This window comes from Rhizobium sp. FG113 (assembly GCF_057809895.1).
On record NZ_JBMDKV010000007.1, the window covers coordinates 111,947 to 169,617 of the forward strand.

44 protein-coding genes and 1 pseudogene (1 of these 45 cut by a window edge) are annotated in these 57,671 nt (G+C 62.0%); 18 read left to right on the forward strand and 27 right to left on the reverse strand.

Going from position 1 to position 57,671, the window contains the following annotated elements; translation table 11 throughout:
* Positions 1 to 73 precede the first annotated feature (73 nt).
* Positions 74 to 1,267 (reverse strand): efflux RND transporter periplasmic adaptor subunit, encoded by a 1,194-nt coding sequence (locus tag ACODTZ_RS18255; protein WP_489027087.1) that lies wholly within the window; start codon positions 1,265 to 1,267, stop codon positions 74 to 76.
* Between the two features lie 37 nt (positions 1,268 to 1,304).
* Positions 1,305 to 2,123, reverse strand: coding sequence for an alpha/beta hydrolase fold domain-containing protein (locus ACODTZ_RS18260; RefSeq protein WP_018897044.1), 819 nt, complete (start codon positions 2,121 to 2,123; stop codon positions 1,305 to 1,307).
* A gap of 181 nt (positions 2,124 to 2,304) precedes the next feature.
* Between ACODTZ_RS18260 and ACODTZ_RS18265 the strand changes: the two genes are divergently transcribed.
* A complete protein-coding gene (locus ACODTZ_RS18265) occupies positions 2,305 to 3,216 on the forward strand; it encodes a LysR family transcriptional regulator (RefSeq protein WP_489027088.1) in 912 nt (303 codons plus the stop codon).
* A gap of 340 nt (positions 3,217 to 3,556) precedes the next feature.
* On the opposite strand, the gene ACODTZ_RS18270 is transcribed toward ACODTZ_RS18265, so the two are convergent.
* Positions 3,557 to 4,297, reverse strand: a complete 741-nt coding sequence (locus ACODTZ_RS18270) for an SDR family oxidoreductase (RefSeq protein WP_489027089.1) — start codon at positions 4,295 to 4,297, stop codon at positions 3,557 to 3,559.
* Between the two features lie 118 nt (positions 4,298 to 4,415).
* Between ACODTZ_RS18270 and ACODTZ_RS18275 the strand changes: the two genes are divergently transcribed.
* From ACODTZ_RS18275 to ACODTZ_RS18285, 3 genes are read left to right on the forward strand one after another with little or no spacing between them, the layout of a single operon-like run.
* Positions 4,416 to 5,306: a LysR family transcriptional regulator gene (locus ACODTZ_RS18275; RefSeq protein WP_489027090.1), complete on the forward strand. Its 891-nt coding sequence runs from the start codon at positions 4,416 to 4,418 to the stop codon at positions 5,304 to 5,306.
* A gap of 45 nt (positions 5,307 to 5,351) precedes the next feature.
* Positions 5,352 to 5,672, forward strand: a complete 321-nt coding sequence (locus tag ACODTZ_RS18280; RefSeq protein ID WP_112980717.1) for a hypothetical protein — start codon at positions 5,352 to 5,354, stop codon at positions 5,670 to 5,672.
* A 5-nt stretch (positions 5,673 to 5,677) separates the two neighbouring features.
* A complete protein-coding gene (locus ACODTZ_RS18285; RefSeq protein WP_489027091.1) occupies positions 5,678 to 6,268 on the forward strand; it encodes a DNA-3-methyladenine glycosylase in 591 nt (196 codons plus the stop codon).
* Here ACODTZ_RS18285 and ACODTZ_RS18290 read toward each other — a convergent pair whose 3' ends face one another.
* From ACODTZ_RS18290 to ACODTZ_RS18300, 3 genes are read right to left on the reverse strand one after another with little or no spacing between them, the layout of a single operon-like run.
* Entirely contained in the window at positions 6,269 to 7,810 is a 1,542-nt protein-coding gene (locus ACODTZ_RS18290) for a DHA2 family efflux MFS transporter permease subunit (RefSeq protein WP_111564097.1), read from the reverse strand.
* Positions 7,803 to 9,026: an HlyD family secretion protein gene (locus ACODTZ_RS18295; protein ID WP_489027092.1), complete on the reverse strand. Its 1,224-nt coding sequence runs from the start codon at positions 9,024 to 9,026 to the stop codon at positions 7,803 to 7,805. Before ACODTZ_RS18295 ends, ACODTZ_RS18290 begins: the two co-directional genes overlap by 8 nt.
* Entirely contained in the window at positions 9,019 to 9,489 is a 471-nt protein-coding gene (locus ACODTZ_RS18300; protein ID WP_047513941.1) for a MarR family winged helix-turn-helix transcriptional regulator, read from the reverse strand. Before ACODTZ_RS18300 ends, ACODTZ_RS18295 begins: the two co-directional genes overlap by 8 nt.
* Before the next feature lie 447 nt (positions 9,490 to 9,936).
* Between ACODTZ_RS18300 and ACODTZ_RS18305 the strand changes: the two genes are divergently transcribed.
* Both ACODTZ_RS18305 and ACODTZ_RS18310 read left to right on the forward strand, forming a co-directional pair.
* Positions 9,937 to 11,115, forward strand: coding sequence for an efflux RND transporter periplasmic adaptor subunit (locus tag ACODTZ_RS18305; protein ID WP_112980721.1), 1,179 nt, complete (start codon positions 9,937 to 9,939; stop codon positions 11,113 to 11,115).
* On the forward strand, positions 11,112 to 14,306 hold the full coding sequence (locus ACODTZ_RS18310) for an efflux RND transporter permease subunit (protein ID WP_489027093.1): 3,195 nt from the start codon (positions 11,112 to 11,114) through the stop codon (positions 14,304 to 14,306). The genes ACODTZ_RS18305 and ACODTZ_RS18310 overlap by 4 nt, the downstream gene beginning before the upstream one ends.
* Here the strand turns inward: ACODTZ_RS18310 and ACODTZ_RS18315 are convergent.
* The 4 genes from ACODTZ_RS18315 to ACODTZ_RS18330 form a co-directional block, all read right to left on the reverse strand.
* Positions 14,301 to 15,308, reverse strand: a complete 1,008-nt coding sequence (locus ACODTZ_RS18315; RefSeq protein ID WP_489027094.1) for an acyltransferase family protein — start codon at positions 15,306 to 15,308, stop codon at positions 14,301 to 14,303. The two genes, ACODTZ_RS18310 and ACODTZ_RS18315, sit on opposite strands and share 6 nt — an antisense overlap.
* A 44-nt stretch (positions 15,309 to 15,352) precedes the next feature.
* Positions 15,353 to 16,630 (reverse strand): O-antigen ligase family protein, encoded by a 1,278-nt coding sequence (locus tag ACODTZ_RS18320; protein WP_489027095.1) that lies wholly within the window; start codon positions 16,628 to 16,630, stop codon positions 15,353 to 15,355.
* Between the two features lie 9 nt (positions 16,631 to 16,639).
* Positions 16,640 to 17,911, reverse strand: a complete 1,272-nt coding sequence (locus tag ACODTZ_RS18325) for a polysaccharide biosynthesis/export family protein (protein WP_047513951.1) — start codon at positions 17,909 to 17,911, stop codon at positions 16,640 to 16,642.
* Positions 17,912 to 17,976: 65 nt separating this feature from the next.
* Entirely contained in the window at positions 17,977 to 18,657 is a 681-nt protein-coding gene (locus ACODTZ_RS18330) for a sugar transferase (protein WP_047513953.1), read from the reverse strand.
* A 768-nt stretch (positions 18,658 to 19,425) separates the two neighbouring features.
* Between ACODTZ_RS18330 and ACODTZ_RS18335 the strand changes: the two genes are divergently transcribed.
* Positions 19,426 to 19,698 (forward strand): exopolysaccharide production repressor protein, encoded by a 273-nt coding sequence (locus tag ACODTZ_RS18335; protein ID WP_047513954.1) that lies wholly within the window; start codon positions 19,426 to 19,428, stop codon positions 19,696 to 19,698.
* Between the two features lie 130 nt (positions 19,699 to 19,828).
* Entirely contained in the window at positions 19,829 to 20,830 is a 1,002-nt protein-coding gene (locus tag ACODTZ_RS18340) for a glycosyltransferase family 2 protein (RefSeq protein WP_489027096.1), read from the forward strand.
* A 3-nt stretch (positions 20,831 to 20,833) separates the two neighbouring features.
* On the opposite strand, the gene ACODTZ_RS18345 is transcribed toward ACODTZ_RS18340, so the two are convergent.
* Positions 20,834 to 21,793 (reverse strand): glycosyltransferase family 2 protein, encoded by a 960-nt coding sequence (locus tag ACODTZ_RS18345; protein ID WP_489027097.1) that lies wholly within the window; start codon positions 21,791 to 21,793, stop codon positions 20,834 to 20,836.
* Between the two features lie 579 nt (positions 21,794 to 22,372).
* On the opposite strand from ACODTZ_RS18345, the gene ACODTZ_RS18350 reads away from it, so the two are divergent.
* From ACODTZ_RS18350 to ACODTZ_RS18380, 7 genes and pseudogenes are all read left to right on the forward strand, one after another.
* Positions 22,373 to 23,455: an acyltransferase family protein gene (locus ACODTZ_RS18350; RefSeq protein ID WP_489027098.1), complete on the forward strand. Its 1,083-nt coding sequence runs from the start codon at positions 22,373 to 22,375 to the stop codon at positions 23,453 to 23,455.
* A gap of 3 nt (positions 23,456 to 23,458) precedes the next feature.
* A complete protein-coding gene (gene exoK, locus ACODTZ_RS18355) occupies positions 23,459 to 24,265 on the forward strand; it encodes an endo-1,3-1,4-beta-glycanase ExoK (protein WP_047513959.1) in 807 nt (268 codons plus the stop codon).
* A gap of 35 nt (positions 24,266 to 24,300) precedes the next feature.
* Positions 24,301 to 25,443, forward strand: a pseudogene (locus tag ACODTZ_RS18360) (glycosyltransferase family protein); the annotation flags it as partial.
* Positions 25,444 to 25,506: 63 nt separating this feature from the next.
* Positions 25,507 to 26,505, forward strand: coding sequence for a glycosyltransferase family 2 protein (locus tag ACODTZ_RS18365; RefSeq protein WP_026282735.1), 999 nt, complete (start codon positions 25,507 to 25,509; stop codon positions 26,503 to 26,505).
* A gap of 56 nt (positions 26,506 to 26,561) precedes the next feature.
* The gene (locus ACODTZ_RS18370) at positions 26,562 to 27,470 is read left to right on the forward strand and encodes a glycosyltransferase family 2 protein (RefSeq protein WP_112980729.1); all 909 of its coding nucleotides are present in this window, start codon (positions 26,562 to 26,564) and stop codon (positions 27,468 to 27,470) included.
* Positions 27,467 to 28,474 carry a glycosyltransferase family 2 protein gene (locus ACODTZ_RS18375; protein ID WP_489027099.1) on the forward strand — a complete coding sequence of 336 codons (1,008 nt, stop codon included), beginning with the start codon at positions 27,467 to 27,469 and terminating at the stop codon, positions 28,472 to 28,474. Before ACODTZ_RS18370 ends, ACODTZ_RS18375 begins: the two co-directional genes overlap by 4 nt.
* Positions 28,475 to 28,478: 4 nt before the next feature.
* Entirely contained in the window at positions 28,479 to 30,836 is a 2,358-nt protein-coding gene (locus ACODTZ_RS18380) for a polysaccharide biosynthesis tyrosine autokinase (protein WP_112980731.1), read from the forward strand.
* On the opposite strand, the gene ACODTZ_RS18385 is transcribed toward ACODTZ_RS18380, so the two are convergent.
* From ACODTZ_RS18385 to ACODTZ_RS18405, 5 genes are all read right to left on the reverse strand, one after another.
* Positions 30,837 to 31,574, reverse strand: a complete 738-nt coding sequence (locus tag ACODTZ_RS18385; protein ID WP_489027101.1) for a metallophosphoesterase — start codon at positions 31,572 to 31,574, stop codon at positions 30,837 to 30,839.
* Between the two features lie 272 nt (positions 31,575 to 31,846).
* Positions 31,847 to 32,314 (reverse strand): RrF2 family transcriptional regulator, encoded by a 468-nt coding sequence (locus tag ACODTZ_RS18390; protein ID WP_111564083.1) that lies wholly within the window; start codon positions 32,312 to 32,314, stop codon positions 31,847 to 31,849.
* Between the two features lie 113 nt (positions 32,315 to 32,427).
* Complete coding sequence (locus ACODTZ_RS18395; protein WP_489027103.1) at positions 32,428 to 32,694, reverse strand: hypothetical protein; 267 nt, start codon at positions 32,692 to 32,694, stop codon at positions 32,428 to 32,430.
* Positions 32,695 to 32,725: 31 nt separating this feature from the next.
* Positions 32,726 to 32,902: a hypothetical protein gene (locus tag ACODTZ_RS18400; RefSeq protein ID WP_449090769.1), complete on the reverse strand. Its 177-nt coding sequence runs from the start codon at positions 32,900 to 32,902 to the stop codon at positions 32,726 to 32,728.
* Positions 32,903 to 33,007: 105 nt separating this feature from the next.
* The gene (locus ACODTZ_RS18405) at positions 33,008 to 35,059 is read right to left on the reverse strand and encodes an NAD(+) synthase (protein ID WP_489027105.1); all 2,052 of its coding nucleotides are present in this window, start codon (positions 35,057 to 35,059) and stop codon (positions 33,008 to 33,010) included.
* Positions 35,060 to 35,328: 269 nt separating this feature from the next.
* Here ACODTZ_RS18405 and ACODTZ_RS18410 point away from each other — a divergent pair, with 269 nt between their 5' ends.
* Together ACODTZ_RS18410 and ACODTZ_RS18415 are read left to right on the forward strand one after the other, a co-directional pair.
* Complete coding sequence (locus ACODTZ_RS18410; RefSeq protein WP_489027107.1) at positions 35,329 to 36,417, forward strand: Rossmann-fold NAD(P)-binding domain-containing protein; 1,089 nt, start codon at positions 35,329 to 35,331, stop codon at positions 36,415 to 36,417.
* Positions 36,418 to 36,759: 342 nt separating this feature from the next.
* Entirely contained in the window at positions 36,760 to 37,767 is a 1,008-nt protein-coding gene (locus ACODTZ_RS18415; protein ID WP_111564079.1) for a porin, read from the forward strand.
* 163 nt (positions 37,768 to 37,930) lie between these two features.
* On the opposite strand, the gene ACODTZ_RS18420 is transcribed toward ACODTZ_RS18415, so the two are convergent.
* Together ACODTZ_RS18420 and ACODTZ_RS18425 are read right to left on the reverse strand one after the other, a co-directional pair.
* Positions 37,931 to 38,404 (reverse strand): RrF2 family transcriptional regulator, encoded by a 474-nt coding sequence (locus ACODTZ_RS18420; protein WP_489027109.1) that lies wholly within the window; start codon positions 38,402 to 38,404, stop codon positions 37,931 to 37,933.
* A gap of 162 nt (positions 38,405 to 38,566) precedes the next feature.
* Positions 38,567 to 39,595, reverse strand: coding sequence for a CorA family divalent cation transporter (locus ACODTZ_RS18425; protein ID WP_047513984.1), 1,029 nt, complete (start codon positions 39,593 to 39,595; stop codon positions 38,567 to 38,569).
* Between the two features lie 275 nt (positions 39,596 to 39,870).
* Here ACODTZ_RS18425 and ACODTZ_RS18430 point away from each other — a divergent pair, with 275 nt between their 5' ends.
* A complete protein-coding gene (locus ACODTZ_RS18430) occupies positions 39,871 to 42,432 on the forward strand; it encodes a GcvT family protein (protein WP_489027112.1) in 2,562 nt (853 codons plus the stop codon).
* A 115-nt stretch (positions 42,433 to 42,547) separates the two neighbouring features.
* Here the strand turns inward: ACODTZ_RS18430 and ACODTZ_RS18435 are convergent, their stop codons facing one another.
* The 9 genes from ACODTZ_RS18435 to ACODTZ_RS18475 form a co-directional block, all read right to left on the reverse strand.
* Complete coding sequence (locus tag ACODTZ_RS18435; protein ID WP_489027114.1) at positions 42,548 to 43,867, reverse strand: c-type cytochrome; 1,320 nt, start codon at positions 43,865 to 43,867, stop codon at positions 42,548 to 42,550.
* 11 nt (positions 43,868 to 43,878) lie between these two features.
* Complete coding sequence (locus tag ACODTZ_RS18440) at positions 43,879 to 45,648, reverse strand: GMC family oxidoreductase (RefSeq protein ID WP_047513992.1); 1,770 nt, start codon at positions 45,646 to 45,648, stop codon at positions 43,879 to 43,881.
* 5 nt (positions 45,649 to 45,653) lie between these two features.
* Positions 45,654 to 46,355 (reverse strand): gluconate 2-dehydrogenase subunit 3 family protein, encoded by a 702-nt coding sequence (locus ACODTZ_RS18445; protein WP_047513995.1) that lies wholly within the window; start codon positions 46,353 to 46,355, stop codon positions 45,654 to 45,656.
* Between the two features lie 320 nt (positions 46,356 to 46,675).
* A complete protein-coding gene (gene msrA / locus ACODTZ_RS18450) occupies positions 46,676 to 47,425 on the reverse strand; it encodes a peptide-methionine (S)-S-oxide reductase MsrA (protein ID WP_489027116.1) in 750 nt (249 codons plus the stop codon).
* A gap of 12 nt (positions 47,426 to 47,437) precedes the next feature.
* Complete coding sequence (locus ACODTZ_RS18455; protein ID WP_489027118.1) at positions 47,438 to 49,312, reverse strand: cytochrome c biogenesis protein DipZ; 1,875 nt, start codon at positions 49,310 to 49,312, stop codon at positions 47,438 to 47,440.
* Between the two features lie 15 nt (positions 49,313 to 49,327).
* Positions 49,328 to 49,819: a peptide-methionine (R)-S-oxide reductase MsrB gene (gene msrB, locus ACODTZ_RS18460; RefSeq protein WP_489027120.1), complete on the reverse strand. Its 492-nt coding sequence runs from the start codon at positions 49,817 to 49,819 to the stop codon at positions 49,328 to 49,330.
* A gap of 332 nt (positions 49,820 to 50,151) precedes the next feature.
* Entirely contained in the window at positions 50,152 to 51,309 is a 1,158-nt protein-coding gene (gene glf / locus ACODTZ_RS18465) for a UDP-galactopyranose mutase (RefSeq protein WP_489027122.1), read from the reverse strand.
* A gap of 66 nt (positions 51,310 to 51,375) precedes the next feature.
* On the reverse strand, positions 51,376 to 53,421 hold the full coding sequence (locus tag ACODTZ_RS18470) for an O-linked N-acetylglucosamine transferase, SPINDLY family protein (protein WP_489027124.1): 2,046 nt from the start codon (positions 53,419 to 53,421) through the stop codon (positions 51,376 to 51,378).
* Between the two features lie 217 nt (positions 53,422 to 53,638).
* Positions 53,639 to 57,671, reverse strand: the 3' portion of a protein-coding gene (locus tag ACODTZ_RS18475) for a beta strand repeat-containing protein (RefSeq protein WP_489027126.1). It continues 1,205 nt past the right edge of the window; 4,033 of the gene's 5,238 nt are visible here — the last part of the coding sequence; the start codon falls outside the window, past its right edge — the gene reads right to left on this strand; the stop codon is at positions 53,639 to 53,641.

A 57,671-nucleotide genomic window follows, 5' to 3' on the forward strand; every position in this document is an offset into this window, starting at 1 on the left:
AAAGCCCTCTGTGGCCTGAGCGGCCACCTAGCCCCTCCCCCTTGTGGGGAGAGGCTTGGGAGGGGTCTGCGTCTTACTTGGCCGCGACTTTCTCTTCCATCTGCGGTGCGACCACCGCGCCCGGACGAATGCGCTGCAGACCGTTGACGACGATCTTCTCGCCGACGGCAAGGCCGTTTTCGATCACGCGGTCACCACCCTCGGCGATGCCGAGCTGGACCGGCCGGTAGCTCACCTTGTTCTCGCCATCGACCACGAAGACGAACTTCTTGTCCTGGTCGGTGCCGATCGCACGTTCGCTGATAAGGATCTTGTTCTCGGCCTTCGGCTGACCCATGCGAACCCGCACGAACTGGCCGGGGATCAGCTTGCCACCCGGATTGTCGAACACGGCGCGAACGCCGATGGTGCCGCTGGAGGCATCCACCTGGTTGTCGATCAGCTGCAGCTTGCCCTTGATCGGCGTGCCCTGATCGGCAAGCGTGCCGACTTCGACGGGGATCTGTTCAAGTGCCGGAACCGCACCATCGGCGGCGGGAAGCTGGGCGAGCGCCTTGGCGACCATGCCTTCGCTGGCGCTGAAGCTGGCGTAGATCGGATCGACGGAGACGAGCGAGGCCAGCTCCGACGAGGTCGATCCAGCAGCAACCAGATTGCCGACAGTCACTTCGAGCTTGCCGACGCGGCCGGCAACGGGTGCCTTCACCTCGGTATAGCCGAGCTCGAGCTGCGCTGAACGAAGAGCTGCCTGCGCGGTGCGAAGACCGGCCTGCGCTTCGGTAAACGCGTTCTGACGCTGGTCGAGATCGCTCTGCGAAATCGTCCGGTTGTCGGAAAGCCTGCGGCCGCGATCAAGCTCGATCTGCGCGAGATTGACCTTGGCTTCGGCCGAAGCCATCTGCCCCTCGGCCTGCGATACGGCCGCCTGGTAGGGTGCCGGATCGATGGTGAAGAGCAGGTCGCCTGCCTTCACCAGCGCGCCTTCGCGGAAATGCACCGACTGGACTGCGCCGGCGACACGCGAGCGGATCTGCACGCGATCGACAGCTTCGAGCCGGCCGGAAAACTGCTCCCATTCGGTAACGTCGCGGCTGGCGACGACAGCGACGGTAACGGGCACGGCCGGCGGAGCGGCCTGTGCCTCGGCGGTTGCGGCAGTCGCGGTACCGCTCATCGGCAGTTCGAAAAACAGTGCTGCGGCTGAAACGGACGCAACAAGGCTCAGACCGGCGCCCACAAGGGCCCAGCGCTTCTTACTGGACGTCATTTGTATTCTCCTTACGGCCCCCACGGCCGTGTATTGATCAGGTCTTCAAAGGTACGGGTTGCCTTCGCATGTCGCGAACGAAGCTTCCGAATTCTTGGGTGATGCTTTCGCGCCAACCCGGAGGCTTGTCGGACGTCCCGCCGTAAATCGAAGGCCAGCCTGCCCCGGCGGGAGAGACATGCTGACGAACTGGTACGCCGGCCTGTTTCAGGCGATCGGCGAACCCAAGCGTCTCATCACGAAGGGGATCGTCCTTCGCGGTGAAGATCAGTGCGGGCGCAACGCCCGAGATGCGTGAACAGAGGCACGGCGCCGCATAGGGATGGCACCCGCCGCCGCTGAGATAATGGCTCCAACCCGCGGCCCAACGCTCGCGCATGCCGATGCTGTCGGCTTCGCGCATCGAGGACGATCCCATGAACGGATCGACCAGCGGGGAGATCAGAACTTGGCCATCGAGGGCATCTGCGTAGTGATCACGAGCCTTGAATGCCACGCTGGCGGCGATGTTGCCACCCGCTTCCTCGCCGGCAACGAGCAGCGCGGAGTTGCGATCACCGAGACCCGAGGCGCGCTTGTTGGCCATGTAGGAAAACAGCGAATAGCCGACTTCGAGAGGCTTCGGGAAGACCCCGCCCATCGGAGCGTTGTAATCCGCCACGACCACGATGGCGCCGGCACGTGCGATGGCTTCGGCAACCGCATTGTCCTGCAGTCCCGAGGACTGGAACGCACCGCCGTGGAAGTACAACACGATCGGCGAACCCTTACCGTATTCGGCGCCCTGATAGATACGCGTCGACACGGGGCCAATGGCCACCTTGTCAAACACCATGTCTTTCACTTGCACCGTCATCGTATCGATCCTTGCGTCGCGGGTGTAATGTTGCCGTTGCAACATATTGCCCAAGGCGACGGCTTGCAATTTCTGAAAAAAAGATATTGTTATTCCACTCACGGAATAAGAAGCCTCAATACGATTACACTGTTCCGGATTTCGAACAATACCGCACTGCAAACTACTCAGGTGAATTCCGATGGACCAGCTCTCGGCAATGCGCGCTTTCATTCGCGTCGTGGAGACAGGCAATTTCACACGGGCCGCCGACACGCTCTCGATGCCCAAGGCGACGGTGACCAACCTCATTCAAGGGCTTGAAGCACATCTGCACACCAAGCTCCTCAACCGCACCACCCGCCGCGTCATGGTGACGACCGACGGCGCGCTCTATTACGAACGCGCGGCCCAGATCGTCTCCGAGATCGCCGAGCTGGATGGCAGCCTCACCAACTCGCAAGGGCTTCCGAACGGGCGCCTGCGCGTCGAGATGGCCGGCGCCTTCGCCGACTGGATCGTCGTGCCCGCGCTCTGCGATTTCTATGAGAAATATCCCGATATCCGCATCGACCTCGGCGTCGGCGACCGCACCGTGGATTACCTCGCCGAGAACGTCGATTGCGCGCTGCGCGCCGGCACTCCAGCCGACCAATCATTGATTGCACGCCGCGTATCCGAGGTGGAGCTCATTACCTGCGCCTCCCCGCTCTACATCGAGAAATACGGAATGCCGTCGAGACCGGAAGAGCTTGAAAACGATCACTATTCCGTAAGCTATTTTCGCGCGCAGACCAACCGGACGCTTCCGTTCGAGTTCCGCAGGGACAACGAGGAGTTAGAGATCAATCCGCGCTATCTCGTCTCCGTGAACGACAGCCGAACCTTCGTGACAGCCGCCACGAGGGGGCTCGGCATCGCGCAATTACCGCGCTTCATGATCCGCAACGAGTTGGAAAACGGCGAGCTGATACAGGTGCTGCCGGAGTGGAACCGTGAGCCGCTCGGGCTCTACATCGTCTATCCCCCGAACCGCCACCTCAGCAACAAGGTCCGCGTCTTCGTCGACTGGATGGTCAAGCTTCTGACCGACGCCAAGCTGGATGCCCGCTGACAGAACTGCGGCCCGCGAGGCGTTTACCTTCAACGGGCCGCAACCATATGTTTTGCCATTTCTTCTTTCACTCTCTGCCGGGTCACCAGGGAACAATGGCTCGGCAGCTATTGAGGTCTGATGCGTAGGATTGGAGGAGTCCCGCACATCCCTACATTGCTAATATAGACAATCATGATGCAAATGTAAGGGGATATTGCAGGCTTGTCGCCTCAATGCGTCAGCCAACCCTATCCCCTTCCGGGTGCTGGCGTTTTGCGGCGCAGGATATCCACAGCTGAGCGCTGCGGCGGATCGCCACGGCGCGAGCGGCCCGAAAGCCGCCCGCCGGACGCATAAATCAGATCATGCCGCCATTGGCGCGCAGCACCTGGCCGTTGATCCAGGAACCATCGGGACCGGCGAGAAACGACACGGCCGCTGCAATATCCTCGGGCGTGCCGAGCCGCTCCAGCGGATTCATCTTCGCCATCTGCGCCACCAGTTCGTCCGACTTGCCGTTGAGGAACAGATCGGTGGCCGTCGGCCCCGGCGCAATCGCGTTGATGGTGATGTTACGGCCGCGCATCTCCTTGGCCATGATCCCCGTCATCGTCTCGACGGCGGCCTTGGTTGCGGCATAGACACCATAGGTCTCGAGCTTCAGCCCGACCACCGACGTCGAGAAATTGACGATCCGGCCGCCATCGCGCAGCCGCTTGCCGGCCTCGCGCAGCGTGTTGAACGTGCCCTTGAGGTTGACGTCCATCATGCGCTGGAAATGCGCGTCGTCCGCATCCGCGATCGAAGAAAGCGCCATGATCCCGGCATTGTTGACCAACACATCGACGCCCCCGAAGGCTGCCTCGGCTGCATCGAACATCCGCCGCACGGCCTCCGCGTCGCTGACATCGGCCTTCGCCGTCAGCGCCTTGCCGCCGCGCTTTTCGATCGCGGCAGCCAGCTCTTCGGCCGGCGCGGCGTTGCCGGAGTAGTTGATCACCACGGTAAATCCGTCGCGCGCAAGCCGATCGGCAATCGCCGCGCCAATGCCTCTGGAGGCGCCGGTCACGATCGCAACCCTGTTTTCCGATGCCGTCATTGTCATTCTCCTTGCTTGGAAGCGCGATATCGCGCCGTTGGAGAGAAGATGCCGCTTTTCTCGCGGCGGATAATCATCCATTATTCGCCATCACTATCCGGAAATAGCGAACAGATAGATGGACAGATTCGATGCCATGCGTGTCTTTTGCCGCATCGTCGAGCGCCGCAGCTTCACCGTCGCCGCCGAGGATACCGGCCTGCCGCGCTCGACGGTGACCGATGCGGTCAAGCAGCTCGAGGCCCGCCTCGGCGTTCGCCTGCTGCAGCGCACGACGCGCCACGTGAGCCCGACGCTCGACGGCGAGGCCTATTACCGCCGCTGCCTGTCGATCCTCTCGGATATCGAGGACGCGGAAGGCGCATTCGCCGGCGCCAAGCCGAAAGGCATGCTGCGCGTCGATGTGCATGGCACGCTGGCGCGCCATTTCGTGCTGCCCAACCTGCCGTCTTTTCTCGAAGCCTATCCCGACATCGAACTCTACATGAGCGAGGGCGACCGTCTCGTCGATCTCGTGCGCGAAGGCATCGACTGCGTGCTGAGGGTCGGCATACCCTCAGATAGCGACATGGTCGCCCGCCGCGTGGCGATGCTGGAGGAAGTCACGCTCGCCTCGCCTTCCTATCTCGCCCGCTATGGAACGCCCGAGCATCCCGACCGGCTGGACGGCCACCGCATGGTCGGCTTTCACTCCAGCGCCACCGGCGCGCTGGTGCCGCTCGAATTCCTCGTGGGCGGCCAGATCCGCAACGTCACCCTGCCCGCGACGCTATCAGTCAACGCCGCCGAAAGCTTCCACGCGGCCGCGCGCCTCGGCCTCGGCATCATCCAGGTGCCGCGCTATCATGCTCAGCGCTATATCGACAGCGGCGAGCTCCAGCCCATCCTGCAAGACTATCCGCTGACGAAAACGCCGGTCTCGCTGCTCTATCCGCGAAACCGCCAGCTCTCGCCACGCGTCCGCGTCTTCATCGAGTGGTTGACGAAGGTGTTCGCGAGGCAAACATAGTCATACGATCAAGATCTCGGCAAACCCATCATCGGGAGCGAAACCATGACCATCACAGACATAACAGTGAACGCACGCGAGGGCGGCTTCGTCGTCATGTTCGGCGACAAGACCGGAAACAGCATTTCCGTGACGCTTTATAATGCAGCCACACCCGGCCTGACCCGCGACAACGCCGTCTCCCACGCTCGCCATCTACTTCTCGCGGCGCATGACAGCTCGGCCGGCGACGGGCCGCACAGCAAGGATGCGGCTACGCTGGAAGAGGAACTGGACGAAGGCCTCGAAGACACCTTCCCGGCAAGCGACCCGGTCTCCGTCACCGGCTCGTCGATCCCGCTGCACGATCCAAAGCCCGGCCGATAGATCATATGGACGACAGGACAGACGCGCTCGGCGCGGCACCGATAACGGGCGAAGCCCTCACCCGCTTCTTCGAGCGCGATGCGATCGCCGTCGCCCACGATCTTCTCGCCTGCCGCATCACCGTCGCCGGCATCGGCGGGCGCATCGTCGAGACCGAGGCCTATTTCCCCGATGACGAAGCCTCCCACAGCTTTCGCGGCCCGACACAGCGCAACGGCGCCATGTTCGGCAGGCCGGGCAATGTCTATATCTACCGCATCTATGGCATGCACTGGTGCCTGAACTTCGTCTGCACCCCAGGCTCCGCCGTGCTCATCCGCGCCATCGAGCCGGAAATCGGCATCGCCACGATGATCGAGCGCCGTGGCACCGATGCGCTCACGCAGCTTTGCAGCGGCCCCGGCAAGCTCTGCCAGGCGCTCGACGTCACCATCGCCCTCAATGATCGCCTGCTCGACCACGCCCCCTATTCACTGACGCCGACGGCACCGGCGCCGATCGTCAGCGGAAAACGCATCGGCATCACGAAAAATGCCGAAGCACCATGGCGCTTCGGCATTTCAGGGTCTCGCTATCTCAGCAGGCCGTTTCGCTGATCACTCCATCACGGCGCTGTGGTCCATGACCGGGGCCACCTTGGGCTTGCGCAGCAACAGCACCAGCGGAATGACCGCCAGCGACATGATCATCAGCAGCTTGAAGTCATCGATATAAGCGATAACAGTCGACTGCAGCGTGATCAGCTCGTTCAGCGCCGCGCGCCCAGCGGCGGTGAGCGGGCTCATCCCTTGCGCTGCCGCCGCATCGAAGGCGTGGTTGAACGGCGTGACATAGGCGGCGATGTTCTCGTGGTTCACCTGCGCGTTTTCGACCAAAAGCGCCGAGACGATGGAGATCCCCACGCTTGAGCCGATGTTTCGCGACAGGTTGTAGAGACCGGTGCCGTCGCCGCGCATCTCCGCCGGCAGCGTCGAAAATGCGATCGTCGTCAGCGGCACGAACAGGAAGCCGAGCCCGGCGCCCTGGATGAAACCGACAGAGACGATCGTCCACTGCGAGACATCGGGCGTCCAGCCGGTCATGTCGTACATCGCCCATGCCGTCAGCCCGAGGCCGAGCACCAGAAGCAGGCGCGTATCCACCTTGCCGATCAGCCGCCCGACGATGAACATGCACAGCATCGTACCCATGCCGCGTGGCCCCATGACGATACCAGCGGTGATGACGGGATAGCCCATCAGCGTCTGCAGATAGGGCGTCATCAGCGCCAGCGAGGCGAGATAGGTGATCCCGATCACGAAGATGAAGATCATGCTGACGGAGAAGTTCCGGTCGAGAAACAGCTTCGGATTGACGAAGGATTTCTCCGCCGTCAGCGTGTGCACGACAAGCAGATAGAAGGCCGCGGCACAGATGATCGCCTCGATCATGATCTCGCCCGAAGCGAACCAGTTAAGCTGTTCGCCGCGATCGAGAAAGAGCTGCAGCGACGCGATGCCGAGGCTCATCATCCCGAAACCGAACCAGTCGAGCTTGGCGAGCGCGTCCAGCTTCGTCTCGGTGACGTAGATCATGATGCCTGCAAAGGCGAGCGCTCCGATCGGCACGTTGATGTAGAACACCCAGCGCCAGCTGATGTTGTCGGTCAGCCAGCCGCCGATGACAGGGCCAAGCACCGGCCCCACCATGACCGACACACCGAACAAGGCCATGGCGGACCCACGTTCTTCCGGCGTGTAGATATCGAGCAGAATGCCCTGCGACAGCGGCACCAGCGATGCGCCGAACAGGCCCTGCAAAAGGCGGAAGCCGACGATCTGGTTCAGCGATTGCGCCAGACCGCAGAGCACGGAGGCCACGACGAAGCCGGTGATCGCCGTCAGCAGCACCTTCTTGCGGCCGAACTTGGCGGCAAGAAAGCCCGACGGCGGCGTCATGATCGCGGCCGCGACGATGTAGGAGGTGAGAACCCAGTTGATCTGGTCGGCGCTCGCCGAAACGCTGCCCTGAATATAGGGCAACGCAACGTTGGCGATCGTCGTATCCAGCGCCTGCATGATGACGGCGAGGATGACGCAGGCCGTGATCATGCCGCGATTGGCAACCGGGACGAAGGACGCGGAGGCAGCGTTACTCATGATCTCCGCCCGAGCGGCCCAGAAGCTTGGACACGAAATCCGGCAGGCCGCGCGCGTGGCCGGTATCGACATCGACGACCGTGCTCATGCCGACGCGAAGCGGCGGCTTGCCGGCTGCGTCCTCGATGCTGACCCGCATCGGGATACGCTGCACGACCTTGACCCAGTTGCCGGTCGTGTTCTGCGCCGGCAGCAACGAGAAGCTGGAGCCGGAAGCCGGGCTGATGCTCTCGACCTTGCCCTTCCAGGTCACACCCGGATAGGTGTCGACATAGATGGTAGCCGTCTGGCCGGGCTTCACATAGGTGAGCTCGGTTTCCTTCGGGCTGGCGTCGATCCATAGATTTTTGGTCGCGACCAGCGAGAAGGCCTGCGTCGATGCCTCGAGATAGGAGCCCGGCTGCAGCGCGTTGACATTGGTGGCGATGCCATCGAACGGCGCGCGGACGACGCTGTGATCGAGCTGGCGCTGCGCGTCGTCGACCTTGGCCTTGGCTTCCAGATAAAGCGGGTTCTGCTCGGCCGGCTGGTCGGCATTGCCGCCGAGCTGTGCGAGCGTGGCAGCCGCCTGCGCCTTGGCGACGGCAACCTTCTGCTGACCGGCCTGCAGATTGTGCTTTGCCTGGTCGAACGCCGTGCGGGTGGCCGCCGAGCTGTTGAGCAGGCTCTGCTGGCGGTCGAATTCGGTCTGGAAATACGGGATATCGGCCTCGGCCTGGGTGATCTCGGCCAGCGACTGCTGGTAGCTTGCTTCCAGGTTGAGGATCTGGTTGCGCACGGCGCCGAGCTGCGCCTTGGCGCCGTCGAGCGCGATCTTGAACACGTCCTGGCGAAGGCTGAACAGCACCTGGCCCTGCTTCACCGCTTCGTTTTCATGCACGTCGATCGTGTCGACGATGCCGGAAACGTCGGTCGTCAGCCCCATCATGTCGGACTTGATATAGGCGTTGTCGGTCGACATCACCTGTCCGCTATTGACGTAGTAATAACCGCCGACGACGAGCGCGACGGGCAGCAGTGCAAACAACACCGGCCGGGTCATGCTGCGCTTGCGGCGCGGGGGCGTGGTCACGAGCGGCGCCACAGTGGCGACAGGCGCGGGAGTGGACGATGGCGCCTCGGCGACGGTTTCCTCGCGCGGAGAAACCTCGTTCGTTTCGGCAGCAGTATTGGCATCGGCGTCGGAAACGACGCGCAGGGGAATTTTATCAGCCATGGTTGGTCTCGTTTTCAGCCAATGCCAGGGGGGTCCGGCAGGCCTGCACTAGGTTGGTCTTCATCTGCGACAGGATTTGGAAAAGCTGCTCCCGTTCTAAGGCGGAAACATCCTCCAGGGCTTCGCCTCGCGTCACATCGCCAAGTCCGCGCATTTCCGCCAAGAGCGGATGTGCCTCCTCGCGCATGTAAAGCAGCCAGATCCGGCGGTCCGTCGGGTGCTGGCGGCGCTCGATCAGCCCGCGTTCGGCGAGCTTGTCGAGAATGCGTACAAGTGTGATCGGCTCGATCTCCAGCATCTCCGCCAGCCCGCCCTGGTGTATCCCCTCATTGTTGGAGAGATACGCCAGCGTCTGCCATTGCGATCGCGTCAACCCAAGGCACTTCGCCCGCTGCTCGAAACGCTTTCGAAGCAGACGTGCGACATCGTGCAGGAGGAAGCCGAGAGGCGGATTGCTGTTCATTGAGGACTGCGCCAATAGTAAGCACACTTATAATGTGTCTAGATATATTGAGCAGGTGCAACATACAAGTCACCTTCGGTTGATTATTGCGAATGTGCGGCCAAATTGTCGCACCCGGCTAAGGAATATGCCGCCGAAACCGGAAAGCGTTGGCGGCCCGCCGATACTCTCCCTGATTTCATTGATCTTGGAAGTTTCAACCCACCGGGATTTGCTTTTCGTCAAGACACCCGTTTATATCGAAATCCAGAGGCTTACCGGGCGGGGACCTTCCCGGCCAGTCGACCGCAACGGCATGCAAGTCGTGAGCGCTATCCGCGCCACGAACGTAAGACAGAATTAGAAATAGGCGAGTGGCACACAGTCGCTCGAGTACCGCCTGACATGAAACGCATTCTTTCAGCATAGTCATGGCGGCGTGTTTGGCCGCCCGAATGGGGAGCCGCCATGCCTTTCTCACTTCGCTACGTCTTGGCCTTCAGCAGCGTCGTCTTCTTCCCCCTCGCCTCATCCGCCCAGCAGGCCGCGGCCCCGCCCCCGCCGCCGGTCACCGTGGCCAAGCCCGTGGTGCGCGAGGTCGTCGACAACGACGAGTTCATCGGCCGCTTCGAGGCGGTCGACGAGGTCTCGGTGCGCGCACGCGTCGGCGGCTATCTGAATGAGGTCGATTTCACCGATGGCGCGCTGGTGAAGAAGGGCGACAAGCTCTTCGTCATCGACCAGCGCCCCTTCGTCACCGCGCTCAACGAGGCCAACGCCGCGCTCGAAGTCGCCAAATCCACGCAGACCTATGCGGAGGCCCAGTTCAACCGCGCGCAAAGCCTTGCCACCAGCGGCAGCCAGTCGGTCTCGACGCTCGATGATCGCCGGCGTGAATGGCTCTCCGCGCAGGCCAATGTTCGCGGCGCCCAGGCAACCGCCGACCGAGCGGCCCTCGACATGGAATACACGACGATATCGGCGCCGCTCAGCGGCCGCATCGACCGACGCCTGATCTCCACCGGCAATCTGGTGCAGGCCGACCAGACGATCCTGACGACCATCGTGTCGCTGGACCCGATCGATTTCTACTTCGACGTCGATGAGCGCCGCCTGCTGAACTTCGCCGATACGGCGCGCAAGCTCGGCAAGGACCTGCAATTGGGCGGCGGCGGCGTGCCTGTCACCGTGACGATTTCCGATCCAAACGCCAAGCCATTCACCGGCAAGCTCGACTTCGCCGAAAACCGCATCGACAACGAGAGCGGCACCATCCGCATCCGTGCTCGCCTCGCCAATCCCGACCTGATCCTGCAGCCCGGCCTCTTCGGCCGTGTACAGGTGGAGGCCTCCAACAAGTACAAGGCGATCCTCGTGCCCGACGAGGCGATCGGCTCCGACCAGAACGAACGCGTCGTCTTCGTCGTTGGCACCGATGGCAAGGTGTCGACCAAGCCCGTGCGCCCCGGCCCCAGGCTCTACGGCTACCGCGTCATTCGTGAAGGCCTTGATGGCACCGAGACGATCATCGTCAACGGCCTGATGCGCGCCCGCCCCGGCGCGACCATCACGCCGCAGATGACCGAACTGCCGCAGGAGCGGCGCGACACGCCGCCGGAAAACGCCGCGACGGAGACGCCACAATGAGGTTCGCTCATTTCTTCGTCGACCGCCCGATCTTCGCGGCGGTCATCTCGATCGTGCTGCTCGTCGTCGGCAGCATCGCCTATACGCAGCTGCCGGTGTCGCAATATCCCGAGATCGCGCCGCCGACCATCGTGGTGCGCACCTCCTATCCGGGCGCCGACCCGCAGACCATCGCCGACACGGTCTCCACACCGCTGGAGCAGCAGATCAACGGCGTCGAGGACATGCTCTACATGTCCTCCTATTCCAGCGCCGACGGCGCCATGTCGCTGACCATCACCTTCAAGCTCGGCACCGATCTCGACAAGGTGCAGGTGCTCGTCCAGAACCGCGTCTCGATCGCCCTGCCCCGACTTCCGGAGGAAGTGCAGCGCCTCGGCGTCACCACCGACAAAAGCTCGCCCGACCTGATGATGGTCGTGCACCTTCTCTCGCCCTCGCACCGCTACGACCAGCTTTACGTCTCCAACTACGCCCGCAACCGCATCCGCGACACGCTCGTCCGGCTCGATGGGGTCGGCGACGTGCAGGTGTTCGGCGAGCGCCAGTATTCCATGCGCATCTGGCTCGATCCGCAAAAGCTATCGGCCTACGGCATGACATCGGATGACGTGGTCTCGGCCCTTCGCGACCAGAACGTCCAGGTCTCCGGTGGCAAGATCGGCGCACCACCCGTAACAGGCAAGAACGCCTTCGAATATACGGTCAGAACCGACGGCCGCTTCTCCGACGTGCGCGAATTCCGCTACGTCATCGTCAAGTCGACCGGCGCCGGCCGGCTTGTGCAGCTGCAGGACGTCGCCCGCATCGAGCTCGGTGCGCAGGACTATGTAACGAACAGCTATCTCAACAACGACCCCGCCGTGGCGCTCGGCATCTTCGCCCGTCCCGGAACCAACGCGCTCGATACCGCGCATCAAATCCAGTCGCTGATGAAGGACATCTCCCAGACCTTCCCGCAGGGTCTGGAATACCGCATCGTCTACGACACCACCGAGTTCATCTCGGAATCGATCACCGAAGTCTATCGAACCATCGCCGAAGCCGCGATCCTGGTGGCGATCGTCGTCCTCGTCTTCCTGCAATCCTGGCGCACCGCGATCATCCCGATCATCGCCATCCCGGTCTCGTTGATCGGCACCTTCGCCGTGCTCCTCGCTTTCGGCTTCTCGCTGAACATGCTGACGCTGTTTGGCCTGGTGCTCGCGATCGGCATCGTCGTCGACGACGCCATCGTTGTGGTGGAAAACGTCGAGCGCAATCTCGCCAAAGGCATGACGCCGAAAGAGGCCGCGCATGTGACGATGGATGAAGTCGGCACCGCCGTCATCGCCATTTCGCTGGTGCTGATCGCCGTCTTCGTGCCGACTGCCTTCATCCCCGGGATCTCCGGCCAGTTCTACAAGCAGTTCGCGGTGACCATCTCGGTCACCACCGCGATCTCGGCGCTGAACTCGCTGACGCTGTCGCCGGCACTCGCCGGTATTCTGCTCAGAAGCCACGATCACCAGCACACGCGCAACAACATCGCCCTGCGTTTCGGGCGAGGTCTCGCCAATGGCTTCAACAACGGCTTCGATCGCCTGAGCCACGGCTATTCGTGGATCGTCAGGCATCTCGTCCGAAGCTGGATCGGCATCACCTGCTCGCTGCTCGTCTTCGCGGGCCTGCTCGGCGCCACCTACTTCATGATCACCAAGGTCCCATCGGGCTTCATCCCGACCATGGACCAGGGCTACGCGATCGTCGTCGTCCAGCTTCCTGATGGCGCGTCGCTGGCGCGAACCGATGCGGTGGTGAAACAGGTCGGCGATATCGCCCGCACGGTCCCCGGCGTCGGCAATGCCGTGCAGTTCGCCGGCTTCAGCGGCGCGACCTTCACCAACGCCTCCAATTCCGGCGTCGTCTTCGTGCCGTTCAAGTCCTTTGCCGAGCGCGAGGAAGGCGGCGAGACCGCCAACAAGATCATCGGCGAGCTTTTCGGCAAGCTGCAGAGCATCCAGGAGGCCTTCATCATCGCCGTCCCGCCGCCTTCGGTGCGCGGCGTCGGCAATTCCGGCGGCTTCAAGATGCAGATCCTCGATCTTGAAAACGCCGACATGACCCGTGTTCTCGGCCTTGCCCGCCAGATGATGGGCGCGGCCGCGACGACCGAAGGCCTGACCGGCGTCTTCACGACGTTCTCGGATGCCAGCCCGCAATATTATCTCGCCATCGATCGCGACAAGGCGCGTTTCCTCAACGTGCCGATCCCCAATATCTTCAACGCGCTGTCGATCAATCTCGGCGTCGCCTATGTCAACGATTTCAACGCCTTCGGCCGCGTCTATCAGGTCCGCGCCCAGGCCGACCGGCAATACCGCATGGACCGCGAGGATATCTTAGGCCTCAAGGTGCGCTCGGCCACCGGCGCGCTAGTGCCGCTCGGCACGCTGATGGATATCCAGGATTCCAGCGGCCCTGCCCTCGTCCAGCGCTACAATATGTATGTTTCCGTCCCGCTGCAGGGCAATCCGACGCCAGGCACGTCGACGGGCGACGCGCTGAAGAAGATGGAGGCGCTGGCCGCCAAAATCCTGCCGCCCGGCACGACCTTCGAATGGACCGAACTCGCCTACCAGGAAACCCACACCGGCAACACGGCGGTCTATATCTTCGCCCTGTCGGTCATCTTCGTCTTCCTGGCGCTCGCGGCGCAATATGAAAGCTGGGTCCTGCCGCTGGCGATCATCTTGATCGTGCCGCTGGCCGTGCTTGCCGCGCTGATCGGCGTCTGGTTCCGGGGCATGGACAACAACGTGCTGACACAGATCGGCCTGATCGTCTTGATCGGCCTTGCGGCGAAGAACGCGATCCTGATCGTCGAGTTTGCCCGTCAGGCGGAAGACGAAGGCAAGTCTCCCGTGGAGGCAGCCGTAGAGGCGAGCCACCTGCGCCTGCGCCCGATCCTGATGACGGCCTTCGCCTTCATCTTCGGCGTGCTGCCGCTCGCGATCGCCACCGGCCCGGGCGCGGAAATGCGCCAGTCGCTCGGCACGGCAGTCTTCTCAGGCATGCTCGGCGTTACGATCTTCGGTCTGTTCCTGACGCCCGTCTTCTATGTCGCGCTGCGCTCGTTCAGAAGGAAGGCCAGGCCGGCGCCGACGGTAGAACCGGATGCCGGGACCCCGCCGGTCGAAGCCTCATCATGAGGGCCGGCGGGCAAGTGTCGCCTGTTTCGAACGCGAGCTGGAAAGCAGCTTCCTCAGCGGCTTTTCGATGAGTTCGTAGGCCGCGGTTCCAAGCACCACGCCGGCAAGAACGCACACCGGAGCCATGACGGTCGCAGAGAGGCCGATCGCCTGCCCCGCCTTGGCGACCACCGAGATCGCCAGCGTGTGCCAGAGATAGATCGAGTAGGAGGCGTCGCCGAGATAGGTGAGCAGCGGCATGCGGCCGAGACTGCCGGCCGCCTCCAGCGACACCATCCCGTAGACCAGCACCATCGCCAGCGGACCGCAGATCCCGGCATTGAACTCGGCGCCCATCAGATGGATGGCGGCGAAACCGGAAAGGGCGGCGCCCACGCAGGCAAGGCCAAGGCTGGTGCCGGCAATCCACCAGCGCAGCCACAGCTCGGCGATCAATACGCCGCCGACAAACTCGAGAATGATCGGCCGCGTGTAGGTGTAGAGCGCAGGCGTCGTCGGCTGCAGGATCTGCCCGGCCAGGAAGAAGCCGCCGAACAGCGCGAGCAGAAAAACGAGACGCCATTTGCGCGGCAGGAACAGCGCGCCGGCGAAGAGCACATAGAAGAAGATCTCGAAATTAAGCGTCCACCCCTGCACCAGCACCGGCCAGATGTCACCAGTGCTCGGAGAATGCGCGGGGATGAAGAACAGCGACGCAACGATATGCGACGTCGTCAGCTGCAGGTTCGGAAACAGGCCGGCCACGGCGCCGGCGATCATGATTGCTGTCACCAGCCAGTAGGATGGTGCGATCCGGCGCAGGCGGTCGATGAGGAAGCCCTGCGGCGTCATCGGCCGGCGCTCGCTGATCACCCACATGATGAAGCCGCTGATGACGAAGAACACATCGACACCGGCAGCCCCGATGGCGAAGTGCTCGCCGGACTTCTCGGCCGCGTGAAAAACGACGACAGCAAGCGCCGCGAAGGCGCGCAGATATTGGATGCCGTAAAGGGTCTTCATCCGGTTTCCTCAAATGACCGGTCAATGCCGGCCGACAATGCTTTTTAGTGCGAATGCATCAACGGTTCGGGCCGCCGTGCCTGCCGCGCCCATGCCGCGACATCCGGCTGGCGACGCACGCTCATCAGTTTTCCGGCGCAGAAATAGAACAGGAACGTCCCGACGTTATAGGGCGTCAGAATGTCGATCTCGACGAAGGAGCGGATCACCAGAAGCACGGCAATGGCAAACAGCAGGTAGGATTCGTCGTTCCTGATATCTTCGATGAGACGGCGAAGATGCCCCCACAGGATCTTCAAGAGCGTGAAGGCCAGGATGAATACGCCGACGAGACCAAGCTCCACCGCGGTTTCGATATAGGTGTTGTGGAAATGGAAGCCGCTGCGCGAGCCGATGAAGAACTCTTCCCAGAGCCGCTCCGGCTCCGAGAAACCCTGAACCCAATAGGCCTGATAGCCGACGCCGAAATAGGGATTGTCGGCCGCGGCCTCGATCCCCTGCTGCCACAGATAGGTACGTCCCGTCAGCGTCGAATCCTTGCCGAAAATCCCGAGCACGGCATCGACCGCGCCGAGATAGACACCGGCGACCGCAAGCACGATCACCGCGACACCGCCGCCGATGACGAGCAGCTTGCGCTGGTCGGGCGTCAGCGTCAGCACCACACGCAGGCCGACCATCAGCGCCAGAACCACGACCGCCGTCAAAACCGAGGTCGCCGACTGGCACACCATGAGGCAGTAGGCGGATAGCAGCCCAACGACGCCTGTGGCACCCAACCATGATGGACGGCGTTCGCCGAAAATGAAGACGGTGGCGTAGCAGGCGATCAGGCCGAGCGAGGCATAGAACCCGAGCTGGTTCTTCGACGCGAAAGCACCCACGAAGCTGTAGGTGTTGTCCATCACGTCGAGTTCGTAGTGACCGAACAGCACCGAATAGACGAGAACGATGCCGATGCCGGCGACCATTCCAAGCGTCAGCGTCCTGGCATCGAGCACCCTGACCGCGATGAGCGCGCAAAGCACCTGCGTGAAATATTGAATGGCGGCGCGCATCGACACGCTGGGTGCCGCCGACCAGAAGACCGACAGGAAGGCGATCGCCGCGAAGGCGTAGATCCAGGCGTAGCGATTGTAGTTGCCGAGCACCTTGCGGTAATCGACCACGATCAGCGGCAGCCAGAGCGCATAGTAAAGCAGGATCGCCACCTGCCCGAACCTGAGCGAGTAGGCGAATGCAAAAAGCGAGAGCGCCACGGCGGGAACGGCATAGGCCACATTCCCGCCGGGCTGGATGAGCGCCGACTTAGCGATACGCATACTGCCTCGTTACCTCATGGCCAGTCCGGCGGTGACCTTGATCAGATCGCCGGGCTGCAATGCGGTGCTTTCCTGCACCGGGATTTCCTTCGGCTTGCCATCCACGTCGCGGATGACGGAGTAGGCAATGCTGGCGGCACCCGTCGATGTGTCGAACCGGGCCGCATCCGTGGACTGCGTGAGCGCCTCGGCCATCAACGAGTTGCTGGTCGTGAGCTTCAGGTTGAGCTGATCGATCTGCGCATCGGCACTTTGCTTTTCCTGGGCGAGCTGCGCGTCCCAGTCGTTGCGAAGCGTGATCTCGTCCTGGTTGGCCTTGCTGATATCCTGCTTGGCCTTGAGCGAGTTCGTGTCGATGTCCAGAAGCATCGCCTCAAGATCGGCCGCGCGTTGCTCGGCCGTGATCTTGCGGGCGCTGAGCACCAGCCCCTTCTCGGCGAGATCGTCGACCTTGTCGCGATCGGCCGTGGCAAGCTCCAGCTGGCGGGTCTGCGTCTGCGTCTTCTTGGCAAGCGTCTCGACTTCGCTCTGCAGGAGAGCTCTCAAGTCATCGAGTGCCTGAAGCTGTAGCGTCAGCCGCTTCTTGCGCGAGGTCATGAGCGCGTTCTCGCTGTCGACGAGTGCTCTGGCCTCCGGCTTGTCCTTCAGCTCTGCCGGAATCTCGAAACTATCCTTGTTGTCGATTTCGGCCTGAAGACGAGCCTGCTTCACCAGAAGCCGCGCCCTGTCCGCCATATAGACGACGGCGTCGCCCTTGGCGTTGATGAAATCGCGGGCGAACCGCTGGCCGGAATCGGCCCTGCGAAGGCCGCCGGCAAGGCTGACAGCCTTGGCAACGGTCAGGTTCGGCGCGAACGGAAACTCACCCGGCTTCTCCACGTCTCCGGAGAGATAGACAGGGCGGAATTCCGATAATTCGACGGATGCCGACGGCCGGTCCTTCAGGGCAAACTGCTTCTGAAGGGCCATGCCGATCTGCTTGGCGATAGCGTCGGTGGTCTGCCCGGAAGCGGCGAGATCGCCGACGAATGGCAGCGAAATGCTGCCGGATGGGCCAACCGTGTAGTCGCCGCTGACGACAGACCAGTCGCGGATCGTCCCATCCGCCGTCTGCCATTCGGCAACTCGAATCTTCACTTTATCCATGGTTCCAAGGCGGTAGTCGTCCGCGCTGGCAATGAATGAGGACAGCAGGAATGCACTCAACCCGGCAGCGACTGCAACACCGGATCGAAGGGCACGGGATCGCCCAGCCTGACTGCCAAATAGACGTTCGTTCATATTTTTCCCCGTGTTTCGTCCCGACGGCGAGCCATAAGACGTGCTCGTCGGGCGTAAGGATGCCGTTAGTAGCTTCCGCGCTGAGCGCAGACGGCGGGAATGGTCTTTGCGATGATCGCAACGTCCCGGGCCATCGACCAGTTTTCGACGTAGTGGGTGTCGAAAGCGACGCGAGCGGCATAGGAGACGTCGTTGCGTCCGCTGACCTGCCAGAGACCGGTAAGGCCCGGGCGGGACTGCAGATAGAAGACGGCGGCGTGCTCGTACATTTCAAGTTCGTCTTGAACGACGGGACGCGGACCGACGACGCTCATCTCACCGCGAATGATATTGAAGAGCTGGGGAAGCTCATCAAGGCTCAGCTTGCGCAGCACGGCGCCAACGGCAGTGACCCGGGGGTCGTTCTGCAGCTTGCGCGTGGCGCGCCACTCATCCATGGCGGAAGGGTTGTTGCGCAGGTAGTCCTGCAGCACCTTGTCGCCATTGGTGACCATTGTCCGAAACTTCAGGCAACGGAATTCCTGGCCATTGTGGCCGATACGGCGATGGCCATAGAAGGCCGGACCCTTGTCCGTAAGCTTCACAAGCAGCATCACCATCAAAAAGATTGGGCTCAGAAACAGAAGCCCGAGGCAGGCGGCGGACACATCGAATGCCCGTTTTGCGAAGCCGCCCGTGGGCGGAAACGCGTTTTCGTGAACTGCGCCATAAAATGGCGAACTGTCCGATCTCGTCGCAGACTTCATAGAGGTAACTCCACTTATGTTTGCCGTTTGGTCGGTTAAGGCTCAGGACGCTAAGCTAGCGCTGACGAGTTGGGAGTGTATGAGGGGATTTTGTTTTTTTAAGCCACGTTTTTAAAACCGGTCGTTATCGAACGGTTTTGGAAACATTTGTTCAACTTTTTGTATTTCAGTGGTCGCTGAAACATATTTAGATTCCACCAAAGCGATCAAAACTATATTTGCAGATCGAAATAAAATGTCCCGTGACTTCTTGCCAATACACCCCGAGCGAAGTTTACAGGGGTGACCGGTCGCGGTCGAAAGTTCTTGAGCGCGGCCATCACTTCTCCAACGTACCTGTTTTTAAACTTGAACGGGGGCGTTTTATTGCATCGCAGCATCGTTTTTGCGCCGCACTCACAAATCGGTTGAAATTAAATCTTTGTAATAAAAGTTGAATGCGAAACGCGCCCACTACACCTCAGCGGGTATCGATTGTGGCGTAAACAAGAACGTGCATTGTCAAATTCGATGCAACCCTCACATCGAAACCCAACTTTAACGACGTTTTCCGATTGCCGGGCGGCCAGACCGATAAGTGGCATTTTTACCAATACCCGGAACAAAGCTTTAAGATGACACTTGTAGATACTGAATACAGGCGCAAACGACGTCTTCACCGCTTTAGTTATATGACGAAGTCCTGTAAAAAGAATCTACAAAAGGGTCCTGGTGTGGCCGCGTATTCAATGGCTGTTCATTGAAGGGCACCATCTGGGGAGGCAACAAATGTATGCACCTCGCGTTTTTGTCAGCATGTTGGGCGCACTCGCCGTGTTCGCCGTCGCGACCTATTGGCTGAGCGGCTCCTTATCCGGCACCATCATCAAGACCGTGATCTGTGCGATCCTGCTGCAGGCGGGCTATTTCGGCGGCGTGCTCTACCTCGTCTGGAAAGAAAGCAAGGAGCGCAGCGGCGCCAAGCGCGCGGCCGGCCGCGCGGAAGAGGCTGAAAAGCTGCACGTACCGCCGTTCAACAGCTCAGAGCCGTTCAATCGCTAAGCGCCAAGGGCGGCCGTAACTGCCCGGTCGCCGCTCACGAACCCACCCTTCGTAACATCATGTGAAGCGCTCTTTGTTGTCTGCTGCGCTGCAACGTCCTAGGTCTTGGGCGAAACAACGGAGGTAGAGCGTGGCTGAAACAGCTAGCATATGCGTCATCATCGCCGCCAAGAACGCGGCCGATACGATCGAAATCGCCGTCAGATCAGCACTTCTGGAAGCTGAGGTCGCCGAAGTCGTGGTCGTCGACGACGGCTCGAGCGATTCCACGGCGCAAGCCGCCGAACGCGGCAACGACGCCACCGGCAGGCTCAGGATCGTCAGGTTCGAGAAGAACAAGGGCCCGTCAGCCGCGCGCAATCATGCCATCGATATCTCCACATCGCCGCTGATCGCCATTCTCGACGCCGACGATTTCTTCTTCGCCGGCCGCTTCTCCCGCATGCTCTCGGACGATGATTGGGAGTTCGTGGCCGACAACATCGCCTTCGTCGATGCCGACACGGTTGCCCAGGCGCCGCAGAAGCTCGATCGCTTCGCCGAAAACCCTCTCTATCTCGATCTGACGACCTTCGTGGACGGCAACATCTCCAAGCGCGGCGTGCGCCGCGGCGAGATCGGCTTCCTGAAGCCCGTCATGCGTCGCGCCTTTCTCGACAAGCATAAGCTCCGCTACCGCGAGGACATGCGCCTCGGCGAGGATTACGATCTCTACATCCGCGCGCTTGCGCTCGGCGCCCGCTACAAGGTGATCCACAGCTGCGGTTACGGCGCCGTCGTGCGCGGCAATTCGCTGAGCGGGAGCCACCGCACGGAAGACCTGCGCCGCCTTTACGAGGCGGACCGTTCGCTTCTCAAGGATTTCAAGCTGAAGCCGATGGCGGCGGACGCCGTGCGCCGGCACGAACAGCACATTCGCGCCAAATACGAGCTGCGCCACTTCCTCGACATCAAGAACCAGAAGGGCGCCGGCGCCGCGATCACCTACGTCGCGACCCATCCCTCCGCCTTCCCGGCAATCGCCGGCGGCATCCTCGCCGACAAGACGGAACGCTGGCGCAACCCGGATGGTGTGGCGGTCACCTCAAGCGGCGACCGCCTTCGCTATCTGCTCGACGCGCCGGCGGAGTAGCCGTTACTTTGAGAGCTTGCCGGCGGCGAGCTGGAATGCGCTCTGGATCAGCCTTGGATCCTGCACCAGCCAGCGTGCGAGCAGACCAAAATCGGGGCGGCGGCGGCGTTTGAGCTGCCCCACCTGCCCCCACAGCGCCTGCTTGCGCGCCCGGCTCTTGTAGGACCGGATGGTCGCGATCTCGCGCGGCCGTGAGGCGAAGCGGCTTTCCAGCCGGTCGAGCGCCATCCAGGTGATGAACTGCTGCTTCAGATACTCCGGCGACGTGTTGTCGACGCCGTGGAAGATGTTGATCCCCTCGCCGCGCAACGCGCCCGCATCGGCGCACAAGAGAACCTGCTTGGCCGCCAGCATGCAGTCGCAGAAGAACAGAACGTCTTCCGCCGCCAGCCGCAGCGCCGCATCGAAACGCACGGTCTCGATCAGCGGGCGGCCGATGACCATGCACGACATGTGCAGGAACGCCCAGTCGTTGATCATCACCCCCGCAATATCGGGAACCGAGAGGATGTCAGGCGTCTCCATCAGACGCTTGGCACCGTCGATCTTCGCAAGCGCCGCGATCCCGAAGTGATAGTCGAACTCCGCCCCGCCCTCGATCGACGCCCAGTAACAATCGCCGCCGAGCGTATCCATGGCCGTGAACGCGTTTTTCAGATGATCCGGCGTCCAGATATCGTCCGAATCGAGAAACGCGACATAGCGCGTGGCCGCGGGAACATGATCGAGCCCGGTATTGCGCGCGCCGCCCGGTCCCGCGTTCGGCTGGCTGACGACGGTGATTCGCGCCCGCTCTTCGGCGGTCAGCGGCGCCAACTCGCTTGCCGGCGCATAGGGCGACTGATCGTCGACGACGATGATATCGAAGTCCTGAAAACTCTGCGCAAACGCCGACGCAAGCGCCCTTCTGAGGATGCCGTCATCCCGCTGGTAGAACGGAATAATGATCGTGAAAGTCGCCATACTCTCTCCCTGAGAGGTTCGAATTGGTGCTTCGGTCGGCACATTTAGCCGTGCCATCTAGGCCAGCTGCTGCACCGCACAAGCATCAGGGGCATTTCGGCCGAAATTTGTCAAAGGCGGCACGAAGACCGCTGACGGCCCCTCGATCCGGAAACGCTCCATTCCGGATCAAACCGCCCCATTCCGACCATAAATGATGAACCACTTGCGGACGGCTACTGTAACATTTCCTCTCATTTGATAAAAACTTTCGTGCGCCGCACCACGTCTTTTGCGCCTAAGCCAGTGAATATAATCATTTTCTTGAATGCACTGCTGACACTGGCTTCTGGCCGGCACGGAGACACCTAGGCCGCGCATTTTTCGCAGCCTGTTACGGCAAGTAGTATCCGTTACGAAACGGCGTGATCGATCACTTTTGCTGCAGTGCCATATTTTCTTCCGTGAATTCGCCCTAACTTCCCTCGCTGCGGGCTGAAGTCTGCTCTGATTGAAACGGTTGCAAAGGGGAGCTGCGACCCAAAAGGGGTGACTGACAACGTGAATGTTGATACCAACGTGTCCTCACGGATCAACCTGATGCGGATAGTGCTCATTTCGGGCATCGTCTTCGTACACATACCATTCGGCGACCAGACCAGTCCCTTTGTCGGGACCTACGGCGCCTTCGATTGGCTGAGAGTATTCCTGGCGGAAGCGCTGTTCCGGGTGGGCGTGCCCTGCCTGAGTGCGATCTCCGGCTATCTCCTGTTCCGTGGCGGCTTGGAGAATTTCAGCTACCTGAAAACGGTACGCACGAAATCCAAGACCGTGCTCCTGCCGTTCCTCTTGTGGAACGGCCTGTTCTTCCTGGCGATCCTGGTGGCGCTCGGCGTCGGCCTCGGCGACGGCTACGTGCCGAACCCGTGGCAGGCCTCGGCGCGCGAGCTGATGACCCAGCTGTTTGCGGTGGAGGACTTCCCGGTCAACGTGCCGCTCTATTTCCTGCGCGACCTGTTCGTCTGCATCCTGCTGTCGCCGCTGCTGGCATGGCTGATCCGCCATGCGCCGTTGCTGACACTGTCGGTGCTGCTCGTGGTTGCCGTGGTGCCGGAGGCATCGCTCTATGTCGTCCTCAAGCGCTCCATCCTCTTCTCGTTCAGCCTCGGCATCTATATCGGCCTGAACAAGATCGACCTGAAGGCGCTCGACCGCTTCGCCACGCTTGGCGCGGTCCTCCTGCTCGCCAGCTGCGCGGCGCTTGCCACCGTCATCTACATGACCGGCCCGAGCCTGCCGGATTGGGTACAGTTCCTGCGCAACACGCTCGCCATCTTCGGCGCGCTCGGCTTCTGGCTCTTGTCGGCGCCGCTGATCGAGACACAGATCGGCCAGCGGCTGTCGAAAACAGGCAGCCTGAGCTTCTGGATTTTCTGCAGCCACTATCCGCTGCTGATCTTCATGTGGATCGTCTGGGGCAAAGCGGGCGTCAGCTTCTACCCGGCCTTCTTCATCCTCTCGCTGGCGGTCCTGCTCCCGTTCCTGGCCTTCTCGAACAATCTCTGCCGCAAGATCGCCCCTCGCCTTTACGCCGTCCTGACCGGCGCTCGCGCCAAGAAGCCCTATGAAAAGCCTGTCACTGCGGGCGCGGCTCCTTCCAAACTCGTTACACAGCAAAGGTGACACATGACGACCAAAATCGCCCATGCGCGAAAACTTTGCCCCGCACTCGGTATCATCGGCACGCTCCTCCTCGGCGCCTCCTCGGCCGTTGCCCAGCAGGCCGCGCAACAACCGGGCAGTGCCTCCTTCGTGGAGAACTTCGATAAGCTCGACCGCAGCGTCTGGTTCATTTCCGACGGCTGGAACAACGGCCCGCATCAGAACTGCACCTGGTCGAAAAACCAGGTGAAGGTCGAAGGCGGCGCGTTGCAGCTCTCCTTCGCTGAAGGTCAGTCGAAGGACCGCAACTATCTCTGCGGCGAAATCCAGACCAAGAAGCGCTTCGGCTACGGCACCTACGAGGCCCGGATGAAGACAGCCACCGGTCCCGGCCTGAACTCCGCCTTCTTCACCTATATCGGCCCGGCCGACAAAAAGCCGCATGACGAGATCGACTTCGAGATCCTCGGCAAGAATTCCGGCCAGGTGCAGGTCAACCAGTACATCAAGGCGAAGGGCGGCAACGAGAAGCTGGTTCCGATCGGCGCCAATGCCGATGACGGCTTCAACGACTACGCCTTCGTCTGGGAGCCCGGCCGGCTGCGCTATTATCTGAACGGCAAGCTCGTGCAGGATGTCACCGATCCCGCGAAGATCCCCGACAGCCAGCAGAAGATCTTCTTCAGCCTCTGGGGCACCGACACGCTGAAGGACTGGATGGGCAAGTTCGCCTACACCAAGCCGACATCGCTTGAGGTCGAGCGCTTCGCCTACACGGCCCCCGGCGACAAGTGCCAGTTCCCTGAATCGATCGCATGCACGCTGAACTGATCGGCGCCGACGGCGCACAAATGACAAGGAGTGCCATGCTCAAAGTCCTGTATCTCGTGCATGATCTCTCGGATCCCGCCGTCCGGCGGCGGGTGCTGATGCTGCGCGAGGGCGGCGCGGAGGTGACGCTGGCCGGCTTCCGGCGCGGCGAAAACCGCCTCGCCGAAGTCCACGGCATCACGCCGATCGAGCTTGGCCGCACCGCCGACGCCAAGTTTGCGCAGCGCATCGGCGCTGTCGTGAAAGCGATGAGCGGGCTGAAAGGCCTGCTGAAGACGGTCGACAAGCCCGATGTCATCATCGGCCGCAATCTCGAGGCGCTTGCCGTCGCCGACCGCGCCAATGCGATGTTCGGCGGCGATGTGCCCGTCGTCTACGAATGCCTCGATATTCACCGGCTGCTGTCGCGCAACGACATGGTCGGCAAAATCATGCGCGGCGCAGAAGCCCGTTTCGGCCGCAACGCCCGGCTGATCATGACGAGCTCGCCCGCCTTCATCGAACACCACTTCGCACCGCGCTCCGGCATCAAGGCCGAAACGCTGCTGATCGAAAACAAGGTCATATCAATCGACCAGACGGTTCAGCCGACCATCGCCCGCCCGCTGAAACAGCCCGGCCAGCCCTGGAAAATCGGCTGGTTCGGCGCGCTGCGCTGCAGGAAGTCGCTGGCCATGCTCGCCGAGTTCTCGCGCCTGATGGAAGGCCGCGTCGAGATCGTGCTGCGCGGGCGCCCCGCCTATTCGGAATTCGAGGATTTCGACGGCTTCGTCGCCGGCGAACCCTATCTCCGCTTCGAAGGCCCCTACAAGAATCCAGAGGATCTCCGCGCGATCTACGACGACGTCCACTTCTCCTGGGCGATCGATTTCTTCGAGGAAGGCCTGAATTCCAGCTGGCTGCTGCCGAACCGGCTCTACGAGGGATGCCTCTACGGCACCGTTCCGATCGCGCTCGAAGGCACCCAGACCGCGCGCTTCCTGCGCGAGAAGGAGATCGGCCTTGCTCTTCCTGATGCAAGCCCGACGGCACTGCGCACGCTGTTCGAAACCATGACCGGCGAGCGCTACCATGCGCTCAGCGACGCCGTCGCCTTAACCGATCAGAAAACCTGGCTCGCCGACCGCAGCGACTGCGAAGCGCTCGTCGCCAGCCTTTCCCGTCTTGTGCCTGCTGCCGTCGAGAGGGGCGACAGCAGTGCATCCGCACCGAAAACCGTATCTCCAGAAGGGTGGACAACCATGCAGCCTGATGCCAGTTCCAGCGTCTCCAGTCTCATAATCATCCCCTGCTTGAACGAAGAGAAGCACATCGAGCCGCTGCTCGCCAAGCTGAGCCGCGAAATCGATCACATGAACGCCAAGATCGTCGTCGCCGACGGCGGCAGCAAGGATGCGACGCGCGAGATCGTCGCCCGCATCAGCATGTCCGATCCGCGCATCGTGCTCCTCGACAATCCCCGCCGCCTGCAGAGCGCCGCCACCAATCTGGCGGTCGCCACCTTCGGCCGCGACTACGACTATCTCATCCGCATCGACGCCCATGGCGATTATCCGGATGATTACTGCCGCCGCCTCGTCGAGGAAGCCGTTGCGACCCAGGCCGATTCCGTGGTCGTATCGATGGAGACCGTCGGCTTCGGCATGTTCCAGAAGGCCACCGCCTTCGCCCAGAACTCCAAGCTCGGCAATGGCGGCTCGAAGCATCGCGAGGGCGCCAAAGGCCATTGGACCAATCACGGCCACCACGCCCTGATGCGCATCGCCGCCTTTGAGGCCGTCGGCGGCTACGACGAGACCTTCAGCCATAATGAGGACGCCGAACTCGACTACCGCCTGAAAAAGGCCGGCTTCGGCATCTGGATGACCGACAAGACCCGCATGGTCTATTACCCGCGCTCCAGCGTCGCCACGCTGTTCCGGCAGTATCTCGGCTATGGCCGCGGCCGCGCCAAGAACATCCTGAAGCACGGCAGCATGCCGAATGTTCGCCAGATGCTGCCGCTTCTGGTCGTTCCCGTCTTCATCGGCGCATTTCTGGCAGTGGTGAACTGGGCCGCCGTCATACCGTTCAGCCTCTGGGCGGTTGCCTGTGTCGGCTACGGTTTCTGGATGGCGATCGGCCAGCGCAACCCCTACGGCCCGCTGGCAGCCGTATCGGCCATGGTCATGCACTTCGCCTGGTCGGCCGGCTTTTGGATGGAACTCCTGAGCTTCCGCGGCAGAAAGGTTGCGTCGTGAACCAGCCCCCCGAACAGACTCAGAAAGAGCAGACGAAAAAACCCCAGGCCAGACAATTGCAGATCGACATCGGCATCTGCACCTATCGCCGCGCTTCGCTCGACGAAGCGCTGCTGTCGCTGGCCGTCCTTGAGGTTCCTCCCGGCTCGCGGCTGCGCATCATCGTCGCCGATAACGACAAGACCCCAAGCGCCAGGGAGCGCGTCGAGGCGCTTCGTCCGCGCATTGCCCACGAGATCGCCTATGTGCATTGCCCGGCATCGAACATCTCGATCGCCCGCAACGCCTGCCTCGACAACGCCACCGGCGACTTCCTGGCCTTCATCGACGACGACGAGGACGCCAGCGAGGATTGGCTGGTCGAGCTGCTTTCGACCGCCCGATCAACCAAGGCCGACGCCGTTCTCGGACCTGTCCGCAGCGTCTACGCGGACACCGCACCGCGCTGGATGCGGGTCGGCGATTTCCATTCGACGCTGCCCGTCTGGGTCAACGGCGAAATCCGCACCGGCTACACCTGCAACGTCCTGTTGCGCCTCTCCTCACAGAGCCTTGCGGGTCGTCGCTTCAACCTCGCGCTTGGCCATACGGGCGGAGAGGACACGGAATTCTTCAGCCACATGCATGAGGCCGGCGGCAAGATCGCCTTTGCCGAAAAGGCCTATGTCTATGAACCGGTGACCGAAAACCGCGCCGATCTCTCCTGGCTCGCCAAGCGCCGCTTCCGCTTCGGCCAGACCCATGGGCGGCTGCTGCAGGAGGCCGGCACAGGCCTCAACCGGCCGAAGCAGATCGCGCTTGCCGCGGCAAAGGCCGGCTTCTGCTACGCCGCCGCCCTCGCCTGCGTCTTCTCGGCCGTGCCGCGCTACCGCTACGCCCTTCGCGGCATCATGCATTCCGGCGTCGTCAGCGGCCTGCTCGGCGTGCGCGAAATCCGCCAGTATGGAACGGCGGAGGCCGCATGAAGCAAGACATGCCCGACGTCAGCTTTATCATCGCCGCGTATAATGCGGCGGCGACGCTCGGAAAGGCGATCGACAGCGCGCTTGCCCAGCGCGGCGTCACGGTCGAGATGATCGTCGCCGACGACTGTTCGGCCGATGAAACCAGGGCGATCGCCGAAAGCTATGCCGACCGCAACGTCCGGCTGATCGCGCTCGCCCGCAATGGCGGCCCGTCGGCTGCGCGCAACGCCGCGATCTCGGCCGCCACCGGCCGCTGGCTGGCGGTGCTCGATTCAGACGACACGGTCGATCCCGACCGGCTGCGCCGGATGATTGATCGTGCCGAAAAGGCCGGCGCCGAAATCGCCGTCGATAACCTGCGTGTCATCAGGACCGACGGCACGCCGGCCGAAACCATGTTTGCCGAGGACGCGCTGGCGCAGATGCCGGCGCTCACCCTTTCCGCCTTCATTCGCTCCAACGCCCTTTTTCAAACCACCCATAATTTCGGCTATCTCAAGCCGATCTTTCAGCGCGCCTTCATCGAAAGCCATGCCCTTCGCTTCGACGAAAGCCTGAAGATCGGCGAGGACTATCTCTATCTCGCCAGCGCCATGGCGCTCGGCGGACGCTGCGTTTTCGAACCGCTTGCCGGTTACGACTACAATATCCGCGAAGGATCGATCTCCCGCGTTCTTTCGCTTCACCACATCGACGCCATGATCGAAGGAGATAAGACCTTCCTTCGCAATCACACGCTGGATGCGGAAGCAGCCGCCGCCCAGGATTTCAGGGCAAAAAGCCTGCTTCGGGGAAGAGCCTTCCTCGTTCTCGTCCAGAATATCAAAGACCGGTCGATCCTCGGAACGATCAGAACAGCCTGGGGCACCCCATCCGCTGTCGGGCATCTCAGCATGCCCATCGCAGCACGGGCCAACCGCGTGATCGCGTCGCTCCGCAAACTGATTGGCCCGCAGGCCGACCTCACAGCCATCGATGGCACGACCCGTTCCCGCAAAGGATAGAGCCATGAACCAACGGAACCTCACCTTGCACAGCTCTCTGCCAAAAGCGCCCGACGACTCCGATTCCTTCATCGACATCGATCGCCTAATCGCGATCCTGATGCGCCGCGTCGGCTCGATCGCGCTCTGCGTTGCAGCGACAGTGACGCTGGCGGTGATCTACCTGCTGTTCTCCACCTCGCAATACACGTCGATGACGCAGGTCCTGCTCGATGACAGCATGACCAAGTATGCGCAGGACGCCACGCCGGTGGCGAACTCCCAGCAGGTGGACATGCAGATCGCCAGCGCGGTCGAAATCCTGAAGTCCAACCAGCTCGCTCTGCGCGTCGTCGATGCCGAGAACCTGCAGGACAACGCCACCATCCTCGACCCGCCCGCCTCCCCGGTCGGCCTCGTCAAGTCGGGCATCAAGCTGCTCGCCAGCGCCGTGCTTCCCGGCAGCCCTCCGGTTTCCGAGGATGACGCCCGCGCCGGACGCCGCCAGAAGGCAGCCGCCCTCATTCAGCAGGCGCTCACCGTGTCGCGCGTCAACCGAAGCGCGGTTCTCGCCGTTTCGTTCCGTTCGACAGACAAGCTCCTCGCCGCCCGCATCACCAAGGCCTACGCGACCGCTTATCTCAGCGACCAGCTGAACGCCAACTTCGACGCCACCGAGAGCGCCTCCGTCTGGCTGCAGCAGCGCCTGACCGACCTGCGCGAGCGTTCGCAGCAGGCAGCGCTCGAGGCCGCGAACTTCAAGGCGAAGAACGGCCTGACCTCGGCCAATGGCGAGCTCATGTCCGAGCAGCAGCTGGCCGACCTGACCAAGCAGCTGATTGTCGCCCAGTCGGACGCCGCCAGCACCTCGGCACGCTACAACCAGTTCAAGCAGATCATCGATCTCGGCCCCGAGGGCGCGGTCAACAACGCCGCCATCTCGTCCGGCCAGGCCAACAACTCCGTCATCCAGGATCTGCGCACGCGCTACATCAATGTCAGCAAGCGTGAGCAGGAAGTCACGACGAACTTCGGCGCCGATCATCCGCAGGCGGTCGCACTCCGCTCGGAAAAGGACGATCTGACCCGCCAGATCTTCCAGGAACTGCAGCAGCTGGCCTCCAATGCCCGCAACGAATTCGAAGTTGCCCGCACACGTGAAGCATCGCTCCGCCAGAATATCGATCATCTGACCGGCAAGAACTCGGAAGCCGACAAGTCCATCGTTCAGCTGAACGACCTGGAACAGCGCGCAGCCGCCCTGAAGACGCTCTACGAATCCTACCTCGGCAAGTATGAAGAGGCCTCGCAGCAGCAGTCCTTCCCGATCGCCAAGGCCCGCGTCATCTCCGAAGCCGGCGTCCCGGTCTCGCCGTCCAGCCCGAAGCGGACGATGACGCTTGGTCTCGCCATTGTGCTCGGCCTCATGGCCGGCGGTGGTCTGGTCGTGTTCCAGGAATTCCGCGAGCGCTTCTTCCGCGTCGAGGGTGATGTCCGCACCATTCTCGGCCTGAAGTTCCTGGGCTACCTGCCGCTGGTCGGCAAGCCGCCGCGCGAACGGAAGATCTTCCGGAACCCGAGCCAGCTCGCTTCCGAGCCCGGCGATCCTGTCGGTGACGATGGCGCGACCTTCGAACGGATCATGCGTGTCGTTCTGGAGGCGCCGCGCTCAGTCTTCGCCGAGACGCTCCGCAACGCCAAGCTGGCCAGCGACGTCATGTTCCAGGGTCGCTCCGACCGCGTCATCGGCGTCGTCTCGGCGATGCCGGGCGAAGGCAAGTCGACGACGGCTGCCAACTTTGCCGCCCTGCTCGCCTCAAGCGGCAAGCGCACGCTGCTCATCGACGCCGACCTTCGCAACCCGGGCCTGACCCGCATGCTGAAGACGCCGCCGCAGCATGGCCTTGTCGAAGCCGTTCTTGGCGAGATCCCGTGGGCCGGCGCCGTGAAGGTCGATCCGACCACCAAGCTCGCGATCCTGCCCGTCATCTCAAATGACAACCTGATGCACACCAGCGAATTGCTGGCCTCGCAGGGCATGTTCAACCTGATGGAAAACGCCCGCAAGATGTTCGACTATATCGTCGTCGACCTTGCGCCGCTCGGCCCCGTCATCGACGCCAAGGCCTTCGCGCCGCAGGTCGACGGCTTCCTGTTCGTCACCGAATGGGGTGCAACGCCCACCAACCTGGTGCGTGATGTCTTGAACGCCGAGCCGCAGATCAAGTCGAAAATCCTCGGTGTGATCCTCAACAAGACCGACATGGCCGAACTCGGCAAGTTCACCAACTTCGGCGGCACCGAGCGTTACCGTCACAAGTACACGAGCTACTACACCGAAGAGACGCCGAAGATGCGGGAAACCGCGGAAGCGGATGCCTGATTAGGTAGAGAACAGGCGCACCTCGCCCTGCCACAACCGCGCGACAGTCAACCTGTCGCTGCGGTAGGCGCCGGTGTCGAGGTTGAGCCGCATCTCCTGCACGTCGGGCTGATCGACCGGCGTGTGTCCGTGCACGATGAGCTTCGGCAGCGGCAGATCGCTCTCGAAGAAGCGGTGGCGGATGAAGACGAGATCGTCATCCTGCTGATTGTCGATCGACCGCGCCGGATCGATGCCGGCATGCACGAAAAGCACCGCCGGCGTGTCGATCATGATCGGCAGCGCGCGCAGGAACTCGATATGCGCCTTCGGCAAAGAATCGCGGATGAAGGCATCCCGCTTCGACGCCGTGCGAAACAGCACCGGCATCTGCTTAGTATCGATGCCATAGGAATGCAGCAGCGCATCCGCACCGGTCATCATCCAGCTGTCGTAGGACATCTTGCCGTCGAGATAGTCGAGCATCATTATTTCATGATTGCCCGTCAGGCTGATGCGATCGAAATCCTCGGGCACCGGCTGCATCAGGTGCGAGATGACCTGCGCCGAGGCCGGCCCGCGGTCGATATAATCACCGAGCGTGATGATGAGCTTGCGCCCCGGCAGGCGCGAGGCATCTTCGAAGATCGCCTGCTCGGCCTGTCGCAAGAGATCGAGCCTGCCGTGAATGTCCCCAATCGCGTAGATCGGCATATCGCCGGGATCGAGCTGGAGCCGTGTGCGAGGGTTCGACGGCATATGGTACCTCATGCTGCATTATGTCATGGGTCGCGGAGGCTGCGCCTTTCATCAGGCAGCGGCAAACACGACCCAAGACAGCGCCCACGCGGGCAATGGAATGTCAGTAACACTCTTATTTCTTAAAAAACACGCGCTATCTTCGCGCAGCCACCCCGCGAAGACCATTCCCTCACCATATAGTGAGTATCCTATAAATCGAGAGCACGGTCATGGGACAGGTCACATGGCCGACTCAACAAACATCGGGATGCGGTACGAAACGCCGTCGGTCAGGCGACCGACATCGGCACCGTCTCGTCGCTCTCTGTCCACTTGTTGTTGTTGCCGGATGCGACGAACTGCTCAAGCGTCATGTTGTCGAGGATATCGGCAATCGCGTCGCGCACATCGGTCATCGACCGGCGCACCTGACAGGTCTCGGGATCGGAACAGTCGTCGCAGGCTTCAAACGCAGTGCGACTTGCGCAGCGGATGGGTGCCAGCGGACCATCGAGCGTGCGGATCACATGGCCGATCCGGATTTCCGACGCCGGCCGCGACAGAGAATAGCCACCGCCCGGCCCCTTCTTCGAGCGAAGGATGCCGACATTGCGCAGTTCGAGGAGGATGGTGTCGAGGAATTTCTTCGGAATATTGTTGCGTGCCGCCACATCGTTGATGAACGCGGTTTCGCCCGGTGCGAGCCTTGCGAGATCGACCAAAGCCTTCAGGCCGTATTTTCCTTTTTTCGTCAGCATTCCGACTATCTTACGCTCCTCACGTGATCTCCTATCCGGCAGGCAATAGCGCTGAATCCGCGAAGAGACAACAAATGACATCGTTTATAGAGTATATATGGCGAAGTGTTGCCCTACGGCCCCTCGGAAGACGGCCTATCTACGGCTGGAGGCGACGTCGCCGCACCTGGATTGGGGCCATCGCTCTTGAAAACGGCAAAAGCGAGCGCAATCATCGCAACAACAAAGGCGGCCGCACCGATCAGCGCCCATGCCGAAAGCCTGCGGCCCTCGCTGAGCATCCGCTCTTCCCTGTCATCCAGACGACCGGGCTGTTCGGCGGCCTGGTCCGCCGATCCGTGATCGCGTTGATCGTTCAGGCGATCGTCATGATCCGCCATGTCGCATCTCCAGCGGGTTCCGCGCCGGTGGTCAGATCAACGGATCACGACCCTGCGCGATGCTCCGGTTGAGCTCCTCGGCGATATCGCGCGCGTCCTCCCTGGAGAGGCCGACCAGGTCGCGCCCGTCGCTTGCCGCCGGCAGCGCGGTCATCGAATCCACGACCGTCCACCGCCCCGAGGGCTCGCGCCGGATCTCGTAACGCAACGGTTCGTCAGGACCATCACACTCCACGAGCATCTACCTCCGTAAGCTATGCTCTCTTATGTGTGCCACCGGCAGGCTTCGGCAAGGATGCCGCCGCCAACTCCGTCAGTTCTCGACATCGGGAACGTTGGCCTTCAGCTCCTTGATCCAGATCCGCGCATTGCCATCCGACGGCGCGCGCCAGTCGCCGCGTGGCGAAAGCGAACCGCCCGACGTAACCTTCGGCCCGTTCGGCGAGGCCGAGCGCTTGAACTGGCTGATGGTGAAGAAGCGGAAGAGAAACGTTTCCATCCACTTCTTGATGACAGGAAGATCGAAGGCGCGGCGCTTGTCCTCGGGGAAATGCGGCGGCCAGACACCGGCGTCGACATCCTTCCAGGCGGAATAAGCGAGAAAAGCCACCTTCGACGGACGCAGTCCGAAGCGGGTCGTGTAGAACAGCGCGAAATCGTGCAGATCGTAGGGGCCGATCTTGTCTTCCGTGCTCTGCATCACCCCGTTCTCGTCGGCGGGAACGAGTTCCGGCGAGATCAGCGTGCCCAGAATGCGCTCCAGCGTCGCCTTGGCGTCGGCGTCGAAATCGCCGGTGCGGATCACCCAGCGGATAAGGTGCTGGATCAGCGTCTTCGGCACGGAGGCGTTGACATTATAATGGCTCATCTGGTCGCCGACCCCATAGGTCGACCACCCGAGACCGATTTCCGACAGATCGCCTGTGCCGAGCACCAGCGCATTGCGCTGGTTGGCGGCGCGGAACAGGAAGTCGGTGCGCAGGCCCGCCTGCACATTTTCGAAGGTCACGTCGTAGACCGGCTGCCCGCCGGAGAACGGATGCTTGAGATCCCGCAGCAACTGCAGCGCCAGCGGCTTGATGTCGATCTCCTCCGCCGTCACCCCGATGCTGCGCATCAGTGCCCAGGCATTCGACTTGGTCTCGTCGCCGGTGGCAAAGCCCGGCATGGTGAAGCACAAGATATCGGAGCGCGGCCAGCCGAGCTTGTCGTATGCCCGCGCGGCCACCAGCAGCGCATGCGTGGAATCAAGCCCGCCCGAGATCCCCAGGCAAAGCCGCTTGATCCCCGTCGAGCGCAGGCGCTTCATCAAGCCCTGCACCTGGATGTTGAAGGTCTCGTAGCAATCCTGATCCAGCCGGCTCTCGTCAGCAGGCACGAACGGGAAGCGCGCGATATCACGCTCCAGCCCGATATCGCCCTGCGGCGCCTGGAACTGGAAGCCGATGCGCCGGAACGCGCGATCCGGCGTCAGGTTGAGCGTCGCGGCATCGTTGAAGGTCCCGGTGCGCAAGCGCTCCAGCCGCAGCCGCTCGACATCGATATCTGCAACGCACATCTGCGACGTCATCGGGAAACGCTCGGTCTCTGATAGCATCGAACCAAGCTCGTAGATGCAGGCCTGTCCGTCCCACGCCAGATCCGTCGTCGATTCCCCCGGCCCGGCGGCCGAATAGATGTAAGCCGACAGGCTGCGCGACGATTGCGAGGCGCAGAGCAGCTTGCGGGTTTCCGCCTTGCCGACGGTGATGTTGCTGGCCGACAGATTGGTGAGGATGAGCGCGCCGCCGAGCGCGCCGAAATCGCTCGGCGCGGCGGGCGCCCAGAGATCCTCGCAGATCTCGATATGGAAGGTGAAATCGGGCCGATCCTCGGCCGCGAATATCATGTCGGTTCCGAACGGCACGGTCTCGCCGGCGACCCGGATCGTCTGGCCGCGCACCGTCCGCCCGGAGGCAAACCAGCGCTTCTCGTAAAACTCACGATAATTGGGCAGATGCGTTTTCGGCACGACGCCGAGGATGCGGCCGGCGTGAATGGCGACGGCGCAATTATAAAGCCGCCCCTCGTGCTGCAGCGGCGCTCCCACCAGGAGAACCGGGATCAGTGCCGCGCTGGCCGTCACGATCTCGGCGATCGCAGTGTCCACCGCCTTCAGAAGCGCATCCTGTCCAAGAAGGTCGTCGATGGAATAGCCCGATATGCCGAGTTCCGGAAACACCATCAGGCCGACGCCCTGCTGATGGCCCTGCCGCGCCATGTCAAGCGTCGCCTTCGAATTGAAATCAGGATCGCCGACCTCGCAGATCGGCGTGCAAGCCGCCACGCGGACAAAACCCTGATCATAGACCGAATAGAAATTCACGAATGCCTCCAGCAGCCAAGCGCTTCGCAAGGATCATTACATCCAAATGCGGCAGCGCAAAACCGCATCTCTTTGCAATGCTGCTTCCCTAAGGGCTCATTCTTGCAAACTTCTGGAACATGTCTCAACCGGAATTTTACCTGAAGTTGCACGCATCGCGAATATATCGCGATCATCGGTGAAAAATTACAAAACTGTCATAAAACGATGAGGTCAGCGCCCTATAGCGACCGCGCGCGCCCTTCGGTTTTTCACCAACAGAGTTCTGAATGCCAAACCTCGCTCCCGTCCACGCTGGACTGCTCCGGGAAACTGTGCCCGGTGAGCGGCGCGTGGCGTTGACGCCCGAGGATATCGGCCACCTCTCAGCGCGCCTTTCGATCCGCTTCGAGCACGGCTGCGGCGCCGCCGCTGGCTATGAGGATGAGGCCTATGTCGCCGCCGGTGCGCGACCGGCGAGCCGTGAGACCATTGCGCGCGAGTGCAATCTTTTCGTCAGCATCCGCAAGCCGCTGGACGCGCGCAGCTTCGCCGGATCACCCACCTTCATCTTCCTCGGCTCCCCGCTCGACGCCGACGAGCCGGCAGGCCGCGGCCTCATGCTCGACCTCGCAAGCCTTGAAGGCGTCGCGGATGCGGGCAGCATGGACGTGGCGACACGACAGGCGACCATCTGCGGCCACGCAGCGGTTCTCGAAGGCGCCCGTCAACTCGGCGTCGGGCATCCGATGCTTGTCATGGATGGCGCCATTGCACGCCCGGTCAAGATGGCGGCGCTGGGCACGGGCGCGGCCGCGCTTCAGGCGATCGCCACCGCCAGGCGTCTCGGCGCCCAGACCTATCTCTTCAGCGTCACCGACAACGATCGCAAACGGGCCGAGGCATTGGGCGCGAAATTCGTGGCGATCGATTCGGCACTCGAGCGCGCAAGCGCTGTGACAGCAGACATTCTCGTCGCCGCCAGCCGCAAGCAGCTTGCCGGCCAACTCCGGGAAATGCAGCTGATCGTCTCCAGTGTCGGCGGCTCGACCGGGCGCGCACCTGTTTTGATCGACGACGCATCGCTATCGCTCCTGACGGCAGGCACCGTTATCATCGATCTTGAGGCAGCCGCCGGTGGCAATTGCGCGATGACCAAGGTGGACGAAACCGTCGCCCATAACGGCGTCAGCATTCTCGGAACAACTACTTTAGCGAGTGCCGATGCGCACCAGTCGAGCCTCCTGTTCAGCGAAGGCGTTCGCAAGCTGCTGGAGCGCCTGACGACGCCGGACGGCCGTCTTCAATTCGACCTCAAAGACCAATTGACCCGTCACCTGATTGGCGAGCGATTCGCTGGCGTGAGTGCTGCATCATGACCGAAGGACAACCGTAATTCGGCAATAATATTGCATTGCAGCACGATAGACGTGCATAAGCATTTCGCCATATAGTATTGAGATAGCTTGATTATCAGGATCGAGCTGCTGATGAACCGTGTTCATCGTCGCGAAAGTTGCCTTTCTGCAACACCGTCTTTTTGCATCGCAAATATAACGAATTATGACTGTATCTGTAATTGATACATTTAAGCCGAAATGTAATTTGCCGGTCACGGAGACATCACGTCCCCGTGAGGGCTTGTTTTGAAATTGGGGTAGGTAGAAGCCGTTTTCGGCAGCAATGACCTGTGCCCAATCCTAAATAGATTGGACTCAACTATGACTATTCGTATGATGCTCATCAGCTCGGCAGCGGCTCTCGCCGCCGTCTCGGGCGCCCAGGCTGCAGACGCTATCGTCGCTGCTGAACCGGAAGCTGTAGAATACGTTCGCGTTTGCGACGCTTACGGCACCGGCTACTTCTACATCCCAGGCACGGAAACCTGCCTCAAGGTCGGCGGTTACCTCCGTTTTGAAGTCTACGGCGGCCCGAACCAGAAGGGTACCTCGGACTGGAACGCTCGTACGCGCGCTCAGGTTCAGTTCACCGCCAAGAGCGACACGGAATACGGTCCTCTGACCGGCGTTATCGTTCTCCGTAACAACGGCGACAACTCTTCGACGACCACGACGCTCGACTCCGCTTACATCGACATCGCTGGCCTGCGCGCTGGTCTGTTCTATGGTTGGTGGGACGATGGTCTCTCCGGCGAAACCGACGACATCGGCTCCTCCGTTACCCTGCGCAACTCCATTCGTTACCAGTACGAAACCAGCGACTTCTACGCTGGTATCGCAATCGACGAACTGGAAGACGGCTACTACAAGCCGGGCGAAACCGCCAACAACTTCGGCGTTGCCGCTGCTATCGGTGGTAAGGCTGGCGCCTTCACCTACCAGATCACCGGCGGTTACGACACCGACAACGAAGAAGGTGCAGTTCGCGCCATGGGTACCGTTGCAATCGGTCCTGGCACGCTCGGCCTCGCTGGCGTTTACTCGTCTGGCCCGAACTCCTACTACAACAAGTCTGAGTGGGCAGTGGCTGTCGAATACGCCATCAAGGCAACCGACAAGCTGAAGATCACCCCTGCGTTCCAGTATTACGGCAACTACGGCATCACTGCCGGCCAGTTCCGTGACAACAACGACGCTTGGAAGGCCGGCCTGACGGTCGACTACCAGATCGTTGACAACCTCTACGTCAAGGCAACCGTTGACTACACGGACGCCGACAACGCAGACAGCATCACCAAGGGCTTCTTCCGCCTGCAGCGCGCATTCTAATAATCTTCGGGCGCCACTCTTCAATCACGCTGGATCCTCTGATCCGGCGTGAGCGAGGAATGGCGCCCGAATCAGGTGTTTCTGATCAGATTGACCTCCGATCAGTTTACGGAAGGTGGTTCGGTTTCCCTGCTGAGCCACCTTTTGCTATTGGCTGAATGGATTATTCCGCGGCGTCACGCGTCTCGCCTGCCGCGAGCTTGTGCCGCTCGACATCGAGGCGACGCAGCTCCGCCACACTATCCTCGACTGTCACCGCTCCCAGCATATCGACAACCGCCTGCTCCGCCCGGTCGCAGAGATATTCGGAGAGATCGCCGATATTCTCGCCCACCAGACCCGCATGCGGGATTTCGTGGCGCGTTGCCCAGAGCTTTTTGTTTCCCGTCACGGCCGCGTAAATCTCGCTGAGCAGGATCTCCTTGCTCGGCCGCGCCAACCTGATCCCGCCCTTGCTTCCCGCTGCCGAAACCAGAATGCCGCTCTCCGTCAAAGGCGGCAGCAGCTTGCGCACAAAGCTCGCATTCGTGTCCAAACCCGCCGCCAGCGACTGGCTCGTCGAGCGCACGCCGGCTTCGTCGTTGACGGCGACGCTGACGACGATCTGCATCGCCGTGGAAAAACGCGTATCGATCATGCTGATCTTCAGCCTTGTTGAAGGCAACAGGTGGCGGGGACACGGATATAGGAAGCCACACGCTGCAGCGGTAGAGGAAGTGATATTTCCTCCGAAATTGCATTGTCAATGAAACAGCCTTGGAATCACGCTTGTTTGATATCCGGCTACCACTCGCCCAAGCTAGAGCCAGCCGATCCGCCGGAGCGCCCATAGCGTCGCGATCGACGTGATCGTCACGAAGCCGACGATGACGATGAACGCCCAGGTGTCGTTGACCCCCGGTATCCCGCCGACATTCATCCCGAACAGCCCGGCCACCACGCTTGGCGGCAAAAGCAGCGCCGCAAGCGCCGCGAGCCGGTTGGAATTTCGAGCGATGCGCTCGCTGATCACGGTCGAGAGGTCATCGTGCAAAATGCCCGTCCGGTCGCGGATAGCGTCGAGATATTCGATGAAGCGCATCAGCTTGTCGATCACTTCGCGTAACCTGAGCTTGTCGCGTTCGAGCAGCCAGGGCGCGTCGTCATGCTCGATACGGTTCAGCGCATCGCGCTGCGGCGCCAGATAGCGGCGCAGCTGCACGGAACGGCGGCGCAAGAGCTTCAGCCGCTCGCGCACCTCGCTCGCCTCGCCATGGAAGATCATCTCGTCGAGCTCGTCGACCTCCTCGTCCATTCCGTCGAGAACAGGTTCGAGGTCGCGCACCAGCTTCTCGCCGATCAGCGCCAGGAGGTCGCCGCTGCGCTGCGGCCCCTTGCCCTTCTCCAGCGCCGCCCTGATATCGCGAAGCGCGGTGATATAGTGGCCGCTGTCGCGCAGAGATACGACACGATTGCCATCGACCCACAGATGCAGCGGCACAAGATCGAGCCCCGAATGCGGCTCCTCGGCCTCATCAGGGGCGGTGGCGCAAACGCCGCGCAGGATAATCAGCAATCCATCATCGACGGGCTCGACGCGCGGCCGCGTCTCTTCCTCCAGCAGCGCTTCGGCCACAAAGCTATCGAAACCGCCCTTAGCATTCACCCATTCGGCGGCCGCCGGATGATCGCGCTCGAGATGCAGCCAGATCACGCCATCGCCGGGCTTCCAGGCGCAGACACCGTCCATGTCGATCTGCCTGCAGCCGCCTCGCCCATCAAGGAGCAACGCAAAGCGTATCCCTGGTTCGACACCGTAGCTTGCCATCGGCGCACTCGCAGTCTTCATTGCCGGTCCTTGCCCGCCGGGGGTGACGGAAATAGAGCCAACTCTCTGAATATTAGGAGGGATTCTAACATGTCGCGGAAACGACGCAACATCAGCCTTGCCCGTTGGCGCGGGTCAGGTCCATAAGCCAGCGAAAGCCCGCGCTGCGTGCGCCCGTCATCCACAAGCCACATGCCTCTGGTCGTGCAGTTTGATAATTATGTCGTAGACAGGCTCTACACGTCGCGTTTCTATCCCTAAAATCCGATCTCAATATTCAATCAGGGTCGCACTCAATGGCAGAGTTTCCTAAGCAGGCTAAGGTCGTCATCATCGGTCTCGGCGGCATCGTCGGCGCATCCATCGCCCATCACCTGATCGAGCGCGGATGGGACGACATCGTCGGCATCGACAAGTCGGGTATCCCGACCGATATCGGCTCGACCGCCCACGCCTCGGACTTCTGTTACACCACGTCGCACGACTACCTCTCGGTCTGGACCACCCAGTATTCGATCGATTTCTACGAGAAGATGGGCCACTACTCCCGCATCGGCGGCCTCGAAGTGGCGCGCACCGGCGACGATGCCTGGATGGAAGAGATCAAGCGCAAGCTGAGCTCCGCCAAGGCCTTCGGCACCCGGGCGCATTACGTCTCGCCCGCAGAGATCAAGGAAATGTTCCCGCTGATCGAGGAAGATCAGGTCCAGGGCGGCATGTTCGATCCCGACGCCGGCCTCGTCATCCCGCGCTCGCAGACCGTCGCCGGCAAGCTGGTCGATGCCGCCGAGAAATCCGGCAAGCTCAAGATGTTCGGCAACACGCCGGCCCAGTCGCTGATCGTCGAGGGCGGCCGCATCAAGGGCGTCGTCACCCATCGCGGCACCATCATGGCCGATCACGTCATCGTCTGCGCCGGCCTCTGGGGCCGTCTGATCGCCGAGATGGTCGGCGAAGACCTGCCGGTCATGCCGGTCGATCACCCCCTCACCTTCTTCGGCCCCTATAACGAGTTCGAAGGCACGGGCAAGGAAATCGGCTACCCGCTGCTGCGCGACCAGGGCAACTCCGCCTATATGCGCGACACCGGCGACCCGAAGACCACCGAAGGCGGCCAGATCGAGTGGGGCTATTACGAGACCACCAATCCGCGCATGTGCCACCCGCGCGAGCTTCTCGAAAAGCACGAGGCGCGCCTGTCGCCCTCGCAGCGCGACCTGGAAATGGAGCAGATCCTCGAGCCGCTCGAAAAGGCCATGGAGCTGACGCCGATCCTCGGCGAACTCGGCTATAACGAAGGCCACTCCTTCAACGGCCTGTTGCAGGTCTCCGCCGCCGGCGGCCCCTCCTGCGGCGAGAGCCAGAAGGTGCGCGGCCTCTGGTACTGCGTCGCCATCTGGGTCAAGGACGGCCCGGGCTACGGCAAGCTCATCGCCGACTGGATGACCGACGGCCGCACCGAGATCGACCACAACTCGATCGACTACTCGCGCTTCTACCCGCACCAGCTGACCGAGGACTTCATCGCCGGCCGCTGCTATGAGGCCGCGCAGAAGATCTACTTCCCCGCCGTCCACACTCGCGAACCCTACGCCTCGGGCCGCAACGCCAAGCGCTCGCCCTTCTACGAGCGCGAAAAGGAACTCGGCGGCTACTTCATGGAGCTCGGCGGCTGGGAGCGCGCCCATGGCTACAAGGCCAACGAGCACCTGCTGGAGAAATACGCCGACCGCGTACCGGTGCGCGAAAACGAATGGGACAACCGCCACTTCTGGCGCGTCTCCAACGCCGAGCATCTGGCGATGAGCGAGGATTGCGGCATCGTCAACCTCAGCCACTTCCACATGGTCGACATCGAAGGCCCCGATCATGTCGAGCTCTTGGAATGGCTCTGCGCCGCCAAGATCGGTGGTGACGCCAACATCGGCAAGGGTATCTACACCCACTTCCTCGACGACGAGGGCATGGTGCGCGCCGACTTCACCGTCATCCGCATGGCCGACCGCTGCCGCCTCATCAACGGCGCCGACGCCGGCCCGCGCGACTTCCACTACATGAAGCGCGTGGCAGAAGATCGCGGCCTCGACGTGACCATCACGGACGTCTCGGAAAAGTTCATCACGATCGGCATCTGGGGCCCGAACGCCCGCGACACGCTGAAAAAGGTCGTCGCCGATCCGGCAGCGCTCGATCCCGAAAACTTCGCCTTCGCGGCCATCAAGCCGATCGAGATCGCGGGCAAGACGGTCACCGCCTTCCGCATCTCCTATGTCGGCGAACAGGGCTGGGAACTGCACATGAAGTACGAGGATGGCCTCGCCGTCTGGGATGCGCTCCGCGCCACCGGCGTCATGCCCTTCGGCGTCGAAACCTACGCCAACTCGCGCCGCATGGAAAAGTCGCTGCGCCTGCAGAACGGTGACCTGCTCACCCAGTACAACCTGCTGGAAGCCGATCTCGCCCGCCCGAAGGTCAAGGAAGCCGATTTCCGCGGCAAGGCCAAGCACCTGGAATACAAGGCCCGCGAACACCAGCCGGCGATGCTCTGCACGCTTGTCATGACCGAAAACACCGACAGCAAGGGCGTCAAGCGCTACCCCGTCGGCTCCATGCCGGTCATGGATCCGGAAACAGGCAAGTCGCTGGTCGACAGCCTCGGCCGCATCTCCTACACGACCTCGGTTGCCTATGGCCCCACCGTCGGCAAGAACATCGCGCTCGCCTACCTCCCGCAGGAATACTGCCAGGTCGGCCGCAAGCTGAATGTCGAATATTTCGCCGAGACCTATCCGGTCGAAGTGGTCAGCGTCGGCTACAAGCCGATCTACGACCCCGAGAACCTGAAGCCGCGCACCTGATTTGAGGTCGAGTTTCATGAAACAAACAGCCCGCAGGAGAGATCCCGCGGGCTGTTTCATTTCCAGTCTCATGAAGAGAAAACCGGCAGCATTCTCGCGCTGCCGGCCTTTTGTCCTAGTGCTTCTCGCCGCGAACGGCGGTCACGTCGGCTGCTGTTACGGCAGCCGCCTTGTTGTGCCAGCCGTCGCGCAGGAAGGTTGCGAGTGCGGCGACTTCGTCATCCGACAGGCGGTTTTCGTAGCCCTGCATGCGCAGCTTCATCGGGCGATCCGGCGTCGACGGCAGTTCGGCGCCATGCAGGATCACGCTGATCAGGCCCTTGGCCGACTTGGCATCAACCAGCGAGTTGCCATCGAGCGCCGGGAAGGTCTCGCCGGCACCCTTGCCGCTGACCATGTGGCAGGCAGCGCAGTTGTCGAGATAGAGACGCGGACCGAGCGGCATGTCGGGCTTGGCGTCCGAAAGCAGCGTTTCGGTCGCCGTCACCTCTGCCTTCTCCGGCTGTGCGGCCGAAGCGGAACCACCAGCACTACCGATCTTCTTCAGATAGGTGGCGATGGCGAGGTTATCGTCGTGGCTCATGTACTGCAGCGAGTCGCGAACGACGAGCATCATTTCGCCGGTTGCCGACGAGTGAGCGTTGCGGGCGGTCGAGAGATAAGCTGCCAGCTGCTCGGTGCTCCACGTCTGCGGACCACTTGCCGGGCCGCGAAGATCAGGGGCCGTGAAGCCGTCGATCTCGCCGCCGGAAAGGAAGGCCTTCGACGAATTGTCGATGCCGTCCTGCGCCATGAACAGGTTGCGCGGGCTGTGGCAGGCGGCACAGTGGCCGGCGCCTTCAACGAGATACTTGCCGCGGTTGAACTGCTCGTCCTCGCCCTGCTCCGGCTTGAAGCCGGCCGCGTAGCTGGCGGCCAGCCAGTTCCAGGCGCGCAGGCCAAAGCGCATGTTGAACGGGAAGGAAAGCTTGGTTTCCTCCACCTTGTTCGAGACGGGCTCGACCTCGTGCATGAAGTAGTCGTAGAGCGCCACGACGTCTTCTTCCGAGAGCTTGCGGTAATTCTCGTACGGCATGGCCGGATAGAGATGCGTACCGTTGGGCGTCACGCCGTCGTAGAGGGCAGCGCGGAAATCGGCGAGCGTCCAGTTGCCGATGCCGGTGTCCTTGTCGGGCGTGATGTTGGTGGTCCAGATCGTGCCCATCGGGCTCTGGATGGCGCGCCCGCCGGCGAAGGGCTTGCCGCCCTCGCTGGTGTGGCAGGCCATGCAGTCCGATGCGCGCATGACATATTCACCCTGCCCCTTGGCCGGCTTGAAGTCGGCTGCGAGCTGAGCGGTCGGGCCGGTGCGCTGCACCGGCACGAAGATGAAGGCGACGAGGGCGATGACACCCAGAACGACGAGCGTTCCGATGATGCGGAGAAAGGTTTTCATCTCTGTTCTCCTTATGCCAGCGGCCGCGGGTTGGGCAGGTAATCCTTGCGGATGTGATGGGCCGCCCAGTAGGCCAGACCGCCGACCATGCCGGTCGGGTTGTACTGCGTGTTCTGCGGGAAGACGTTGGCGCCCATGACGAAGACGTTATGGCAATCCCAGGACTGCAGATAACGGTTGAGAACCGAGGTCTTCGGATCGTCGCCGGTGACCGTGCCGCCCGTGTTATGGGTGGTCTGGTAAGGACGGACGTCAAACATGGCGCCTTCCTTCTTGAAGCCTTCCTGCAGCGTCGTCGGGTTCATCGACTTGGCCAGCGGTTCCATCTTCGACTTCATGAACTGCGTCTGGCGGATTTCGTTCTCATGCCAGTTGTAGGTCATGCGCAGCATCGGACGGCCATGGCGGTCCTTGTAGGTCGGGTCGAGATCGAGATAGTGGCCGCGATAGGACATGACGGAGCCGTGGGCGCCGATGTTCATCGCATGGCCGTACCACTCGCCGATGCCCTTCTTCCAACCAGCGCCCCAGGAGGGCGTGCCCGCAGGAAGCGGCATGGTGTGGCCTGGCTGGCCATTGGTCTGGCCGGCACGCCAGTAGGCGCCGCCGACAAAGCCTTCCTTGGCGAAGTCGATATTGTCGATGCCGAAATCGTCGATGCAGAAGCCGTTGGCACCGGTACCGATGAACGGGTTGAATTCCTCGTCCTTGAAGAACAGCGTGTAGCCACCGGTGATCTGGTAGGCATAGTTACGGCCGACGACACCTTCGTTGGTGTTCGGATCGTAAGGCTGGCCGATGCCAGAGACGAGCATCAGGTGGACGTTGTTCAGCGCAAAGGCGGTCAGGATGACCAGATCGGCCGGCTGGAAGACTTCTTCGCCGGTCTTGTGGTCGAAATAGGTAACGCCGGTCGCGGTCTTGCCGTCTTCGGCCTTTTCGACGCGCAGCACTTCGGAATTGACGCGGTATTCGAAGTTCTTCTTGCGCTTGAGGGCGTCGATGATGGCCGTCTGCGGCGAAGACTTCGAATAGTTGTAGCAGCCGTAGCGCTCGCAGAAACCGCAATGGTTACACGGGCCCATCTGCATGTTGTATTCGTTGACGTAATCCTTGGAGGCAATGCCGCCCGGGCTCGGGAACGGGTGATAGCCCGCAGCCTTCGCCGCATCGCGGAACTTCACGCCATCCCAGGTCGACGGCATGGCCGGCATCGGATAGTCGTTGGAACGCGGCGCCTCGAACGGGTTGCCGCCCTCGACGATCTTGCCGTTGACGTTGCCGGCCTGGCCAGAAATGCCCGCAACCTTCTCGAAGCGATCGAAATGCGGCTCAAGCTCTTCGTAGGTCATCGGATAGTCCTGGATCGTCATGTCCTCGGTCATGACGCCTGCGCCGAACTTCTCGGTCACGTAGGACTTCAGGCGGTATTCCGACTGCATCGGACGCCAGTTGAGGCCGTTCCAGTGGGTGCCAGCGCCGCCGACGCCGGTGCCGAGCAGGAAGGTGCCGAGGCTGCGGTAAGGCAGCGCCGTCTCATCCAGCGAGCGGCGAATGGTGACAGTCGTGTTCGCCGGCTTTTCCATCATCCCGTAGCGGATGCCGTATTTCAGCTCGTCGATCATGTTCGGGTACTGAAAGTCGGGAACAGTCGCCTGATCGTGACCGCGCTCCAGCGCCAGAACCTCGAGGCCCTCATTGGCAAGCTCGATACCCATGATCGCGCCCGTCCAGCCGAAGCCGACGAGAACGACGTCTTTTTTCTTTTCTGTGCGTGCCATGATCGTTAGCCCCTTTCGCCGGAGATCGAGACGGGGCCAAGCGGATACTTGACGTTATGCTTGCCAACCCACTCCTTGTAGGAGCCGCGCGCGCCGGGGAAGCCGATATACTTCCAGGCAGCCATGCCGTGGTTGCCGCCATACATCGGGTCGGAGAAATAACCTTCCTTGGTGTTGGCGAGCAGGATCGAGAAGAACTCGCGCAGTTCCGGCTTGATCTTCATCTCGTCCTTCTGGAGCGAGGTGAGCGCCTTGTCCTGCGTTTCCGGGTCAAGCTCGGCGAAGATCTTGCCGTGGGTCTGCTTGCACCACTCGTTGAACACCGGGATCGCCTGCTGGTAGGTTTCCAGCGGGTTGAGCGGGGTCTGCCAGCCGCGCAGCGGGCTAGCCGCCGGCTCATAGGGGCCGACCATGTACCAGTCGGATGCCTTGCCGTAATCGCCGGCGAGCTGCTTGTCGATGAAAACGGGAACGCGCGTCTCGATCGCGCCGGGACCATCGCCTTCCGACGGAATCAGTCTCGCAACCGCTGCCATGACGAAGGCCCACTCCGTGGGCTGAAGACAGTCCGGCTTGTATTCGGTGAGCGCGGCGGGTTCGGGTTTGGTTTCGGCTTTCGCTGCACCGGCAATGCCGGCAATGGCCGCGGTCGCCGCGGAAGCTTTCAGGAAGCTTCTGCGGGACGGCAGGCCCGGGAGGTCTCTCATGATTGGCTCCTTCACGACCGTGGGAGTCGGTCGCTCAAGTTTTGCTGAAGCGTCAATTCAGCGCAGGGCAATTTGACGCTAAGCGCCGTACGCCCGCTTTGCCTGGGTGACAAGCACCGGCGAGCGCAAACCGGTTCGATTTCCGCCACAATTGAGAATTATTTTGCACATGTTCAAAGCAAGTAGCGATATTTCACGCACCAATCGCCTTTTTTGTGGAATTTTTCACTCAGGTATAATGAGTTGACCAGATAGTGAGATTCGACGCAAAACGCCCGCTCGAAACCGGGCGGGCGTTTCTCACGCGATATGGATGGCGTTCAGTTCGAACCGGAGGCCGCGACCAATACCGGCTTTTCGCTGTAATCCCTCGGGAACAGCTGCTTCAAGGCTGCGACCTTCGGCAGGTCGTTGATGACGATATAGGGGTAGTTAGGATTGTTCGTCAGGAAGTCCTGATGATACCCCTCAGCGGCATAAAAGCTCTTGCCCGGCTCGATCTTGGTGACGATGGCTGCATCGAAAACCCGTGCCTGGTTCAGCTGGCTGATATAGGCCTTGGCGACCTTGGCCTGCTCGTCATTGGCGGGGAAGATCGCCGAGCGATATTGCGTGCCGGTATCCGGCCCCTGGCGGTTCAACTGCGTCGGATCGTGCGCAACGGAGAAGTAGATCTGCAGCAGCCGGCCATAGCTGACCTTGCTCGGGTCAAACACGACCTTGACCGATTCCGCGTGGCCCGTGTCGCCGCCGCTTACCGTTTCGTACTGCGCGGTATTCTTGGAACCGCCGGCATAGCCCGACGTCGCGCTTTTCACCCCGTTCACGTGCTGGAACACACCTTGCACGCCCCAGAAGCAACCGCCTGCAAAGGTCGCCGTCTCGCTGCCGCCGCCGGCCGGTTCGTCCAGAACGGGTGCGGGAATGACACGCGCCTCTTCGGCGGATGACGGGGTGAAATACATAGCCAGACCCGCGGCCAGCACGCCCGCCGCACCAAAGGCGACGATACGCATCGAGCGCCGTGTGGTCGAACCCTTATGATCAGTCATGCCCTTATGGTCAGTCATGATGGTCTCCTATCAACCGAAGGTGAAGGCGTAGGCTTGTACGCCGGGATCAAGAAAGCGGATTTCGAATGTGTGATCGCCAACGGCGCCCGGCTCGCGGATGAGCTGGTAGAGCCGTTGTGCGGTCACTGTGCCGTTGCCATCGGCATCGGTATCGGCCCCATGCCCGTCACCGGGCGGCTTGCCATCGACGGTCACCTGGAAGCGCACCGGCTTGCCGTCGGCACCCGGACCGAGCACCAGATGCAGATCGCGGGCATGGAAACGGTAGTAGATGCTGCCGTCCTTGTCGTTCAACGCGGCCTGCTCGGAACCAACAGTCCAGTTGCCAGTCAGGCCCCATTCGTTGAGCCGCGGCGTCGCCGCGACATAGGTATGGGCTGCATCGTTGACCGTGCCTTTCTGGTCGACAAAGTTTTCGGAGCGCTGCCAGCCGACATAGGTTTCCGGCGATTGCACATCCGCCTGGTTCGATGCGGCTTCGGCGCCGGTCGCCTTGACCTCGACCATATCGGCTGCGACGTTGGCCTTGCCGGCCTCCGCCAGAAGCTGCTGGATCACCCGCTCGGAACCGTCATAGTCCCCCTCGCCGAAGTGATGATGGCGCACGCGCCCCTCGGCATCGATGAAATAATGCGCCGGCCAATACTGGTTTTCGAAGGCGCGCCAGATGGCATAGTCGTTATCGATGGCGACGGGATAGGTGATCTTGAGATCGCCGATCGCCTTCTTGACGTTGTCGATGTTCTTTTCGAATGCGAACTCCGGCGCATGAACGCCGATCACCACCAACCCCTGATCCTTGTACTTTTCCGCCCAGGCGCGGACATAGGGAATGGCGCGCAGGCAGTTGATGCAGGAATAGGTCCAGAAATCGACGAGAACGACCTTACCCTTGAGCGACTCCGCCGAAAGCGGCGGCGAATTGAGCCACTGCACGGCGCCATCCAGCGACGGCATCATTCCCTCGACCGGAAGCGCTTCCGCGGCAGTCTTCTTCGGGCCGCCCTTCATCATCATCGCGTTCGAGCCGGCCATCATCGCATTGTTGCCGGACATCATGGCCGGAGCGTTGCCGGACATCATCATCTGGTTGCTGCCGCTCATGGCGTCGCCCTTCATCACGACGGAGCCGGCATTCTCTGCCGCCTGCTGCTGCGGATGCAGCTTGTCGATCAAGCTCTGCTCCAGCGTGCCGGTGCTGGCCAGCGAGGCCTGCGTGAGGAAACCGGTATCGAGGCCGAGACCGATCGCCACGACAGCGGCCAGAACGGCAACGCCAAGCCCGCGGCGCACCCATTCACCGACCCCAAGCGACCGCTTCATCGCCTGGTACACCCGGCCACCGATCAAAAGCGCCAGTGCCAGTGATGTCGCCGCACCCAGTGCGTAGGCGAGCAGCAGCAAGGTCGTGCCGACGCTCGCTCCCTGCAACGCCGCGCCCGTCAGGATCAGGCCGAGAACCGGGCCGGCGCAGGGTGCCCAGAGCAGCCCCGTGGCGACCCCCAGCAAGGCCGACGCCGCCACGGTCGATCCGCCGCTGCGGGTACCGCGATCGGCTGATTGCGACAGCCGAGCCCCGAGCGATACCAGCGGCCGCGTCAGATAATCCGACAGAGCCGGGAAAAGCAGGATGACGCCGAAGACGGCGAGCAGCACAAGCGCTGCATAGCGGCCATACTCGTTGGCCTGCACCGCCCAGCCGCCACCAAGCGCCGCCAGTGTCGCAACGGCCGCAAAGGTCGCGGCCATGCCGACAAGCATCGGCAGCGTGCTGCGCAAAAACGGCTGGCCGGCGCGCGCGAAGACGAACGGCAGCACCGGCAGGATGCAGGGGCTGACGATGGTCAGCACGCCACCGAGATAAGCGAGAATGAAGAGGATCATGACAGGTCCCGTTGATCAGGCCGAAGCCGGATGAAATGTCAGAGCGACACCGTTCAGGCAGTAGCGGAGGCCGGTCGGTTGCGGCCCGTCGTTGAAGACATGCCCGAGATGACCGCCGCAGCGGCCGCAATGAACCGCCTCGCGCACCATGCCGAACTGCGTGTCGCGCGTCGTGCCGACGACCTTGCCGTCAAGCGGCGCCCAGAAGCTCGGCCATCCCGTGCCGCTGTCGAATTTGGTCGCGGATGCAAAGCCGTCCTGCCCGCAGCCGGCGCAGGCGAAGTTGCCCTTGCGCTCTTCGTGAAGCAGGGCGCTGGTGAAGGGGCGCTCGGTCCCCTCCTCGCGCAGAACGGCATATTGATCCGCCGTCAGCATCTTCTTCCACTCGGCATCCGTATGGGTGACGGGAAAGGTCTCCGCGGCCGAAACCTTCGAACGACCGAGAACAAGCGGCAGGCCGATCGCGGCAAAGCCGGCACTGAAGAGCAGTCTGCGTCTATTCATCATCTCGTGGTCTCCTCCGGTATCAAGTGTGTGTCTGACAACAACTACGGGCGACGCAGCCATTTTGTTACGCGCCGCACCCGAAATACCTCGCTCTCGCCAAAGCGCCGGCTGGCGCATCAGCAGAGCAATATATTCAAGAGAATACAACGCTATACGAGGGCCAAACCAGCCTTCCGGACAAGCTGCGACTGCCATTTCACCAATATGTGATTGTCTAATGGACGCGCGTCTTGTCGGATCGAACGCTGCATGGTCGAAATTCGACACCGGAAACGAGAAAGGCGCCAGCCTTGCAGCCAGCGCCTTTCGCAATAACGACGATGATGTTCCGATCAGACCGGACGGTGCAGGAAAGCCGGCATGCGGGCGCTCTCTGACAGCGTCGAGAGATAGAGCCGCGCCGTGTCGAGCGCCTCGCGGATCGTCACGTCCATATCGAGATAGCGGTAAGTGCCAAGGCGGCCGACAAAGGTGACACCCTCTTCCTTCTCGGCGCGCGTAACATATTGCGCCAGCTGTTCCTTCTCCTCGACCATCCGGATCGGATAATAGGGAATATCATCAGGACCGCAGGCGCGCGAGAACTCGCGGTAGCAGACCGAACCCTGATGCTCTTCCCACGGAGAGAAGTGCTTGTGCTCGGTGATGCGCGTAAACGGCACCGAGGCGTCGCCATAGTTCATGACAGCGCAGCCCTGATAATCGCCATCATAGCTGAAGCGCTCGAAATCCAGCGTGCGGTAACCGAGACGCCCGGCCTCATAGTCGAAATAGCCGTCGAGCTGTCCGGAATAGAAGACGTGGCTGGCATCCTCATGCTCGGCGCGTTCGAACCGCGTGCTCAGCTTCACGCTGATATTGGGATGGTCGAGAATGCGGCCGATCATGTCGGTGTAGCCGTTCTCGGGCATGCCTTGGAATTTATGGAAGAAGTAGTTGTCGTCGTAGTTGAAGCGCACCGGCAGCCGCTTCAGGATCGAGGCGGGCAGCTCGGTCGGCGAGCAGCCCCACTGCTTCTCGGTGTAACCCTTGAAGAAGGCCTCGTAGAGATCCTTGCCGACGAAGCGCATGGCCTGCTCCTCGAAGGTCTGCGGATCGGTGATCGTCTTGTCGGCCTGCTCCTCGATGAACGCACGCGCCTCGGCGGGACGCAGCGTCTTGCCGAAGAACTGGTTGATCGTGTGCAGGTTGACCGGCAGCGAATAGACTTGGCTCTTGCTCGTCGTCTTCACCCGGTTCTTGTAGGGCATGAAGGTCTGGAAGCCGTTGACGTAGTCCCAGACCTCGGCATCGTCGGTATGGAAGATGTGCGGTCCGTAAACATGCACCATCACGCCGGTATCGGCATCGCGCTCGGTGTGGCAGTTGCCGGCGATATGGTCGCGGGCATCAAGGATCTCGACCTTGTGCCCCGTCAGCGCCAGTTCCCGCCCGATCACGGCGCCTGACAATCCGGCGCCGACGATCACGATCTTTCCATTCCCCTGCATTCTCTAAAGCACCCGTTGCCTGTGGCCTTGCGGCAAGTTGAAACCCTTGAGGATGGACCGGCGGCGTTAAGCCGTCGGCTCCGTCCACAGGCGCGTGTCGATGGCAAGCGGCGCGTAGTCGTTCCACTGCGCCAGCTTCTCGCGGTAGTGGCGGCGATAGCTCGCATCATCCTCGAACTCGGTGAGCGTCTGCACGAGTTCGGCGCCGATCTCGTAGTAGGCGTCAAGGTTGCTGAGATCAGGCGTCGGCGTTTCGCCGCGCTCGGCTTCGCCCTGCATCTGCCAGAAGAGCTCTTCCAGGCGACGGGCGAGACCGGGGATATCGCGCAGCGCACTGCCCTCGCGCTTGTCCTTCAGCGACTGGCGGATGGCCGCCAGGCTTGCGCGATCCTTGAAGAAGCCGATGGCGCGCGCAACGTAATCATCAGGCCCGCTGCAGGCGAGCTCCGGCACGCCGGCGGCGGCCACGATGCTGTTGCAGAAGCGCGAGGCAAAGCTCTTGCCCGGAACCGTCAGCACAGGCAGACCCATGGTGATCGCGTCGCCCGCGGTCGAATGCGCGCCGTAGGGGAAGGTGTCGAGGAAGAGATCGGCAAGCGCGATGCGCGCCAGGTGATGCGCGTTCGGCGCCTTCGGCGCGAAGATGATCCGCTCGGCATCGATGCCAGCCTTGACGGCGGCCTGCACGAGGCGGTCGTTCACGGCTTCGTCCGCCGCGAGCAGCCAGAGCACGCTGCCCGGCGTCGCAGCCAGGATCGTCATCCAGCGCGCAAAGCACGGCTCGCTGATCTTCTGCATGCCGTTGAAGCAGGCGAAGACGAAGGCATCCTCGGGCAGGCCCGCCTGCGTGCGGGTCGGCGTCGCGGCGATCTGGCGCTTGCGGTCGATCGGCTGGTTGCAGGCGATCCGCAGGACCTTTTCCGTATAGTAGATCTCGTTTTCGACAGGCACGATCGTCTCGTCGGCGATCATGTACTGGTGCACTGGGCTGCCCATCGAACCGGGATAGCCGCAGAAATTGACGATGACAGGCGCCGGACGATAGGCGAACAGCTTCGTGCGGGCATGCTTGGTGTAACCGTTGACGTCGATCAGGATATCGATCTCGTCCTTGCGGATCAGGTTGGCCGCATCGGTATCGCTGAGCGCACTGATATCGCGCCAGCCGTCGACGGCCGCCTTGATGCGCTCCTGCGTCGCGTCACCGGTGCGCGGCTCGCCGCAGTAATAGCCGAAGATCTCGACGGTCGTCTTGTCGTGCAGCTCCAGCACTTCGCTGAGCGCAAAGCCGACGGCGTGATCGCGCAGATCCGACGAGACATAGCCGACGCGCAGGCGCTGGCCGGTGCCGGTCTTCACGCGTGCGGGCTTGCGCGGGAAGGCCGAAAGGTTCGGGCGGCCGACAAGCGTCTTGTTGTAGCGATAGGCCTTGGCCAGCTGATAGAGCGGGTCGTCGGCGTAGCAGGAGAGCGTCAGCGTCGACATCGCATCGAGCAGCTGGCGTGCGCTGACATGGATCGACGGTGTCAGGATCGGCCACTTGCACTGCCGCTGGCGCAGCGACGTCCAGTGCTGACCGGCTTCCGGGCGGTTCGGCTGCAGCTCGATCGCCTGCCACAGCGTGGTCTCCGCCGCCTCCAGCACGCCACCGCCCTCAAGAACGCGGCCGATATGCTGAAGCGTCATCAAACGGTGCTCGATGCGCTCGCTGGTGATGTCGTTGGTCGTCTCCGCGTAGCTGCGCCATTGCTCGACGGCCTGATGGCCGAGACCGCAATCCTCGAGCGCACGGCCGAGGTTGATATGCGCCGGGCCGAAGCGCGGATCGATCTTCAGGCAGGCACGCAGCGCGCTGATCGCGCCGGCCATGTCGCCGGCCTGACGCGACACCACGGAATAGTTGAAATAGGCGAGATGCAGCAACGGATTATTGTCGTTGAACGCGATCCACGTCTTGTAGAGCTCTGCCGCCTGCTGCCGCTGGTCGGCATTCGCAAGACCCTCGGCGATGGAAATCAGATCGCCAAGCGACAGGCGTTGATGACGGGCCTGCTCCAAAATGTTTGCGATTGGAGAGACTTGGCTCGATGCAATTGCGGTGTTCGCGTTCATGGACGTCCTACGGCAAGGCGGCCGGATGGCCTGAGATCAACAGACGCACGAAAGCGTCGGGCTCCTTGCTATCGGATAGAGCTTGCGTCGGGCTGGCTGATTGGCGTCAAAACAGCGTGAGAACGCCTGATATCCAAGGCTGTTCGGCACCGGGCGCCGAAACGAAAAACGCCGCCCGAGATGATCGGGCGGCGTCCTGTTTTGGTCTATCCGTGACTTACGAGTTCAGCGCTGCGTAGGCTGCGAGAACCGCATCGACCTGGGCCGAGTTCAGAGCCGGCACCTGCGTCGAGGTGAAGGCGCCCAGCTGGTCGGTGTTCATGGCCGCGATGTCTTCCGTTGCAAGTCCGGCCAGAGCCCTCGTGCTGATCGCCGCGATTTCGTCGGTGGTGAAGGTCGCGATGTCCTCGCTGGACATTGCGCCGATCTCCGCCGAGCTCATGGCCGCGATCTGGGTGCTGTTGAACGCCTGGATCTGATCGGACGTCATCGCGTCGATCTGAGCCGTCGTCAGCGAAGCCACCTGGCCGGTCTTGAGCACTGCGACCTGGTCCGTGGTCAGAACCGCGATGTCGTCGGTGCTGAGAGCCGCGACCTGCCGCGAGCTCAGGACACCGAGCTGATCGCTGCTCATGGCAGCCATCTTGTCGGTCGAGAGCGAAGCGATCTGGCTGGTGGTCAGAAGCGCTACCTGGTTCGTCGTCAGGGCCTTGAACTGATCGGTGGTCATTGCCTCAATGCTGGCCGAGGAAAGTTCCACGATAGCCTTGGTGCTGATGGCCGCGATCTCGTCGTTTGTGAACGAGGTGATATCGTCCGTGTCCATGGCGCCGATCTGGGCTGCGGTCAGTACCGCGACCTGGGAGCTCGTCAGCGCCGTGACCTGATCCGAGGTCATGGCGGTGATCTGATCCGTGGTCAAAGCCGCGACCTGACCCGACTTCAGCACTGCGACGTTGTCGGTGGTCAGAGCCGCCACTTCGTCCGTGGTCAGACCCCTGACCTGTGCCGACGTCAGCGCACCGACCTGATCCGAAGACAGGAGAGCGATGTTGTCGGTGGTGATCGCAGCCAGCTGGCCGGTCGTCAGCAGAGCGATCTGGCCGGTCTTCAGAGCCTTGACCTGATCGCTGCTGAGCACGTTGATATCATCAGTGCTCAGGCCGGTCAGAGCCCTGGTGCTGATCGCCGCAATCTCGTCGGTCGAGAAGGACGAGACACCATCCGTCGACATGGCGCCGAGCTGGGCCGAGGTCAGCACGCTGATCTGAGTGCTGGTCAAAGCCTGGACCTGATCGGACGACATCGCCGTGATCTGCGCGGTGCTGAGTGCGGCCACCTGGGCCGTCTTCAGCAGTGCCACGTTGTCGGTGGACAGAACCGCGAGGTCGTCGGTGCTGAGCGCCGCGATCTGCCTGGAGTTCAGGACACCAATCTGATCACTGCTCAGGGCCACCGCCTTGTCGGTCGTCAGCGACGCGATCTGAGAGGTGCTCAGCAGTGCCACCTGACCGGTGGTCAGAGCAGCGAACTGATCCGTACCGAATGCCTCGAGCGTGTCGGTCGACAGAGCCGCGATGATCTTGGTGTTGATCGCCGCGATTTCGTCGGTCGAGAAGGTCGCGATGTCATCGGTGGACATTGCGGCGAACTCGTCGGCGGTCAGAACACCGATCTGGGCGCTGGTTAGAGCCTTGATCTGATCGGAGGACATGGCGCCGATCTGAGTATTGTTCAGAGCGGAGACCTGACCCGACGACAGCAGGGCAATGTTGTCGGTGCTCAGAGCCGCGACTTCGTCCGTGGACAGTGCCGCGATCTGGTTCGACTTTAGTGCACCGACCTGGTCGCTGGTCAGAAGCGCGATGTTGTCGGTCGACAGGGCGGCGATCTGCGCCGTGCTGAGCAGTGCGATCTGGCTCGACTTCAGGGCAACGGCCTGGTCGCTGCTGAGCGCGTTGATGTCATCCGTGCTCAGACCGGCAAGCGCCTTGGTGCTGATGGCCGCGATTTCATCGGTCGAGAACGACGTGATGTCGTCGGTGGTCATGACCGCAAGCTGGAGCGAGGACATCGCACCGACCTGATCGGCGGTCAGCGCGGTCACCTGATCGGCGGTCAGCGCATTGAGCTGGTCCGTGGTCATGGCGGCGATCTGGCCGGTCTTCAGAATGGCGACGTTATCCGTGGAGAGGACAGCGATGTCATCCGTGGTCAGAGCTGCGATCTGCCTGGAGTTCATGGCTCCGAGCTGGTCGCTACCGATGGCAGCCAGCTTGTCGGTCGAAAGCGATGCGACCTGGCTGGTGGTGAGCAGCGCGACCTGGCCCGAGTTCAGAGCGGCAAACTGGTTTGTGTCCAGAGCCGCGAGGCTGTCGGTGGAGAGCTGCGCAATGGCCTTCGTGCTGATCGCGGCCACTTCGTCGGTCGAGAACGTCACGATGTCGTCGCTCGACATTGCGCCGATCTGGGCGGCCGTCAGAACCGCGACCTGACCGGTCGTCAGTGCCTCGACCTGGTCGCTCGACATGGCGTCGATCTGCGCCGTCGTCAGAGCGGCAACCTGCGAGCTCTTCAAGATGCCGACATTGTCGGTGGAGATCGCAGCGATGTCATCGGTCGACAGCGAAGCAAGCTGGCTGGTGCTCAGCGCCAGGATCTGGTCGCTCAGCAGCTTGGTGATGTTGTCAGTCGTCAGCGCGTTCAGCTGGATGGTGCCCATCGCGGAAATCTGGCTGGTCTTGAGAGCAACAACCTGATCGCTGCTGAGAGCGTTGACCGCATCCGTGGTCAGACCCGACAGCGACCTGGTGTTGATCGCAGCGATTTCATCCGTGGTGAAGGACACGATGTCGTCGCTCGACAGGGCATGCAGCTGGCCGGAGGTCAGCACACCGACCTGGGTGCTGGTCAGCGCGGTCACCTGATCGGACGTCAGGGCGTCGATCTGCAGGCTGCTCAGCGCGGCGATCTGCGTGGTCTTCAGGATGGCCACGTTGTCGGTCGACAGGGCAGCAAGCTCATCGGTGGTGAGAGCGCCAATCTGCCTGGAGTTCAGGGCGCCAACCTGGTCGCTGCCGAGCACGGACACCTGGTCCGTCGTAAGCGATGCGACCTGAGCGGTGGTCAGAAGCGCGACCTGGGTCGACTTCAGAGCCTTGACCTGATCGCTATCCAATGCAGCGAGGCCGTCGGTGGAGAGCTGTGCAATGGCCTTCGTGCTGATAGCGGCGATTTCGTCGGTCGAGAACGTGATGATGTCGTCGCTAGACATCGCGCCGATCTGGCCGGCCGTCAGGACGCCGACCTGGCCGGTCGTCAGAGCCTTGACCTGGTCTGTCGACAGGAAGCCGATCTGCGCCGTCGTCAGGGCAGCGATCTGCGCCGTCTTCAGAGTTGCAACGTTGTCGGTCGAGATAGCGCTCAGAGCGTCGCTGGAGAGACCGGCGATCTGTTTGGCGGTCAGGGCACCGACCTGGTCGCTCTTCAGGAGAGCAATGTTGTCGGTGGAGATGGCGCCGAGCTGCGCGCTGCTCAAGAGAGCGACCTGGCTCGTCTTCAGCGCGACGATCTGGTCGCTGCTGAGAGCGGCGACGTCGTCGGTGCTCAGACCCGTCAGAGCGCGGCTGCTGATGGAGGCGATTTCATCCGTGGTGAAGGAGCTGACGCCGTCCGTGGACATCGCGCCGAGCTGGGCGGAGCTGAGGACGCCAACCTGGCTGCTGGTCAGAGCCTCGACCTGCTCGGAAGACATCGCGGTGATCTGCGCCGAGCTGAGGGCCGCGACCTGCGCGGTCTTCAGGATGGCAACGTTGTCCGTCGAAATCGCACCGATTTCGTCCGCCGTGAGCGCGCCGATCTGCCTGGAGTTCAGGGCGCCGACCTGATCGCTGGTCAGGATAGCGATGTTGTCCGTGGAGAATGCGCCGATCTGGGCGGTGCTCAGAATTGCGATCTGGCTCGACTTCAGGGCGACTGCCTGATCGCTGGTCAGAGAGTTGATGACATCGGTCGACAGGCCGGAGAGAGCCTTGGTGCTGATGGCAGCGATTTCATCGGTCGTGAACGTCGCGATGTCGTCGGTCGACAGCGCCGAGAGTTCGGACGAGGACATTGCGCCGATCTGTGCGCCGGTGAGCGCCGAAATCTGCTCGGAGGACATCGCGGCGATCTGGCTGTTGTTCAGAGCGGCGATCTGCCCGGTCTTCATGGCGGCGACGTTGTCGGTGGTGATCGCTGCGACTTCATCG

What these genes read in the sequence shown, in the direction of transcription:
- ACODTZ_RS18270 (WP_489027089.1), bottom strand. Translation starts at nt 4,297, where the DNA reads ATGACGGCATCGGAAAACAGGGTTGCGATCGTGACCGGCGCCTCCAGA.
- ACODTZ_RS18305 (WP_112980721.1), top strand. Translation starts at nt 9,937, where the DNA reads ATGCCTTTCTCACTTCGCTACGTCTTGGCCTTCAGCAGCGTCGTCTTC.
- ACODTZ_RS18265 (WP_489027088.1), top strand. Translation starts at nt 2,305, where the DNA reads ATGGACCAGCTCTCGGCAATGCGCGCTTTCATTCGCGTCGTGGAGACA.
- ACODTZ_RS18410 (WP_489027107.1), top strand. Translation starts at nt 35,329, where the DNA reads ATGCCAAACCTCGCTCCCGTCCACGCTGGACTGCTCCGGGAAACTGTG.
- ACODTZ_RS18255 (WP_489027087.1), bottom strand. Translation starts at nt 1,267, where the DNA reads ATGACGTCCAGTAAGAAGCGCTGGGCCCTTGTGGGCGCCGGTCTGAGC.
- ACODTZ_RS18390 (WP_111564083.1), bottom strand. Translation starts at nt 32,314, where the DNA reads ATGCTGACGAAAAAAGGAAAATACGGCCTGAAGGCTTTGGTCGATCTC.
- ACODTZ_RS18310 (WP_489027093.1), top strand. Translation starts at nt 11,112, where the DNA reads ATGAGGTTCGCTCATTTCTTCGTCGACCGCCCGATCTTCGCGGCGGTC.
- ACODTZ_RS18345 (WP_489027097.1), bottom strand. Translation starts at nt 21,793, where the DNA reads ATGGCGACTTTCACGATCATTATTCCGTTCTACCAGCGGGATGACGGC.
- ACODTZ_RS18320 (WP_489027095.1), bottom strand. Translation starts at nt 16,630, where the DNA reads ATGCGTATCGCTAAGTCGGCGCTCATCCAGCCCGGCGGGAATGTGGCC.
- msrA (WP_489027116.1), bottom strand. Translation starts at nt 47,425, where the DNA reads ATGACTGACCATAAGGGCATGACTGATCATAAGGGTTCGACCACACGG.
- ACODTZ_RS18325 (WP_047513951.1), bottom strand. Translation starts at nt 17,911, where the DNA reads ATGAACGAACGTCTATTTGGCAGTCAGGCTGGGCGATCCCGTGCCCTT.
- exoK (WP_047513959.1), top strand. Translation starts at nt 23,459, where the DNA reads ATGACGACCAAAATCGCCCATGCGCGAAAACTTTGCCCCGCACTCGGT.
- ACODTZ_RS18380 (WP_112980731.1), top strand. Translation starts at nt 28,479, where the DNA reads ATGAACCAACGGAACCTCACCTTGCACAGCTCTCTGCCAAAAGCGCCC.
- ACODTZ_RS18395 (WP_489027103.1), bottom strand. Translation starts at nt 32,694, where the DNA reads ATGGCGGATCATGACGATCGCCTGAACGATCAACGCGATCACGGATCG.
- ACODTZ_RS18365 (WP_026282735.1), top strand. Translation starts at nt 25,507, where the DNA reads ATGCAGCCTGATGCCAGTTCCAGCGTCTCCAGTCTCATAATCATCCCC.
- ACODTZ_RS18445 (WP_047513995.1), bottom strand. Translation starts at nt 46,355, where the DNA reads ATGAGAGACCTCCCGGGCCTGCCGTCCCGCAGAAGCTTCCTGAAAGCT.
- ACODTZ_RS18440 (WP_047513992.1), bottom strand. Translation starts at nt 45,648, where the DNA reads ATGGCACGCACAGAAAAGAAAAAAGACGTCGTTCTCGTCGGCTTCGGC.
- glf (WP_489027122.1), bottom strand. Translation starts at nt 51,309, where the DNA reads ATGCAGGGGAATGGAAAGATCGTGATCGTCGGCGCCGGATTGTCAGGC.
- ACODTZ_RS18385 (WP_489027101.1), bottom strand. Translation starts at nt 31,574, where the DNA reads ATGCCGTCGAACCCTCGCACACGGCTCCAGCTCGATCCCGGCGATATG.
- ACODTZ_RS18290 (WP_111564097.1), bottom strand. Translation starts at nt 7,810, where the DNA reads ATGAGTAACGCTGCCTCCGCGTCCTTCGTCCCGGTTGCCAATCGCGGC.
- ACODTZ_RS18455 (WP_489027118.1), bottom strand. Translation starts at nt 49,312, where the DNA reads ATGATCCTCTTCATTCTCGCTTATCTCGGTGGCGTGCTGACCATCGTC.
- ACODTZ_RS18275 (WP_489027090.1), top strand. Translation starts at nt 4,416, where the DNA reads ATGGACAGATTCGATGCCATGCGTGTCTTTTGCCGCATCGTCGAGCGC.
- ACODTZ_RS18470 (WP_489027124.1), bottom strand. Translation starts at nt 53,421, where the DNA reads ATGAACGCGAACACCGCAATTGCATCGAGCCAAGTCTCTCCAATCGCA.
- ACODTZ_RS18315 (WP_489027094.1), bottom strand. Translation starts at nt 15,308, where the DNA reads ATGAAGACCCTTTACGGCATCCAATATCTGCGCGCCTTCGCGGCGCTT.
- ACODTZ_RS18435 (WP_489027114.1), bottom strand. Translation starts at nt 43,867, where the DNA reads ATGAAAACCTTTCTCCGCATCATCGGAACGCTCGTCGTTCTGGGTGTC.
- ACODTZ_RS18295 (WP_489027092.1), bottom strand. Translation starts at nt 9,026, where the DNA reads ATGGCTGATAAAATTCCCCTGCGCGTCGTTTCCGACGCCGATGCCAAT.
- ACODTZ_RS18330 (WP_047513953.1), bottom strand. Translation starts at nt 18,657, where the DNA reads ATGAAGTCTGCGACGAGATCGGACAGTTCGCCATTTTATGGCGCAGTT.
- ACODTZ_RS18375 (WP_489027099.1), top strand. Translation starts at nt 27,467, where the DNA reads ATGAAGCAAGACATGCCCGACGTCAGCTTTATCATCGCCGCGTATAAT.
- ACODTZ_RS18335 (WP_047513954.1), top strand. Translation starts at nt 19,426, where the DNA reads ATGTATGCACCTCGCGTTTTTGTCAGCATGTTGGGCGCACTCGCCGTG.
- ACODTZ_RS18300 (WP_047513941.1), bottom strand. Translation starts at nt 9,489, where the DNA reads ATGAACAGCAATCCGCCTCTCGGCTTCCTCCTGCACGATGTCGCACGT.
- msrB (WP_489027120.1), bottom strand. Translation starts at nt 49,819, where the DNA reads ATGATGAATAGACGCAGACTGCTCTTCAGTGCCGGCTTTGCCGCGATC.
- ACODTZ_RS18420 (WP_489027109.1), bottom strand. Translation starts at nt 38,404, where the DNA reads ATGATCGATACGCGTTTTTCCACGGCGATGCAGATCGTCGTCAGCGTC.
- ACODTZ_RS18430 (WP_489027112.1), top strand. Translation starts at nt 39,871, where the DNA reads ATGGCAGAGTTTCCTAAGCAGGCTAAGGTCGTCATCATCGGTCTCGGC.
- ACODTZ_RS18350 (WP_489027098.1), top strand. Translation starts at nt 22,373, where the DNA reads ATGCGGATAGTGCTCATTTCGGGCATCGTCTTCGTACACATACCATTC.
- ACODTZ_RS18415 (WP_111564079.1), top strand. Translation starts at nt 36,760, where the DNA reads ATGACTATTCGTATGATGCTCATCAGCTCGGCAGCGGCTCTCGCCGCC.
- ACODTZ_RS18285 (WP_489027091.1), top strand. Translation starts at nt 5,678, where the DNA reads ATGGACGACAGGACAGACGCGCTCGGCGCGGCACCGATAACGGGCGAA.
- ACODTZ_RS18280 (WP_112980717.1), top strand. Translation starts at nt 5,352, where the DNA reads ATGACCATCACAGACATAACAGTGAACGCACGCGAGGGCGGCTTCGTC.
- ACODTZ_RS18425 (WP_047513984.1), bottom strand. Translation starts at nt 39,595, where the DNA reads ATGAAGACTGCGAGTGCGCCGATGGCAAGCTACGGTGTCGAACCAGGG.
- ACODTZ_RS18260 (WP_018897044.1), bottom strand. Translation starts at nt 2,123, where the DNA reads ATGACGGTGCAAGTGAAAGACATGGTGTTTGACAAGGTGGCCATTGGC.